Genomic DNA, 54174 nt, shown 5'->3' on the forward strand with positions numbered 1-54174 from the left:
CTGTCGTTCAGAAAATGAAGCAATGGACCACGCCTCCCTCGCCGTCCTGATCGAGGCCGCGCACGCCGGCAGCCTTGCCGCCGCGGCGCGCCGGCTGGGCATTTCCCCCCTGATGGCGACGCGACGGCTCGCCGCGCTGGAGGCCGACGTCGGCGCGCGGCTGATGCAGCGAACCACGCGCTCGCTCGCCCTGACGCCGGAGGGGGAGGCGTTCCTGCCCTACGCGCAGGCGATGCTGGAGAACGAGGCCGCGGCGCGGGCCAGCGTCCGCCCGTCCAGTGCCGGAGCCTCCGGCCTGCTGCGGCTGACCGCCTCGGCGGCCTTCGGGCGCAAGGTGGTGGCGCCGCTGGTGGGGGAATTCCTGCGCGCGAACCCGCAGGTCTCGGTCGACCTGCTGATCACCGACACGCAGGTGGACATCGTGGGGCAGGGGATCGACCTGGCGATCCGCATCGCGCCCCTGAAGGACAGCGGCCTGATCGCGCGCCGCGTGGCGCCCAACCCCCGCGCCCTCTACGCCACGCCGTCCTACCTGGAGGAGCATGGGACGCCCGGCGCCGTCGCCGACCTCGGGGGCCACCAGTGCCTGACCCTGACCGGGACGACGCACTGGTCCTTCCAGGCGGGCGGGCGCAGCCAGCGCGTCCGCGTCCAGGGGCGCTTCTCGGCGAACTCCATCGAGGGCTTGCGCGAGATCTGCCTGTCCGGTGCCGGCATCGCCATCCTCTCAGGCTGGGACGTGCGCGACGAGGTCGCCGCCGGGCGGCTCGTTCCCATCGAGTTGTCCGACGGGGAACTGGAGCCCCTGGCGATCTGGGCGGTGCATCCGTCCTCCCGCTTCGTGCCGCCGAAGGTCCGGCTGTTCGTCGACGCGCTGGAACGGGCGCTGCGCTGACGGTCTTCAACCCCTCTCCCAGCCAAGTCGGTTGAAGGTATCCGAAAAGTTGTGGAAAGCCCCTCTCCCCTTGTGGGAGAGGGGTTGGGGTGAGGGGTAAAGCGCTGACACCGCGACACGTTTCCGGCCTGCGGCCGCCCCCTCATCCCAACCCTTCTCCCACACAGGGGAGAAGGGCTTTCAACTGCCTGCTGCCGTTTAGGACTTGGCATAGCAGTGTTAAGTCACTCTCTCCCGCCGGAGGCGGGCGAGGGGGTTTCAAGGGAGCGGCGGATTGCGCCACTTCAGGACGCGCTGGTTGACGGCGACGACCGCCGCCATGGCGATGGCGAGGCCGGCCATCAGCTCCAGGACGGAATCGACCGTCCCATGGTCGATCAGCCCGGCGATGATCACCGCCGCGAAGCTGACCACGCCGATGCTCAGCCAGACCGCGCCGCGCCGCTCCGTCTCGGGGCGGGGCAGGGCGTGCAGGCCCATCATGAAGGACGCCAGCCCAACCAGGTACAGGATGGAAAAGAACAGTTCCATGGCGTGTCTTCCTCGGTCGTCCGCAAGCCGCCCGGGCAGCCTTGCGGAGACGGCGCGGAGTCGGGGTCGTCGGGAGCGACCCCGGCTCCGCGCTGCGCCCGTCGCCTACTCGGCGGCGACGGGAAGCGGTGCCGCCGAGGCCGCGGCCCCGGTGGCGTTCGCGAGCAGGTCCAGCGTGTGGCTGGCGATCATGCGCTCCTCGTCGGTCGGGATGACGAAGACGGGAACGCGGCTTTCCGCGGCGGAGATGCGCGTCGCCTTGGCCCGGTTGGCCGCCCCGTCCAGCTTGACGCCGAGCCAGGCCAGCTTCTCCGCCACCCGCGCCCGCACCGGGGCGGAGTTCTCGCCGACGCCGGCGGTGAAGACCACCGCGTCCAGCCCGCCCATGGCGGTGGCGAGCGCCGTCGCCTGCTTGGCGACCTGGAAGCAGAACAGTTCCACCGCCTCCGCCGCCTGCGGGCTGTCTGAGTCGAGCAGGGCGCGCATGTCGTTCGACACGCCCGACACGCCGAGCAGGCCGGACTTGTGGTACAGCAGCTTTTCCAGCGCGTCCGCCCCCATGCCCTTCTCGCGCATCAGGTAGATCAGCACGCCGGGGTCGATGTTGCCGGGCCGCGTGCCCATGGGCAGGCCGTCGAGCGCGGTGAAGCCCATGGTCGTGTCCATGCTCTTGCCGGCGCGCAGCGCGCACAGGCTCGACCCGCTGCCCAGGTGGCAGACGACCACGCGGGCGTCGGCCAGCTCCGGCGCGATCTGCGGCAGGCGCTGGGCGATGTACTCGTAGGACAGGCCGTGGAAGCCGTAGCGGCGCACGCCCTCCTCGGTCAGTTCGCGCGGGATCGCAAAGGTCTGCGCCTGCCAGGGCCGCGTCTGGTGGAAGGCGGTGTCGAAGCAGGCGACCTGCGGCAGCTCCGGATAGACCTCGGCCAGCGCCGCCATGGCGGCGATGTTGTGCGGCTGGTGCAGCGGGGCCAGCGGGATCAGGCCTTCCAGGTCCGCCAGAACCTGCGGCGTGATGCGCACCGGCTTGGCGAAGCGGGTGCCGCCGTGCACGACCCGGTGGCCCGCGGCGACGAGGCGCGTGTCCTTCAGCTCGTGCCGCATCCAGCTGAGCAGGAAGCCGAGCAGGCCGGCGCGGTCGCCGGGCTCCACCTCGTCCACGGTGCCGTCGGCCAGGACGCGGCGCTGCGCGTCCTTCGCCTCGAACTTCGGCTCCGTGCCGATGCCGGAGATCTGGCCGGACAGCACCGCGTCCAGCTCCGCCTTGCCGGCGCCGCAGAAGACCGAGAACTTCAGGCTGGAGGAGCCGGCGTTGATGATGAGATAGGCGTCACGCTGGGATATTGGTTGCGACATGATCGGAACCTCACTCTGCGGCGAGAGCGGCGACGGCCGGGCGGCGGCGCGACGCCGCGACCAGCGCGGCGACGGCGCAGCTGGCCAGACGGGTGCGGACGTTGTCGGCGCGGCTGGTCAGGATGACCGGGACGCGGGCGCCCAGCACGATGCCGGCGGCGTCGGCGTTGGCGAGGAAGGACAGCTGCTTGGCCAGCATGTTGCCGGCTTCCAGGTCCGGGACCAGCAGGATGTCGGCTTGGCCGGAGACGGGGGAGTTGATGCCCTTGATCCGTGCTGCCTCGGCGCTGATGGCGTTGTCGAAGGCCAGCGGGCCGTCGAGGATGCCCCCCTTGATCTGGCCGCGGTCGGCCATCTTGCAGAGTGCTGCCGCTTCCAGCGTCGTGGCGATCTTCGGGTTCAGGGTCTCCACCGCCGACAGGATGGCGACGCGCGGCGTCTCCACGCCCAGGACCTTCGCCAGATCGATGGCGTTCTGGACGATGTGGACCTTGTCCTCCAGCGTCGGGTAGATGTTGATCGCGGCGTCCGTGATCAGCAGGGCGCGCGGGTAGGTCGGGACGTTCATCACGAAGACGTGGCTGATCCGGCGCGCGGTGCGCAGGCCCGTCTCCTTCTTCACGACCTCGGCCATCAGCTCGTCGGTGTGCAGGCTGCCCTTCATCACCGCCTCGGCCTCGCCGTTGCGGGCGAGCGCCACGGCAGCGGCCGCGGCGGCGTGGCTGTGCTCCACGTCGATCAGGCGGTAGCGGGCAATGTCCAGCCCATGGTTGGCGGCGAGTGCGCGGATCTTGGCGGCCGGGCCGACCAGGATCGGGTCGATCAGCCCGGCTTCGGCGGCCTCCACGGCGCCGCGCAGGGAGCTTTCATCGCAGGGATGGGCCACGGCGGTCGGGACCGGCGGCAGTGCGTCACACTTGTGCAGCAGCGCGTCGTGCTTGTCGTGGCGGATCATCTGGATTCGCGGCAGCTCCTGGGCGGCGCGGCGGACCTTCCTGGTCGGGGCCACCACCTCGGCGGTGCCGGTCACGACGACCTCGCCGTCCTGGTTGGTGCACAGGCAGTCGAAGACGACGATGTTCTTGTCGGCGCGCTTCTCGCGCACCACCACCGTGGCGGTGATGACGTCGCCCAGGCCGACCGGGCGCTTGAAGCGCAGGTCCTGGCCGGCGTAGATCGTCCCGGCGCCCGGCAGTTGGGTGCCCAGCACGCCGGAGATCAGCGCGCCTGACCACATGCCGTGGCCGATGACCTTCGGGAAGCGGCAGTCGGCGGCAAACTTCGCGTCGAAGTGGACCGGGTCGATGTTGCCGGACACGGTCGCGAACAGCTCGACGTCCATGACGGTCAGCGTGCGCGAGAGGCTCGCGGTCTGGCCGATCTGGATCTCGTCGAAGGTGACGTTCTCGATCGGGGCCGCCTGGCCGTTGCCGTCGAGTTCACCATTGGCATTCATTGTTCCAAACTCCGGTCGAAATGACGAAGGCTTGCTGCCCGTTTCAGCCGATTCCTCCCGGTGCGCGCCTTGATCTCCGAGCCCTGGAAAGGTTGGCCGGACGAGTGGGGGGAGGCGCGTCGCGCGGTGTCTTTGATGCGCCCGGATGTGCGGGTTCGACCGGGCGCTGCAGAAGAATGTTTACTAATATATCAGCTGTTTTGACAGTGACATGCGGCCCTCTCCGGCGGCTCTGGACACTATGTCGCAGGCCGCCGGAGGCGCCGCTGCCTAGCCGCGTGCCCCCTAGCCACGTGCCTTGAGGATGCCGCGGCCGGCGAAGCGGGATGCGGTGCCCAGCATCTCCTCGATGCGGATCAGCTGGTTGTACTTGGCCAGACGGTCGGAGCGCGACAGCGAGCCGGTCTTGATCTGGCCGCAGTTGGTGGCGACCGCCAAGTCGGCGATGGTGCTGTCCTCGGTCTCGCCGGAGCGGTGCGACAGAACGGCCGTGTAGCCGGCCTTGTGCGCCATGTCCACGGCCTCCAGCGTCTCCGACAGCGTGCCGATCTGGTTGACCTTGACCAGGATCGAGTTGCCGACGCCCTTCTTGATGCCCTCGGCCAGACGGGCCGGGTTGGTCACGAACAGGTCGTCGCCGACCAGCTGCACCTTGTTGCCGATGGCGTCGGTCAGGGCCTTCCAGCCCTCCCAGTCGTCCTCGGCCATGCCGTCCTCGATCGAGATGATCGGGTAGCGGCCGATCAGGTCCGCCCAGTAGGCGACCATCTGCTCGGGCACGAGCGACTTGCCCTCGCCGGCCAACTCGTACTTGCCGTTCTTGAAGAACTCGGTGGAGGCGGCGTCGAGCGCCAGCATGACGTCGTCGCCCGGCTTGTAGCCGGCGGCCTCGATGGCCTTCATGACGAAGCCGAGCGCCTCGTCGGTGGAGGCGAGGTTGGGGGCGAAGCCGCCCTCGTCGCCGACGTTGGTGTTGTGGCCGGCGTCCTTGAGCTTCTTCTTGAGCGCCTGGAAGATCTCCGAGCCCATGCGGACGGCCTCGGCGCCGGAGGTGGCGCCGACCGGCATGATCATGAACTCCTGGATGTCGATCGGGTTGTCGGCATGCGCGCCGCCGTTGATGATGTTCATCATCGGCACCGGCAGCAGCGTGGCGAAGGCGCCGCCGACATAGCGGAACAGCGGCAGCGCGGCCTCTTCCGCCGCGGCCTTGGCGACGGCCAGCGACACGCCGAGGATGGCGTTGGCGCCCAGCCGGCCCTTGTTCGGCGTGCCGTCCAGTTCGATCATCGCCAGGTCGATCGCGCGCTGCGCGCCGGCGTCCTGGCCGGTGAGGGTGTCGGCGATCTCGCCGTTCACCGACTCCACGGCCTTCAGCACGCCCTTGCCGCCGTAGCGGGACTTGTCGCCGTCGCGCAGCTCGACGGCCTCATGCGCGCCGGTCGAGGCGCCGGAGGGAACCGCCGCGCGGCCAAAGGCGCCGGATTCCAGCAGGACGTCGACCTCCACGGTCGGGTTGCCGCGGCTGTCGAGGATCTCGCGGGCGTGAATGTTGGTGATGGCGCTCATGGCGTCTGTCGTCCGGCGCGGATGCCCGCCGGTTCCCTATGGATGGATGTGAATGGAGAAAGGCGCTCGGCCCGCGGCGCCCGCCCGGTGACGGGAGGGCGCCGCCGGAGCCTCAGTTCGCCTTGTGGAAGGTGCGGCTGATGACGTCGAGCTGCTGCTCGCGGGTCAGCTTGATGAAGTTGACGGCGTAGCCGGACACGCGGATGGTCAGCTGCGGGTACAGCTCCGGATGGTCCATGGCGTGCAGCAGCGTCTCGCGGTCGAACACGTTGACGTTGATGTGATGCCCGCCCTGCCCGAAGTAGCCGTCGAGCAGGCCCACCAGATTGTCCACCCGCTCGCCCTCCGTCCGGCCGAGCGCGCCGGGCACGATGGTGAAGGTGTAGCTGATGCCGTCCTGCGCGTGGGCATAGGGCAGCTTCGCCACCGAGGCCATGGAGGCCATGGCACCCTTCTTGTCCCGCCCGTGCATCGGGTTGGCGCCCGGCGCGAAGGGCTCGCCCGCCTTGCGGCCGTCCGGCGTGTTGCCCGTCTTCTTGCCATAGACCACGTTGCTGGTGATCGTCAGCACCGACTGCGTCGGCGTGGCGTCGCGGTAGGCCTTCTGCTTGCGCAGCATGCCCATGAAGGCCTCCACCGCCCAGCGCGCGATGGCGTCCACCCGCTCGTCGTTGTTGCCGAAGGCCGGGTACTCGCCCTCGATCACGAAGTCGGTGGCGAGGCCCCGCTCGTCACGCACCACCTTCACCGTGGCGTGCTTGATCGCCGACAGGCTGTCCGCCACCACGCTCAACCCGGCGATGCCGCAGGCCATGGTGCGCAGGATGTCGCGGTCGTGCAGCGCCATCTCCAGCCGCTCGTACATGTACTTGTCGTGCATGTAGTGGATGGCGTTCAGCGCGTTCATGTAGACGCGGGCCAGCCACTCCATCATCGGCTGGAAGCGGGCCATCACCTCGTCGTAGTCGAGCACGTCGCCGGTGATCGGCGCGGTGGCCGGGCCGACCTGCTCGCCGGACAGCTCGTCGCGGCCGCCGTTGATGGCGTAGAGCAGCGTCTTGGCGAGGTTGGCGCGGGCGCCGAAGAACTGCATCTGCTTGCCGATGCGCATGGCCGAGACGCAGCAGGCGATGCCGTAGTCGTCACCCCAGTAAGGGCGCATCAGGTCGTCGCTCTCGTACTGGACGGAGCAGGTCTTGATGGAGGTCTCCGCGCAGAAGGCCTTGAAGCCCTCGGGCAGCTGTTCCGACCACAGCACGGTCAGGTTGGGCTCGGGCGCGGGGCCGAGGTTGTTCAGCGTGTTGAGGATGCGGAAGCTGTTCTTGGTGACCAGGGTGCGGCCGTCCAGCGCCATGCCGCCGACGCATTCGGTGACCCAGGTCGGGTCGCCGGAGAAGAGCTGGTCGTATTCCGGCGTGCGCAGGAAGCGCACCAGACGCAGCTTCATCACGAACTGGTCGATCAGCTCCTGCGCCTCGGCCTCCGTAAGGACGCCGTCGCGCAGGTCGCGCTCGATATAAATGTCGAGGAAGCTGGAGGTGCGGCCGAGCGACATGGCGGCACCATTCGCTTCCTTCACGGCCGCCAGATAAGCGAGGTAGGTCCACTGCACGGCTTCGCGGGCGTTCGCCGCCGGGCGGGTCACGTCGAAGCCGTAGGACTTGGCCATGGCGACCAGTTCCTTCAGGGCCTTGATCTGCTCCGAGATCTCCTCGCGCAGGCGCAGCGTGTTCTCGTCGAGGCGGTCAAGCTCCAGGCTCTTCAGCTGGGATTTCTTGTCCTCGATCAGGAAGGTCGCGCCATACAGCGCCAGCCGGCGGTAGTCGCCGATGATGCGGCCGCGGCCGTAGGCGTCCGGCAGGCCGGTGATGACGCCCGACTTGCGGCACTTCAGCGCCTCGTCCGAATAGACGTCGAAGACGCCGTCATTGTGCGTCTTGCGCAGGCCGGGGAAGACCTCCTCAAGGGCCGGCGGGACGGGGAAGTCGTAGGCTTCCAGGCTGCTCTTGACCATGCGCCAGCCGCCGAAGGGCATGACGGCGCGCTTCAGCGGCTTGTCCGTCTGCAGGCCGACGACGACCTCCAGGTCCTTGTCGATGTAGCCCGGCGCGTGGGCGGTGATGGAGGAGAACACCTCGCTGGACACGTCCAGCACGCCGCCCTTGGCGGCGCGCTCCGCTTTCAGCAACTCGGTGACCTTGGCCCACAGGGTCCGGGTCCGCTCCGTCGCGTCGGCGAGGAACGCCTTGTCGCCCTCATAGGGCTGGACGTTGCGGATGATGAAGTCGCGGACGTTGACCTCTTGCTGCCAGACGCCGGGCGCGAAGCGCCGCCAGGGGCGGGCCGCTTGCTGCTCCGAGGTCTCGACGAGTCCGTCCATCAGCAGGGTGTCCATGATGTATCCTCACGAAAGGGCGTCGGTGCGGCCTTGGCCGTGTGTCTGGCGGCCGCGTGTCTGTTCGCCGTGCGTCTGTTCGGCGGTTCTCTGGTCGACCCTGGAACGGGGACCATCGCAGGCGGGCTTGGGAACCGTCGGGGTTAAGCTCGTTTTGTAGTTTTGCTACATAGACCCGCGCGGGCCGGTGCGCAAGAAAAAAACTCTGTATACTCAGTCGCTTAAGGCCGTTTTTCTGCGGCAGGATGTCGCAGCCGTTGGCGCATCATTGGGACGGTTGCGACACTCGATAGCGCGCGGATATTAGCCCATGTAGTTTTGCTATCTGTGTTAGTGTGCCGCGCGTCCGGACTGCGGGAGAGGAAACGATGCTGGCGAGAATCATGGCGGTGCGCGACCAGCTCCGTCCGTCGGAGCGGAAGCTGGCCGACTGCGTTCTGGCCCAGCCGGGGGAAGTCATCTCCCTGTCGATGGCCGAGATGGCTCAGCGCTCCGGCGTCAGCGAACCGACCATCGCGCGCTTCTGCACCGCATTGGGGTGCAGCGGCTTCCGCGAGTTCAAGATCAAGCTGGCGCAGGATATCGCCGCCGGCATGCCCTTCATCCACCAGGAGGTCAGCGCCGACGATGCGGTGTCCGGCGTGGCCGGCAAGGTGTTCGACCGGACGATCGCGACGCTGATGCAGGCCCGCAACAACCTGTCGGCGGAGGCGGTGGAACGCGCGGCCGACCTGCTGGCGAAGGCGCGCCGGATCGAGTTCTACGGCTCCGGCAATTCCGGCACGGTGGCCGAGGACATCCAGCGCCGCTTCTTCCGGCTGGGCACGCCCACGGTCGCCTACACCGACCCGCACGTCTATTTCGTGTCTGCCCTGTCGCTGGGGCCCGGCGACGTGGTCGTCGCCGTCTCCAACTCCGGCCGCACCCGCGACATGCTGGACAGCGTGCAGAACGCCTTGTCCACCGGGGCGGAGGTGGTCGCGCTGACCCGCGCCGGCTCGCCGCTGGCCCAGATCGCCACGGTGAGCCTGCTGTCGGACGTCTCGGAAGACTTCGACATCACCTCGCCCCTGACGTCGCGCATCAGCCATCTGGTCCTCGGCGACATACTGTCCATTGCCGTGGCGCTGCGCAAAGGCGATGCCTTGCAGGAGCGTCTGGAACGCCACAAGCAGGCCCTGAGCCGGCACCCGGTCGAGATCTAGATACTAGTATACCAAACGCTTCTCCGGGATCTCCGGCTGTGGCGCGGCGGCGCGCCACAGTGTCGCAGAGCCCGGGGTTGATCGCGGATGCTCTGGCTTCCCTCTCCCGCCTCCGGCGGGAGAGGGAAGGGGCCCGCGCGAAGCGTGGGAAGGGTGAGGGCTTGGTGTCTCGGGAAGACCTTGCCCTCACCCTCCCAAGCCAAAGGCTTGGGTCCCTCCCTCTCCCAGCGGGGCTGGGAGAGGGGGAAATTCGCAAATCGCCTTCAATGCGGCGTCCGGCGGCTCGGGCGGCGGTAGATGAACCAGTAGACTCCCCCGACCAGCAGCGCGCCGCCGACCCAGTTGCCGAGCGTCACCGCGGCGAGGTTGACGAGGAAGTGCCCGACCGGGATCACCGGCGCGCTCCGCCCCAGGTCGGCCCAGAAGGACGCCGGGGCGCCGTGCTCGATCAGCAGGCCGAGCGGCACGAAGTACATGTTGGCGACGCAGTGCTCGAAGCCCGCCGCGACGAAGGCGGCGACCGGCAGCGTCACGGCCAGGATCTTGTCGGTCACGCTGCGCGCGCCGAGCGCCAGCCACACCGCCAGGCAGACCAGCACGTTGCAGAGGATGGCGAGGAAGAAGGCCTGGTCGGTCGGCAGGCCGCTCTTGGCCGTCGCGAAATACAGCGCGGAGGCGCCGACCGCGCCATGGCCGAAGGTGTATTGCCCGGACAGGAACACCAGCACGGCCGTGCCCGCCGCGCCGACGAAGTTGCCGAGCCACACGGTGGTCCAGACCTTCAGCATCGTGGTGGTCTTCAGCCGGCCGCTGGCCCAGGCCATCACCATCAGCGCGTCGCCGGTGAACAGTTGCGCGCCGCCGACCAGCACCAGGATCAGGCCGAGCGAGAAGACCAGCCCGCCCAGCAGGCGCGTGACGCCATAGGGCATCATGCCCTCCGCCCCGGACATGGCGACGGTGGCGAACAGGCCGCCCAGCGCGATGAAGGCCCCGGCCAGGATCGCCAGCGCGAACAGGGTGGCGGTGTCGTAGCTCGCCTTCTTCACGCCCAGGTTTTCCGCCGCCACGGCGATGGCGTCGGGGAGCAGGGCGTCCAGCGACGGCTGCGGCGTCACCGGGGTCGACGGGAGCCCCGGCAGTCCATGCGTGTCCATGCCATGCGTGTCCATAAACATGATCCTCGTGTCACGCCACCGGGAGCCCTTGCACCCGGAAGCATTCGCGCACCCGCCAGGTCAGATCGGACGACGGGGGCTCCGTATCTTTGAGCTTGTAGGGCAGGCCCAGCTCGCGCCACTTGTACTCGCCCATCTTGTGGAAGGGCAGGACGTCCACCCGCTCCACCACGCCCAGGCCGGCGGCGAACTCGGCCAAGTCCTTGATCTCGTCCAGGTCGTCGGTCAGGCCCGGCACCAGCACGTAGCGCAGCCAGATCGGCTTTTTCAGCTGCGACAGCCGCTCCGCGAACTCCAGGGTCGGGCGCAGCGGCACGCCGGTCACGGTGCGGTAGGTCGATTCCCTGAACGCCTTGATGTCCAGCAGGACGAGGTCGATGTCGGCCAGCAGATGGTCGTCGGCGTGGGCGCCCAGGAACCCGGACGTGTCCAGCGCCGTGTGCAGGCCCATCTGCTTCGCCCCGCGGAAGATCGCCGCGCAGAATTCCGGCTGCACCAGAGGCTCCCCGCCGCTGATGGTCAGGCCACCGTGGGCGCGCTTCAGGAAATCGGCGTAGGTCGCGATCTCCGCCAGCACGTCGGTGGACTGCGACGGCGCGCCGTCGTGCATGTGGTGCGTGTCGGGGTTGTGGCAGTACTGGCAGCGCAGCGGGCATCCGGCCAGGAACAGGATGTAGCGCAGGCCGGGGCCGTCCACGGAACCGCCGGTTTCCACCGAATGGACCCAGCCGCGCACGGACGGGCCCATCCCGGCGGGCGCCGGCTGGTTCATGAACAACGGGCTGAGCATGAGGCACCTCTGGAAAGAGCGCCGATGCGCGCGGATTTGCCGCATCGGCGCGGTGCCATCCTAGGTCAGTCCTCGACGCCGGCCATGACCGGTGTCAATTGATTTGCAGACTGAAGATCGGACGGCGCTTCCTGCGCGTTACGGGCCGCGGAACCAGCCGGCCGGGTGGGCCGCTCGACCCAGGCGATGCGCAGGATGTTGGTGGACCCCGGCATGCCGAAGGGCACGCCCGCGGTGATGACCAGCCGCTGCCCGTCGTCGGCGAGGCCATGCAGGTAGGCGATCCGCGTGGCCTTGTGCACCATGTCCGAGAAGTTCTGCACGTCCTCGGTCAGCACGCTGTGCACGCCGTAGGCCAGCACCAGCCGGCGCGACGCCGCGGCGCTGGCGGTCAGGCAGAGGATCGGCACCTCCGGCCGCTCCCGCGCGGCGCGCAGGGTGGTGGAGCCGCTGGTCGTGTAGGTGACGATCGCCGCGGCGTGGATGGTGTGGGCGACCTGCCGGGCCGCGGCGGTGATGGCGTCGGACGCCGTCTCCTGCGGGTCGGCGTGCGAGGCGTCCATCATGGTGCGGTAGAGCGGGTCGGTCTCCACGCGCCGCGCGATGCGGTCCATGATCGACACGGCCTCGATGGGGTAGCTGCCCGACGCCGTCTCCGCCGACAGCATCACCGCGTCGGCGCCGTCGAAGATGGCCGTCGCCACGTCCGACGCCTCGGCGCGGGTCGGGGCCGGGGCGCTGATCATCGATTCCAGCATCTGCGTGGCGACGATCACCGGCTTGCCGGCGAGCCGCGCCTCGTGGACGATGCGCTTTTGCAGGCTCGGCACGTCTTCCGGCGGCATCTCGACGCCAAGGTCGCCGCGGGCCACCATGACGCCGTCCGACAGCTCGACGATGCGCTCCAGGTGCTGTATGGCCTGCGGCTTTTCCAGCTTGGACAGCAGGGCGGCGCGGCCGTCGATCAGCTTGCGCGCCTCGGCCACGTCCTCCGGACGCTGCACGAAGGAGAGCGCCACCCAGTCCACGCCCTGGTCGAGCGCGAAGACGAGGTCGGCGCGGTCCTTGGCCGTCAGAGGTGACAGCGGCAGCACGACGTCGGGGACGTTGACGCCCTTGCGGTCGGACAGGCGGGTGCCGGCGACCACGATGGTGTCGGCGTGCTCCAGGCTGCAATCGACGACACGCAGGCGGACCTTGCCGTCATCGAGCAGCAGGTCGGTCTCCGGCCGGAGGGCGGCGAAGATCTCCGGGTGCGGCATGCCGACCCGCGTGGTGTCGCCGGGCACCATGGACAGATCCAGGCGGAAGCGCTGCCCGACGGTCAGCGTCACCGGGCCATCCGCGAAGGTGCCCAGCCGCAGCTTCGGCCCCTGGAGGTCGGCCATGACGGCGATGGGGCGCTGCATCTCCTGCTCCAACGCGCGGATGGCGCGCAGGCGCTCACCGTGGTCGGCGTGCGTGCCGTGGCTGAAGTTCAGGCGGAAGACGTCCACGCCGGCCTCGAACAGGGACCGGATCATGGCGGGGGAGGAGGAGGACGGGCCCAGCGTGGCGACGATCTTCGTCTGCCGGAAGCGCCGGATCGGGGATCCTGTGGTCATGTCGGAACTGGCTCCGCAAGAGGAATGGTTGGGGTCGCGGTGGCGGCGCGTCACGAGACGCCGAAGGCGTAGACGATCCGGCCCGCGTACCATTGGCCGGGCTTCAGCACCGTGGAGGGGAAGCTCGGCACGTTGACCGAGTTGGGGAAATGCGACGGTTCCAGGCAGAAGGCGCTGTGCCGGGTGTAGAGGGTGTTGCCCTTGCCCACGTCGCGCGGCGCTTTGCCTTCCAGGAAATTGCCGGTGTAGAGCTGGATGCCGGGCTCGGTCGAGCGGACCTCCAGCGTCCGTCCGCTGGCCGGGTGCAGGACGCGGGCGTGGACGGCCAGCGCGCCGGCCGGCTTGTCCACCACGTAATGCAGGTCGTAGCCCTTGCCCTGCGCCAGCATCGGATCCTTGGCATCGATCCGGGCGCCGAGCGCGGTGGGGGAGCGGAAGTCGTGCGGCGTGCCGGTCACGTCCACCAGCTCGCCGGTCGGCGCCCCGGTCGCGTCGAGCGCCAGGTAGCGGCTGCCGTTGACCGTGGCGACGTGGTCGAGGATGGACGCGCCGGCGTCGCCCGACAGGTTGAAGAAGGTGTGGTCGGTGAAGTTGGCGACGGTCGTCTTGTCCACCGCCACCGCGGTCCAGGCGATGGTCAGCGCGTTGTCCTCGTCCACCGAATAGACGAGGCGGACGGGCAGGGTGCCGGGAAAGCCTTCCTCGCCATCCTGGAAGACGTAGGTCAGCTCCAGGCTGGCGTCGTCGAGTTGGCGGGCGTCGAACACGCGGAAGCGGGAACCGCGCGTGCCCCCGTGCAGGGTGTTGGGCGGGTTGTTGACGCTGGTGTGCTGCTCCACGCCGTCCAGCAGGAAGCGCCCCTGCGCGATGCGCCCGCAATAGCGGCCGATGAAGGAGCCCATGGAGGCTTGGCCGTTCATCACCTGCTCGATGGTCTCGTAGCCCTGCACCACGTCGCCGAGCGTGCCGTTGCGGTCGGGGACCAGCAGCTGCTCGATCTTGGCGCCGTAGTTGGTGACGCGCACCACCATGCCGTTGCGGTTGCGCAGCGTGAACAGGTCCACCGGCCTGCCATCGACGGTCGTGCGGAAATTCTCGCGCCGGAGTTCGACATGGTGCGACATGGTCCGGATATCCTTGCCCAACGGTTCGTGCGTCATTGCTATACTAATATATCAGTGTGCATGGCAAAGGGGATTTGGGGTGGAACGGCCCGCCGGGATCCTTTGTCGCAGGTGTGGCGAATTATCCCTCTCCCGCCTCCGGCGGGAGAGGGAGGGGCCCACGAAGTAGGAGGGTGAGGGCTTGGTTTCTTGGGAAGACCTTGCCCTCACCCACCCATGCTCCGCATGGGTCCCTCCCTCTCCCAGCGGGGCTGGGAGAGGGTTTGAGGGCGCGACAGCGGTGTGACCGAAAACGGGCAGTGTACGAAACGTTTGACCTGGGTCATGTTGCCGCACCGGGGCGGGCGCCATAGTCACCCCATCGAACGGTCGCCGAGCCTGATCCGAAAGGCTTCGACCATCCCCGCGCGATCGCCGGATCCTGAGGCCCGGCGCCGGCATTCCCGGATACACGCTCCATCGGATCGCCCCGCTCTCATGCGGTGGCCGGACCGGGACGCCTGTGCGCGCGTCACCTGATGAGGCGCCTCTACCGAGGCGAAAATCAGCATGCCCGTCACCACGCTCGCCGAACTCAACGACCTGATCGCCACCGTCCGGGACGCGCAGCGGATCTACGCCGACTTCCCGCAGGACAAGGTCGACCGCATCTTCCGCAGCGCAGCACTCGCCGCCGCCAACGCCCGCATCCCGCTCGCCAAGCTGGCGGTGGAGGAGACGCGCATGGGCGTGATGGAGGACAAGGTCGTCAAGAACCACTTCGCGTCCGAATACATCTACAACAAGTACAAGGACGAGAAGACCTGCGGCGTCCTGGAAGAGGATCCCGAATACGGCATCATGACGATCGCGGAGCCGGTCGGCCTGATCTGCGCCATCGTTCCCACCACCAACCCGACCTCCACGGCCATCTTCAAGGCGCTGATCAGCCTGAAGACGCGCAACGGCATCGTCTTCTCGCCGCACCCCCGCGCCCGCAAGGCGACCTGCGAGGCGGCAAGGCTGGTGCTGCAGGCCGCGGTGGAGGCCGGCGCGCCGGAGGGCATCATCGGCTGGATCGACGAACCGTCGCTGGAACTGTCCAACGCGGTGATGCGCCACCCGGACATCAACCTGATCCTCGCCACCGGCGGGCCGGGCATGGTGCGGGCGGCCTATTCGTCGGGCAAGCCGGCGATCGGCGTCGGCGCCGGCAACACCCCGGCGGTGATCGACGAGTTTGCCGACATCAAGCGCGCCGTCGCCTCCATCCTGATGTCCAAGACCTTTGACAACGGCGTCGTCTGCGCGTCGGAACAGTCGGCCATCGTCGTGGACTCCGTCTATGACGCGGTGCGCGACCGTTTCGCCAAGCACGGCGGCCACATCCTGTCGGCCGAGGAAGCCGTCGCGGTGCGCAAGGTGCTGCTGACGGACGGCAACCTCAACGCCGCCATCGTCGGGCAGTCGGCCCAATCCATCGCCGAGATGGCCGGCATCACCGTGCCGTCCGCCACCAAGGTGCTGATCGCCGAGGTCTCCGACGTGTCGGAGGAGGAGGCCTTCGCGCACGAGAAGCTGTCGCCGACCCTGGCGCTCTACCGTGCGAAGGACTTCACTCAGGCCTGCGACACCGCGGCGGCGCTGGTGGCGCTGGGCGGCATCGGCCACACCTCCGTCCTCTACACCGACCAGGACCAGCAGCCGGAGCGCATCCGCGTCTTCGGCGACCGCATGAAGACGGCGCGCATCCTGATCAACACGCCCTCCTCGCAGGGCGGCATTGGCGACCTCTACAACTTCCGCCTCGCGCCGTCGCTGACGCTGGGCTGCGGGTCGTGGGGCGGCAATTCCATCTCGGAGAATGTCGGGCCGCAGCACCTGCTGAACCGCAAGACCGTCGCCAAGCGGGCCGAGAACATGCTCTGGCACAAGCTGCCCAAGTCCATCTACTTCCGCCGCGGCTGCCTGCCCTTCGCGCTGGAGGAACTGCGCGGCAAGAAGCGCTGCCTGATCGTCACCGACCGCTTCCTGTTCGAGAAGGGCTACGTCAACGAGACGGCGCGCATCCTGAAGGGCCTGGGGCTGGAGGTGGAGACCTTCTTCGAGGTCAACGCCGACCCGACGCTGGCGGTGGTGCGCAAGGGGCTGTCGCTGGCCAACGCCTTCCAGCCGGACGTGATCCTGGCGCTCGGCGGCGGCTCGCCCATGGACGCGGCGAAGATCATGTGGGTGATGTACGAGGCGCCGGACGTCGCCTTCGAGGATCTGGCCCTGCGCTTCATGGACATCCGCAAGCGCATCTACACCTTCCCCAAGCTGGGCGTGAAGGCGCAGTTTGTGGCCGTCCCGACCACGTCGGGCACGGGGTCGGAGGTGACGCCCTTCGCCGTCGTGACCGACGAGCGGACCGGCATCAAGTACCCGATCGCCGACTATGAACTGACGCCGACCATGGCGATCATCGACGCCAACCTGGTCATGGACATGCCGAAGTCGCTGACCGCGGCCGGCGGCATCGACGCGGTGACCCACGCGCTGGAGGCCTATGTCTCCGTCCTGGCGAACGAATACACCGACGGGCAGGCGCTCCAGGCGCTGAAGCTGCTGAAGGAGCATCTGCCCTCGGCCTACGTCAACGGCGCCAAGGATCCGAAGGCGCGGGAGCAGGTGCACAACGCCGCCAGCCTGGCCGGCATCGCCTTCGCCAACGCCTTCCTCGGCGTGTGCCACTCCATCGCGCACAAGCTGGGGGCGGAGTTCCACCTGGCGCACGGCCTCGCCAACGCGCTGATGATCGCCAACGTCATCCGCTACAACGCGGCCGACATCCCGACCAAGCAGACCGCCTTCAGCCAGTACGACCGACCCAAGGGCGTGGCGCGCTACGCGGAAATCGCCAAGCACCTCGGCCTCGGCGGCAGCCGCGACCATGAGCGGGTGGAGAAGCTGATCGGCTGGGTGGAGGACCTCAAGCGTACGCTGGACATCCCGCCGTCGATCCAGGCGGCCGGCGTGCCGGAGGCGGACTTCCTCGCCAAGCTGGACAGCATCGCGGAGGCCGCCTTCGACGACCAGTGCACGGGCGCCAACCCGCGCTTCCCGCTGGTCAGCGAAATCCGGCAGCTTCTGCTGGACAGCTACTACGGCCGTGCCTACGCGGATGCCGCGCTGGAACAGCCGCAGACCGACCGCAAGGCCGTGTCGCTCGTCCATTCCCGCTGACCGCTTCGACCGGTGGCTGCGCGTCCCAAAGGGCGCGCAGCTGACTGGCCAAACCCACTGGTAAGACCAATCCTGCGGCAAAGTGTCCAGACGGGTTCCGAACCCGAGTTCGTCCTTGCGGCCGTCACTAATATATTAGTATAACGCACCCACGGGTTCGCAGCGCTATGACGGGCGCAAGGACACCAACGCAATACGCCGAAGCCCAACGTGGGCCGCCGGCGAGTACCCAGGCGCTGTCGAAGGGCAGCCAAGTGAGGAAGACATGAAAAAGATCCGCGGCTTGAGGTGGCAAATCCTCGCCCTGGTCATGCTCGGCACGATCGTCAACTACATCGACCGCAACACGCTGGGCATCCTCGCTCCCACTTTGAAGGAACAACTGCACTTCACGACCGAGGAATACTCCTTCGTCGTCAGCGCCTTCCAGCTCTGCTACAGCCTGATGCAGCCGGTCGCCGGCTACATCACCGACCTGATCGGGCTGAAGCTCGGCTACTTCATGTTCGCCTTCCTGTGGGGCACCGCCGCCGCCCTGCACGCCTTCGCCGGCGGCTGGCAGTCGATGGCCTTCTTCCGCGGCCTGCTGGGCGTCTCGGAAGCCGCCGCCATGCCCTCGGGCGTGAAGACCTCGACCCTGTGGTTCCCGGCCAAGGAACGCTCCATCGCCACGGGCTGGTTCAACACCGGCAGCTCGGTCGGTGCCATGGTCGCCCCGCCGCTGGTCATCTGGCTGTCCGTCACCTACAGCTGGCAGGTCGCTTTCATCGTCACCGGCCTGCTCGGCGTCGCCATGTCCTTCCTGTGGGTGTCGCTGTACCGCAACCCGGAGAACCATCCGCGCCTGACCAAGGAAGAGCACGCCTACATCCTGGACGGTCAGGAGCACACCCAGCTCGCCAAGCCGTCGGTGAAGAAGGTGCTGGGCAAGCGCAAGTTCTGGGCGATCGCCGCCGCCCGCTTCCTGACGGAGCCGGCTTGGCAGACCTTCAGCTTCTGGATCCCGCTGTACATGGTCAGCACCCGGGGCATGGACATCAAGCAGTTCGCCCTGTTTGCCTGGCTGCCCTTCCTGTTCGGTGACCTGGGCTGCATCTTGTCCGGCTACCTGTCGCCCTTCTTCGCCAAGCGCTTCAAGATGACGCTGGTCAACTCCCGCATCGCCGGCGTCGGCATTGGCGCGGTGTGCATGATCGGCCCGGCGCTCATCGGCTTCGCCGTCAGCCCGATCACCGCGATCTTCCTGTTCTCCATGGGTGCCTTCGCCCACCAGATGCTCTCGAGCCTGCTCTACGCCCTGGTCACCGACACGTTCGAGAAGCAGGAGGTCGCCACCGCGACCGGCTTCGGCGGCATGGCCGGCTACCTCGGCGGCATGATCTTCTCGCTGATCATCGGCCAGCTCGCCAACACCATCGGGTACGAGCCGCTGTTCGCCTGCCTCTCGGTCTTCGACCTGACCGCCTTCGCGATCATCGCCCTGGTGCTGGGGCAGCGGGGCAAGGGTGCCGCGGCGCCCACCCTCCCGGCGAACGCTGCCAGCGCCGACTGACGACGCACCTCCCTCACGCCGAAACGAAAGCGCCCCCCGGGTTCCTCTCCCGGGGGGCGCATTTTTTTGACGGCCGCCCTTCCGATCAGCGGAAGATGCCCGGCGCCACCTTCACGACCAGGCCGGTTGTGGCGACGACCAGGATCGCGTCCGACCCGACGCGCACCCAGCGGTGGCCGCGCGGGGCCGGGTGCAGGTGATGGGCGGCCGGACGGGTGATCACGACCCGCTCCGTGTAGACGCGACGGTCGAGGCGGTCACCCGGATGCCAGCGATGCTCCACCCGGCGTTCGACATGGCGTGGCTCTGGCCCGCGCGGGCCGCCATGCTCGCGCTCGTACCGGTCAGGGCCCCGGTGGTCGGGTCCCCATCCCTGGGCCATGGCCGGCGATCCGGCCACGCTGGTCAGGGCGACGGCGGCGACGATGGCGGAGAGCAGGGTGCGCTTCATGGACAGCATCCTCAGTGTGGGATCGGGCTCTGGTCCCGATGCCCCAGAGGATGCGCCGAATACGTTGCAGGCCCATGTCCGCCGCCACCCTAATTGGTAACAGAGTGTAACGACCCTTAAGCTGCCTCAGCTCGCCACGAAAACCAGCGACCGGTCGGAGCGCTCCAGCAGGTTCGCGGCCACCGCACCGAAGGACAGGACGTCGCCGGCCTGCCGGCTGACGCCCATGACGATCAGGTTGCTCCCGGCGCGCCGGGCCTCGCGCAGGATGGTTTCCTCGGCCGCCCCGTCGGCGCGGGCGAGCGTGCGGACGGAACGGCCGTAGCGTGCGGCGATGCCGGACAGTTCGGCCAGCGCCGTCTCCTCGTCGCGCCGTGCGGCGGCGTGGTCGCTGTTGACCGTGCGGACGACCGCGGTGCCGACATAGAGGATGGTGACCGGCGCGTTGGCCGCGCGGCCGAGCGCCAGGGCGACCTCGGCGCTGCGGCGCGACAGCTCCGTGCCCGTCACCGCGGCCAGGATGTTCAGCCGGGCTTCCAGCGGGGCTTCCCGGTGATCGCCGCGGGCCGCCACCACGGCGAGCGCGCCGTCGAAGCGGCCGGCCGTCCGCGACGCCGCCTCGGGGAAGTCGCCGGGACGGGTTCCGGACTCGTCCAGCCCGATCATCAGCAGGTCGTAGCCCTTGCCCGCTTCCTCGGCGACGGTTTCCTCGGCCGGGGCGGCTTGGTCGAGGGCGAGCACCTCGACCGCCTCCGGCGCGTCGTCCGGCTTGGCGACCTGCTCCTGGGCGCGATGCGCGGCGTCGGCGACGACGTCCTGCGGGCCGGCGCCATCCGAGGCCGCCGGCCCCGACCCGTTGCCGAATTCCACCACCGTGACCGGAAGGCCGCGCAAGCCCGCCAGCATGCCGGCCAGCCGGGCGCCCAGCCGTCCCGGCGGGCTTTCGTCCACGGCGACGAGGATGCGCTCGATCCGCGGGACGAAGCCCTTGGCCTCGAAGGCCTCGCGCTCCAGCCGGGCCTTCTCGTCGCGGCCGAGCGGCAGGCGGCGCAGGGCGGCGCGCAGGGTCGGCGGCATTACCAGGGTCGTCAGGATCGCCATCGTGACGATCATCGTGAACAGGTCCTGCGTCAGCGCGCCCATCGCCAGACCGATGCTGGCGACGATCACCTCGGTGGAGCCGCGGGCGTTCATGCCCGCCGCGAGCGCCAGCGCCTCCCGGCTCTTCATGCCGCCGACCCACCCGCCGGCGAACGCCCCGGCAAACTTGCCCAGGCTGGCGATCAGCACCAGCCCGATGGTGAGCAGCAGCAACGGCCCCTGGGTGAGGATCGTCAGGTCGGCGCTGAGCCCGGCGGCGCCGAAGAACACCGGCATGAACAGGGCCGTGGTGACGTTGCGGAACGGCTCGTCGATGCGGCGGGTCAGGATGGGGGAGGTGCCGACGAGGATCCCGGTGACAAAGGCGCCCAGCACGGTGTGGACGCCGATCGCGTGGGTGATCAGGGCCATCAGCCCCATCAGCACCACGACCAGCGACAGAACCGGCGCGTCGCTGACGAAATGGTCGTTCGTCCACCGGATCAGCGTCGCCACCAGCCGCCGCCCGACCGTCAGCGACACCGCCAGGAACACCAGGGTGCCGCCGACGCTCTCGGCAAGCGACGACCAGTCGAAGCTCTGCTGGGAGGCGACGCTGAAGGTGATGGCGATGATCAGCCAGCCGATGGTGTCGTCGATGATCGCGGAGGCGAGGATGACCTGCCCGACGTTGCGGCGCATGAACCCCATCTCGCGCACCACCATCGCGACGATCTTCACCGACGAGATCGACAGGGCGGTGCCCAGGAACAGCGAGGTGACGAGGCGCTGGTCGGGGCTGGGCAGCATCGCTTCCGGCAGGAACTGCCCCAGCGCGAAGCCGCAGGCGAAGGGCACGACGATTCCGGTGATGGACACGCTGAAGGCGGCGCGCCCCACCCGGCGGATCAGCGACAGGTCCGTTTCCATCCCCGCGAGCAGCAGCAGAAGCAGCACGCCCAGCTGCGACACCGCGTCCAGCATGCTCTTCTGCCCCGGGTCCGCCGGGAACAGCGCGTGCTGCGCCGCCGGCCAGAGAGCGCCGAAGACGGAGGGGCCGAGCAGGATCCCCGCGATCAGCGGGCCCATCACGGCCGGCTGCCCGACCCTCTGCATGCCTTCCCCGAGCAGCCGCCCGAGCAGGATCAGCACGACCAGCTGGGCGACGAAGACCGCCTCCGACGGGCCGCCCCCGCCGCCCGCCGCGAGCGCGGTCCCCGCGGCGAGCAGCGCCGCAACGCCTATGACGGCGGGCAAGAGCCGAGGCGTCCTCAACTCGTGCGCTCCGTCCGGCGGTGGTGGGGGCTTGGGCGGGGAGGGCGTGGCTGGACCATGGTGACCGGCGCGATCGGTGAAGGGCCGTTCTTCGACAACGGGACGGCGGGTTGGTTCCTTTTGACGACCGGCCGATGGCGCTCCGGGACGCCCTGTTGCCCGGGGGAAAAGCGGTATGCTGAACGGTCGGTTCGAGTCGCCCGCGGCGGTCGGTGCCGCGCCGCGCCGGGCGCCCCCGTCCGGGCGGATCACGCGCTTCCGGCCGGGCGAAAGGCCGGGGATTCCGGCGGAGCGGCGGGGGTGGCTGGAACACTTTCGCGCTCCGCGGCTTTCATGCCTGACGAAAGGCCGTTATGGTCGCGTCCCAAGAAACGAGAGGGAGCCACAATGGACGCCGACTCCATTCGCGCCGCTTACCGGCGCTACGCCCGCTTCTACGACCCGGTGTTCGGGAACCTGCTGGCGTCGGGCCGCCACGCCGCGGTCCGCTGGATCAACCGGCGAGGCGGACTGCGCGTGCTGGAGGTGGGCGTCGGCACCGGCATCTCGCTGTCGGACTACCGCAAGGACAACCAGGTCGTCGGCATCGATCTGTCCACCGAGATGCTGCGCGTCGCGCAGGAGCGCGTGGACCGGGAGCGGCTGGAGAATGTCGAGGGCCTGCTGGAGATGGACGCCGGTAAGCTGGCCTTCGCCGACGGCAGCTTCGATCTCGTCGTCGCCATGTACGTGATGACGGTCGTCCCCGACCCGCAGGGCACGATGCTGGAGCTGGAGCGTGTCTGCAAGCCGGGCGGCGACATCCTGATCGTCAACCACTTCGCCGCCGACAAGCCGGGCATCCGCCGTTCGGTCGAGAACTGGATGGCGCCCTTCTCCAAGAAGCTGGGCTGGCGCCCGGACTTCACGCTGGACACGCTGATGTCCGGCTCCCGCCTGAAGGTGGAGGAGTTGCAGACCGTCCCGCCCTTCGGCCTGTTCAGCCTGCTGCACTGCCGCCGCCAGGCCGACGCCCTGGCATAAGGGTGGGGGCGTAAGGCGCGGGAACCTGACCGCGGCCATGGGGTTTCCCATCCGTTGCTGAACGGAGTGGACCCCGATGGCGCGGCTGTGGGCGTTCCTTCTCGCCGGGTTGCTGACGGCGCCCACGGCCCTTCCCGCCATGGCGGCCGGGGCGACGGTCACGCTCGCCTGCAGCGGGCTGGGCATCGCGTCGGACCTCTGCCGGGACGGCGCGCGAAGCTGGGCGGAGCGCACCGGCAACGAGGTGCGCTTCGTCTCCCCGCCGAAGGGGGCGGGGGAGCAGCTGGCGCTCTACCAGCAGCTTCTCGCGGCCGGGTCGGCGGACATCGACGTCTTCCAGATCGACGTGGTCTGGCCGGGCATCCTCGGCGCCTATTTCGTGGACCTGCGCGAGACGGTCGATCCGGAGACGATCGCCCAACACCTGCCGGCGATGATCGACGCGGCGACGGTGAAGGGGCGGCTGGTGGCTCTGCCCTGGTTCGCCGATGTCGGGCTGCTCTACGTCCGCAAGGATCTGCTGGACAAGCACCAGCGCCCGGCCCCGGAAAGCTGGGAGGAGCTTCAGGAGACCGCCGCCCTGATCCAGAAGGCGGAGCGCGCCGCCGGCAACGAGCGGATGTGGGGCTACGTCTGGCAGGGCCGCGCCTATGAGGGGCTGACGGTCAACGCGCTGGAATGGATCGCCAGCCGCAACGGCGGCACCATCGTCGATCCCGACGGCACCATCACCATCGACAACCCGCGCGCCGTCGAGGCGCTGACCATCGCGCGGGGCTGGATCAACAGCATCAGCCCGCTCGGCGTCCTGAACTACATGGAGGAGGAGGCGCGCGGCGTCTTCCAGTCCGGCAACGCCGTCTTCATGCGCAATTGGCCCTACGCTTGGACGCTGGTCGACGGGCCGGACAGCCCGGTGCGCGGCAAGGTCGCCGTCGTGCCGCTCCCGAAAGGCGGGCCGGATGGCCGGCATGCGGCGACGCTGGGCGGGCAGCTGCTGGCGGTCAGCAAATTCTCCGCCCATGTTCCGGAAGCGGTGGACCTCGCCCGCCACCTGACCAGCCCGGAGGAGCAGAAGCGCCGCGCCATCCAGGGTGGGGCCAACCCCACGATTCCGGCCTTGTACGACGATCCGCAGGTTCTGGCCGCCAACCCCTTCTTCGCGGATCTCGCCAAGTCGATCGGCAGCACGGTCAACCGGCCGGCCCAGGCCACGGGCATGCGCTACAACCAGGTCTCGTCGGAGTTCTACAGCGACACGCACGAGGTTCTGAGCGGCATGCAACCCGCCGGGGAGACGCTGGCCCGGCTGAAGGAGGCGCTGGTCCGCATCAGCCGGGGAGGGCGCTGGTGACCGGTGCGCGGGCGTCCGGCCTGAAGACATCCGATCTGACAAGGCAACGCCGCCGCTCGGCGTGGCTGTTCCTGTTGCCGATGCTGGTGGTGCTGGCCGCCGTGGCGGGCTGGCCGCTGGTCCGCACCGTCTACTACTCCTTCACCGACGCGACGCTCGCCACGCTGGACGCCTACGCGCGCGTCGGGCTCGACAACTATCTGTGGCTGATGCGGGACCCGGTCTGGTGGCGGGCGGTGTGGAACACCGTGCTGTTCACGGTGGTGTCGGTGTCGCTGGAGACGGCGCTGGGGCTGGTCGTCGCGCTGACGCTGAACGCGCACCTGCCGGGGCGCGGGCTGCTGCGTGCCGCCGTGCTGATCCCCTGGGCCATCCCGACCGTCGTGTCCGCCCAGATGTGGGGCTGGATGTTCCACGACCTCTACGGCGTCGTGAACGCGGCTTTGCTGGGGATCGGCGTCATCGCCCAGCCGCAGGCCTGGACGGCGGATCCGAACCTCGCCTTGCCGGTGGTCATCGCGGTGGACGTGTGGAAGTCGACGCCCTTCATGGCGCTGCTGATCCTGGCCGCCCTGCAGATGCTGCCCCAGGACATCTACGAAGCGGCGCGGGTGGACGGAGTGCATCCGGTCAAGGTCTTCTTCCGCATCACGCTGCCGCTGATCCGCCCGGCCCTGATGGTCGCGGTCCTGTTCCGCACGCTGGACGCGTTGCGCGTGTTCGACCTGATGTATGTGCTGACCGGGAACAGCCGTTCGACCATGTCGATGTCGGTCTACGCGCGGCAATACCTGATCGACTTCCAGGACGTCGGCTACGGCTCCGCCGCCGCGACGCTGCTGGTGCTGATCCTGGCGCTGGCCACGGTCGCGGCGATCACGCTGGGGCGGGTGCGGTTCGAGGCGGGGCGATGATGGAGTTTGAACCACAGAGGCACGGAGACACAGAGGGCGTTGTTTCTCTGTGTCTCCGTGCCTCTGTGGTGAATCGCTGAAACCAAGGGAAAGACCATGCGCCTTCGACGCACCGCCGGACGCATCGCCTTCGGGATCCTTGTTCTGGGGATCGTGGTCTACGCGGTGTTTCCCTTCTACTGGGCGATCGTCACCTCGCTGAAGGCGGGGAGCGCGCTGTTCACGGTGGAGGCTTGGCCCTCGCAGCCCTCCCTGGACAACTACCGGGCCATCTTCAGCCAGCAGCCCTTCGGGCGGAACATCCTGAACTCGCTGGGCGTCTCCCTGTCGGTGGTAGCACTCTCGCTGGGGCTGGCGGTGGCGGCGGCTTACGCGCTGGGGCGGGTGCGGTTCCGCGGGCGGACGCTGCTTCTGCTGGTCGTGCTGGGCGTGTCGATGTTCCCGCAGGTGGCCGTGCTGTCGGGCCTGTTCGAACTGGTGCGCTGGCTCGGCCTCTACAACCGGATGGGGTCGCTGGTGTTGTCCTACATGATCTTCACGCTGCCCTTCACGGTGTGGGTGCTGACCACCTTCATGCGCGAGCTGCCCAAGGAGCTGGAAGAGGCCGCCATGGTGGACGGCGCGTCGCCCTTCGTGATCGTGACGCGGGTGTTCCTGCCGCTGATGGGGCCGGCGCTGGCGGCGACGGGGCTGCTCGCCTTCATCGCCGCCTGGAACGAGTTCCTGTTCGCCCTGACCTTCACCCTGACCGACGAGGCGCGCACCGTGCCGGTCGCCATCGCGCTGATGTCCGGCGCCAGCCAGTACGAGCTTCCCTGGGGCCAGATCATGGCGGCCTCCGTCGTCGTGACGGTGCCGCTGATCGCGCTGGTGCTGGTCTTCCAGCGCCGCATCGTGTCCGGCCTGACCGCCGGCGCGGTGAAGGGCTGACGCCGATGGCCGCCGTCACGCTGCGCGGGGTGCGCAAGAGCTTCGGCCGGTTCGAGGTGATCCACGGCGTCGACCTGGACATCCGCGACGGGGAGTTCGTGGCCTTCGTCGGCCCGTCCGGCTGTGGCAAGTCCACCCTGCTGCGCCTGATCGCCGGGCTGGAGGACCTCAGCGATGGCGACCTGTCCATCGACGGCGCGCTGGTGAACGACCTGCCGCCGGCCAGGCGCGGGATTGCGATGGTGTTCCAGTCCTACGCGCTCTACCCGCACATGACCGCCTACGACAACATGGCCTTCGGCCTGACCCTGTCGCGCACGGACAAGCGCACGATCGAGGAGCGCGTGCGCGCCGCCGCCCGCCTGCTCCAGATCGAGAACCTGCTGGAGCGCAAGCCGCGCGACCTCTCGGGCGGGCAGCGCCAGCGCGTCGCCATCGGCCGGGCCATCGTGCGGGAGCCGAAGGTCTTTCTGTTCGACGAGCCGCTGTCGAACCTGGACGCCGCACTCCGCGTGCAGACGCGCATGGAGATCGCCAAGCTGAAGGAGGACTTGCGCGCCACCATGATCTACGTGACCCACGACCAGGTGGAGGCGATGACTCTCGCCGACCGCATCGTGGTGCTGAACGCCGGCCGGGTGGAGCAGGTGGGCAGCCCGCTCGACCTCTATCACCGGCCGCGCAACCGCTTCGTGGCGGGCTTCATCGGCTCCCCCGCCATGAACTTCCTGGAGGTCGCTGTTGTGACGGCGGAGGCTGGAGCGGTGACCATTGCGCTGCCGGGCGGAGCCACCCTGCGGATTCCGGTGGATGGCGCGCCGCCCCCGGCCGGGACGCGCCTGACGCTGGGCGTGCGTCCGGAGCATGTCGGGGTGGCGGAGCAGGGGATGCCGGCCACCGTCCTGGCGGTGGAGCGGCTGGGCGGCGAGACACACTGCCACGTCGCGCTGGAGGACGCCCAGCGCATGCTGGTGCGCATGGAGGGGGATATTCCCATTAGCGCTGGAGACCGCTTGCGCCTGAACCTGCGCGGCGAAACCGCGCACCTCTTCGACGATGTGGGGCAGAGGCTTTGACGCTGTGGATCAGGGCGCGGCCTTTGCTTTCGAATGAACTTGCCGGCGAACCTGGGTTGCTGCTTGAATAGGCAGAAGATGGAAGCCATCGCACTGGAGGGGACCTGTTCCTCTCAAAAGACACCCGTCATCCCCGCGAAGGCGGGGATCCAGAGCTTTCCATAGGTGCGCCTTGTGCGAAGCCCTGGATCCCCGCCTTCGCGGGGATGACGGTCGTTCTGTGAATGGATCCATTTCCGTGGGCAATTGCCCTGGAGGCTGGAAGGGGTTCGGCGCGACATGGAGATGATGACAGCCCGGCAGACCGAGATCCTGGCGATCGCCCGCAACCTGGGGCGCGTGGTCGTGGAGGATTTGGCGTCGCGCTTCAACGTCACGCCCCAGACCATCCGCAAGGACCTGAACGAGCTGTGCGACCGGCGCCTGCTGCAACGGGTGCATGGCGGGGCCGTCGCCGGATCCGGCATCGAGAATCTCGGCTACGAGGCGCGGCGGCTGATCGCGCAGGAGGAGAAGCGCTCCATAGGGCAGCGGGCGGCGCAGCTGGTGCCCGACAACTCCTCCCTCTTCATCAACATCGGCACGACGACGGAGGAGGTGGCGCGCGCGCTCCAGGGCCGGTCGGGGCTGGTGGTCATCACCAACAACATCAACGTCGCCAACCTCCTGCGGCCCGAGCCGCACATCGAGGTGATCGTGGCCGGCGGCGTGGTGAGGCGGTCGGACGGCGGCATCGTCGGCGAGGCGGCGATCGACTTCTTCAACCAGTTCATGGTCGATTTCGCCGTGGTCGGCGCGTCGGCCATCGACGAGACCGGCGCGCTGCTCGACTTCGACTACCGCGAGGTGCGGGTGTCGCAGGCCATCATGGCGAACGCCCGCCACGTCATCCTCGTCGCCGACCGCAGCAAGCTGGAACGCACTGCCCCGGTGCGCATCGGCCACATCTCGCAGATTCACACCTTCGTGACCGACGCGCTGCCGTCGGAACGGCTGGGCCGCATCTGCCGCGAATCCGGCGTCCGCGTGGAGGAGGTCTTCCCCGAACGCGCCGCGGAGCCCGCGGACCAGGAGTGAGAGCCGCTGATCCTCGCCGGCGGTGCTTACCGCGGCGGCAGCGGGTATTCCGGCGGGTCGCCCGGCTGCACCAGGTGGATGCGCGTCCCCGTCTCGCCTCCGCCCAGCCCGTCCTTCAGGACCTGCCGCCCGTCATAATGCCCGCCGTTCTGCCGCCGGAAGGGGATTGGCGCGTCGGTGAACAGGCCGCGCAGGCGCGCGCGGTAGCGGTCCGCAATGTCCGCCCACTGTTCCGGAGTGATGCGGTTGGCCTGGTAGACGACGAAGGGCTCCAGCACCGCCATGCCGGGATAGAAGAGCATGCCGTGCTGGATCGGCCAGAGCACGTCATCCAGCGCGCCGTTCACCCCGCGCGGGGTGTAGTGCGACTCCCGCCCGCCGACGGTCATCGACACCAGCGCGCGCCGCCCCAGCAGGTTGCCCTCCCCGAAACGGTCGCCGTAGCGCTCGCCGGCATGCTCCCCGACGCCATAGGCGAAGCCGTAGGCATACACGCGCTCGAACCATCCCTTCATGATGGCGGGCATCGAGTACCACCACAACGGGAATTGCAGGATCACCGCGTCCGCCCACAGCAGCTTCGCCTGCTCCGCGGCGATGTCGTCCCGTTGCGTGCCGCCGAGGAAGGCGTGCTTGGATTCGTAGGCGTAGTTGAGATGGTCCGGATGCGCCCGGTTCGGAAAATCGTCGGCGTCGGCGACCGCCTTCCAATTCATGGCGTAGAGGTCGGAGACTTGGACGGCGTGGCCGAGCCCAGTCAGGGTCTCGACCGCGAGATCCTTCAGGGACCCATTCAGCGATTTCGGTTCGGGATGGGCGTGGATCAGGAAGACGTTCACGGGTCAGGCTCCGTGGGTTGGAAAGGACTGACCCAATCTGGCGCCGCACCCTGCTATTCTGGAAATCGCGAAATCTCTGTGCTGGTATCTATGCCATGGATAGGAACCTCGACCTCAACCTGCTCGTGGCGCTCGACGCGCTGCTGGCGGAGCGCAACGTGACCCGCGCGGCCAAGCGGCTGAACCTCAGCCAACCGGCCCTGTCGGCGCAGTTGGCGCGCCTGCGCGACCTGTTCGGAGATCCGCTGCTGTTGCCGGCGCAGCGCGGGATGATCCCGACGCAGCGGGCGTTGGACCTTCAGGAACCGCTGCGCCGAGCGCTGGAGGAACTGCGCGGCGTGGTCGCTGCGGGGACGTCGTTCGACCCAATCGCCGCGGATTTCGCGGTGTCGATCGCGGCCAGCGACTTCGTCCAGTACGCGATCCTGATGCCGCTTGCCTTCACGCTGTCCAGCGAGGCTCCGAAGCTGCGCTTCGCCTTCCGCGCGCTCGACACGACCACCCTCGTGGCGCAGATGGAGCGCGGCGAGGTCGACCTCGCCCTGATGACCCCGGACGCCGCGCCCGAACCGCTGCGCATGCGCGTTCTGTTTGCCGAACGCTACGTGGCGATCGTGCGCCGCGACCATCCCTCTGTCAGCGATGCGCTCGACTTGGATACCTTCTGCGCGCTCGACCACGTCATCGTGTCGCCGCGCGGGGGCGGCTTCACCGGGCCGACCGACGCGGCGCTGGCGGCGCACGGCCGGTCCCGGCGCGTGGTCCTGTCGGCCCCCGGATTCCTGATCGTGCCGGAGATCATCGAGCGCTCGGACATGATCGCGCTGGTGCCGGAGCGTGTGGCGCGCGACCGCGCCGCCCGCTTTCGGGTGCTGGAGCCGCCGGTGCCCGTGCCGGGCTTCAGCATGGCCATGGTCTGGCACGACCGCACGACCGACCACCCGGCCCAGCGCTGGCTGCGCGACCGGCTGGTGGCCACCGCCGCCCTGTGACCGGCGTTGTCAGGTCCGGCGCCAGATGCCCTGGCCCGGCAGCCGGTCGCGGTCGTGCGCCCGGTCGAGATCCAGCAGCGGCCCCTTCGGGACGATCAGCGTCGGGTTGATCGCCGGGTTGATGTAGTAGCCGGCTTTGATGTGGGCGAGGTTCACCGTGTCCCGGATGCCGGGCCACTGGTACAGCTCCCGCAGGTAATTCGACAGGTTGGGATAGTCTTCGATGCGCTTCAGGTTGCATTTGAAGGCGCCGTGATAGGCGCTGTCGAAGCGCACCAGCGTCACGAACAGCCGCCAGTCGGCCTCGGTCAGATATTCCCCGGCCAGATAACGGCTGAGTTCCAGCCGCTCCTCCAGCCGTTCCAGCGTGGCGAACAGGCTGTCGAAGGCCTCGTCGTAGCTCGCCTGCGACTTGGCGAAGCCGCAGCGGTACACGCCGTTGTTGACGTTCGGGTAGATCAGGTCGTTCCAGGCGTCGATCTCCGCTTGCAGCGTCTCCGGGTAGAGGTCGAGCGTGTTGCCGGTCAGCCCGTCGAAGGCGCTGTTGAGGATGCGGATGATGTCCGCGGACTCGTTGTTGACGATCCGGCGCTCCTTGCGGTCCCACAGCACGGGAACGGACACCTTGCCGGTGTAGGTCGGGTCGGACGCGGTGTAGAGGTGCCAATGCTCCCGGAAGGGCGCCATGCCCTCGGCCGCGACCTGCGGCTCGGCGTAAACCCAGCCATCCTCCCCGATCACCGGTTCGGCGACGGACACGCCGATCACCCGCTCCAGCCCCTTCAGCGCGCGGAAGATCAGCGTGCGCGACGCCCAGGGGCACAGGTACGAGACGTAGAGATGATAGCGCCCGGCCTCCGCCGGCAGGGTCGGGTTGCCGTTCGCGTCGGGGGAGCCGTCCGGGGTGATCCAAAACCGGAAGCGCGTCGGCTCGCGATGGAATGCGCCGTTCTTGATCTCGCTCGCGGCGATGTGGCCCTTGACCCACTCGCCATTCACCAACTGCGGCATGACGGCTCCTGAAACGGCCCGGATGAACAGGGGAAGGAAACTATGTCCCCTCTCCCCTCCGGGGAGAGGGTTAGGGTGAGGGGGATGCGCTTTTGCCGGACGTACCAACGTGGCGGGACCCCCTCACCCTGCCCTCTCCCCAGAGGGGAGAGGGTTGGATTGCGCCTTACGCCTTCACCGCCTCGGCCTCGATCAGGAGCTGGATTTCGTCGCCGATGGCCGGGGCGCCGTACTTCATGCCGAAGTCGGTGCGCTTGACCGTGCCGCGGGCGGAGAAGCCGACCGTCTCCAGCTTGCTGGCCGGGCTGACGCCCTCGTTGTTGAAGGTGACGTCCAGCACGACCGGCTTGGTGACGCCCAGCATAGTCAGGTCGCCGTAGAGCTTGCCGGTCTTGGCGCCGGTCTTCTCGATCTTCGTGCTCTTGAAGGTCAGCTTCGGGAACTCCTTCGCGTTGAAGAAGTCCGGGGAGCGCAGGTGCTCGTCGCGCTTGGCGTGGTTGGTGTCGACGCTGGCGGTGTCGATGGAGACGTTGACCGTGCTCTTCTCAACGGCGTCCTTGTCGAAGGTGACCTCGCCGGCGGCGGTGTTGAAGCGGCCGATCAGGTTGGAAAAGCCGATGTGGTTGACGATGAACGCCACGCTCAGGTGCGCCGGGTCGATCTTGTAGGCGACCGGGGCGGCCGAGGCCGGCGCAAGGGCGCCCAGGGCAACGGAGGCGACCAGGGCGGCGGCGAACAGGGTCTTCTTCATCAAGGAAACTCCGAAGTCGGGAAGGAGAGGAAATGGGTTGGGATCAGTAGGGCGACGCTTCCGCGCCGCCGAGCAGGTAGGCGACGCCGATGGCGATCAGCGCCGGAAGAACGGACAGGACGGTGACCGCCGCGCCGCCCGCCGCCCGGCCGAGGCCGCTGTCGGGCAGCGGCAGCCGGCGGCCGAGACGCTCGGCCAGCAGGGCGGGCAAGGCCAGCAGAAGGACCGCGGCCTCCGTCTGGGTGTAGAGCGCCAGCACGCCGGCCAGCAGAACGGCGGTGCCGGACGCCACGCGGCCCGACACGCCCCAGCCGTGGCGCTCGACCGGCCAGTTCCACAGCAGGAAGCCGCCCGTCGCCGCGGCGAGCGCCAGCGCCATCTGCGCGATGGACGCCGAGGAGCCGATCAGCGCCGTGCCGCCGATGGCCAGTGCCAGCGCGAGCAGCACCGCCGCCGAGGCAACGGCGTTCCGGCCGTCATTGGCGTCTACGCGCCCGAAGACGACGCAGGCCCCGACGAGCAGCAGAACCAGCAGGGTCGCGAAGGCCGCGGGCGTGTCCAGCGCGGGCAGGGCGATCCACACAAGCGACGCGGCGAGCCACGCGGCGGCGAGCGCCGAACCGGCGCGGCCCCTCACGCCGACCGCGTCCGCCACCACGCCGAGGACGAAGCCGCCGGCGACGGACCAGAACAGCTTGCCCATGCTGGACGGCGGGGGCAGGGCGGGAACGCCGACGACCAGGGCGAAGACGGCCAGGAAGGTTACCCCAATGCCGGCCACCGCCAGGAGACGTCCAGGCGCCAGCCGGTGCAGGGCACCCACCGCCACCACGCTCAAGAGCAGGGGCAGGATGCTGGACTGTACGAAGGGATCATGAAGCAGGTCGGACATTCATGCAGCCGAAAGGTCAGTGGAGGCTTCCGCCCGACCGTATGATGTGCTTCCATGAGCGGGAATTCGGAAACTTTGCACAAAGCCTCTGCATGAATGAGCAGGACAGTTGGGACGACCTGCGCTTCCTGCTCGCCGTCGCGCGGAACGGGTCCTTGTCGGCGGCGGCGCGGGTGTTAGGAGTCAACCACTCGACGGTGCTCCGCCGCGTCGCGGCGCTGGAGGAGTCCATGGGCGTCCGGCTGTTTGACAAGCGGCCCGGCGGCTATATCCTGACCGCGGCCGGCGACGAGATGCACCGCGTCGCCCTGAAGGTGGAGGAGGAACTGGCGACCGCCAGCCGGCGCCTGTCTGGCAGCGACTCCCAGATCTCCGGAACGCTGCGCTTCACCACGCTGGACATCCTGGCCCTGCACATCCTGCCCCGGCACATCGCCGCCTTCCGCGCGCTGCACCCGACGCTGAGCGTGGACATGATCGTGGCCGAGGCGTCGCTGAGCCTGACCCGGCGGGAGGCCGACGTCGCCATCCGCTCCACCAACCGGCCGCCGGAGAACCTGGTTGGCCGGGCCGTGGCCTGGCTGGCCTTTGCCGTCTACGGGTCCGCCTCCTACCTGGACACCGCTCCGGCGGCGGACGGTGTCGCGGGGCATGTCTGGGTCGGGCTGGACGAAACCTTCGACCACACGTCGATGATGCGATGGCTGCGCAAGTCGGTGCCGCCGGACCGCATCGCCTGCCGGGTGAACTCGGTCGCGACGGTGCTGGAACTCGTGAAGGCCGGCGCGGGGCTGGGGCTGCTGCCCTGCGGGCTCGCCGACCCTTGCCCGGCCTTGCGCCGCGTCGGCCCGCTCGTCGAGGAGGTCGGGAGCAAGATCTGGCTGCTGACCCACGAAGATCTCCGCCACATGGGGCGCGTGCGCGCCTTCATGGACTTCATGGGCGACGCCTTCGCCCAGGACCGCGCTTTGCTGGAGGGAAGGCGGGATCCGTAGGTTGGGTGGAGCGCCAGCGCAACCCAACAATCCTTCGCCCGGCGACGATGTTGGGTTGCGCTTCGCTCCACCCAACCTACGCGGTCATTGCGGCGCGGCGTCCCGCGGCCCCAGCAGGATGATGGCGGCGCCGACGCCGCAGACGGCGGCGCCGATCAGGTCCCACCGGTCGGGCGCACGGCTCTCCACGATCCACAGCCACAGCAGCGACGCCGCGATGTAGACGCCGCCATAGGCGGCGTAGGCGCGCCCGGCGAAGTCGGCGTCCACGCGGGTCAGCAGCCACGCAAACACCATCAGGCTCAGCAGCCCCGGCGCGATCCACAGCGGCGACTTGCCCAGGCGAAGCCACGCCCAGAAGGCGAAGCAGCCGGCGATTTCCCCCGCCGCGGCGGCGATGTAGACGGCGAGCGTGGTCATGTCGGCTCTTTCGTGGTTCCGGCTTGTCCATCATTCCCGGCGGACCACCGTGGCGCAAGTTTTGCCCGTCGCAGCGCTGTGGGCCGCCAATTCGGCATGGCTGCCCTGCCGGGCGCCGTGCGTGCACGTATGGCTCCAGCCTGACAGAGTGCGCGGCAAGCGTTCGCCGTTATCTGCTCCGGACGCACAGCCTTCCCGAAGGGCATAAAGACAAAAAGAGGGTAAGAGACAGTGTCCACCGTAACCACACAGGAAACCACCACCGGGCCAACCGCGGCACAGCGCGTGTTCGCCATTGTCGGCGCTTCGTCCGGCAACCTCGTCGAGTGGTTCGATTTCTACGTCTACTCATTCTGTGCCTTGTACTTCGCACCGGCCTTCTTTCCGGCGGGTGACGCGACCACGCAGCTGCTGAACACCGCGGGCGTCTTCGCCGCCGGCTTCCTGATGCGCCCAATCGGCGGCTGGATGTTCGGCCGCATCGCCGACCGGCTGGGACGGCGCACCGCCATGATGATCTCGGTCTTCATGATGTGCGGCGGCTCGCTGATGATCGCCGTGCTGCCGACCTACGCCACCATCGGCGTCGCCGCCCCGGCGCTGCTTCTGCTCGCCCGCCTCGCCCAGGGCTTGTCGGTCGGCGGCGAATACGGCACCAGCGCCACCTACATGAGCGAGGTCGCCCTCCAGGGCCGCCGCGGCTTCTACGCGTCCTTCCAGTACGTCACGCTGATCGGCGGCCAGCTGCTGGCCGTGCTGGTCCTGGTGATCCTGCAAAGCCTGCTGACGGTCGACGAGCTGAAGGCCTGGGGCTGGCGTATTCCGTTCGTGCTCGGCGCCCTTGCCGCCCTGGTGGCGCTTCTGCTGCGCCGCTCCCTGGCGGAAACCTCGACCAGCGAGACCCGCGGCCGCAAGGAGGCCGGGACGCTGGCCGGGCTGATGCAGCACAAGCGGGCCTTCCTGACGGTTGTCGGCTTCACCGCCGGCGGCTCGCTGATTTTCTACACCTTCACCACCTACATGCAGAAATACCTGGTCAACAGCGCCGGCATGAACGCCGAGACGGCCAGCCGCATCATGACCGTGGCCCTGTTCGTCTACATGCTGTTGCAGCCGGTGATCGGCGGCATCTCCGACCGGATCGGGCGCAAGGCCTCGATGATCATCTTCGGCGCCCTGGCGACGCTGTGCACCGTGCCGATCCTGGACACGCTGCGCGGCGTGACGGATCCCTACATGGCCTTCTTCCTGATGATCGCCGCGCTGACCATCGTCAGCTTCTACACCTCCATCAGCGGCCTGATCAAAGCCGAGATGTTCCCGCCGGAGGTCCGCGCGCTGGGCGTCGGCCTGTCCTACGCCATCGCCAACGCCCTGTTCGGCGGCACCGCCGAGTATGTGGCGCTGTGGCTGAAGTCGGCGGGCATGGAGGAAAGCTTCTTCTGGTACGTGACGGCGCTGTGTGCCATCAGCTTCGTCGTGTCGCTGACCATGCGCGACCCGACGAAGGAAGGGTATTTGAAGGACGAGCCGTAAAGCGGTTCAATAAAAAGCCCTTCTCCCCTCAAGGGAGAGGGGCTTTTATTTTAAAACACCCACACACGATCCGCCGCCCGCGATCCAGGCTCATCCCCACGCCCTTCAGGATCTCGTTCCCGCCAAGGCGCAGGTGCAGGTTCTCGACGGTCAGCTCAGCCATGCAGGCGCACTCCCAGGCGGAGCGCGGTCAGCAGGCCCGCCCCGACCATTGCGACGTTGATCACGGACGGGGCGGAGATCAGGTCGATGTCGCCCGTCCCCCAGAGCGAGACGAGCAGTGAGCCGATCACCTCCGTCCCCGGCCCCAGCATGCCGAAGCGGATCAGCGGGATGGTGATGTCCATGTTGACCCGGTGCGGCCCAGGACTGGGGCCGGGATTCGGACATCGTCAGGCCTTCGGAAAGAGGCGTCTGGTCACTTGCCCTGCATGGCCTGCTGCCACTGCTTGATGAAGGTCAGGCGCTTGGCCTGGTCCAGGTAGGCCAGCAGCTCCGGCCCGACGCGGATCGGCTTCACCTTGTCGCCCAACTGCGCATTGACGGCGCGCGCGGTCGCGTCGCCCTCCACGTCCTCGCGGATCGAGAACAGCTCCGCCTGGTTGGCGATCAGCGTCTGCCCGCGCTTGGACAGCACATAGTCCATGAAGAGCTTGGCCGCGTTCGGGTTCTTCGCCCCCTTCGGGATGAAGGCGATGCGCGACATCACCAGCGTGTAGTCCTGCGGGTAGACGATGCCGATGCTCGGGTCCTTCTTGGACCGGGCCAGAGCGTAGGAGCCGAAGATGTTGTAGCCGATCAGATGCTCGCCCGACGACACGCGCTCCAGCATCCCGCCGGCGGAGGTGTAGAGCTTGATGCCCGCCGTCCCGAAGGCGCGGAACAGGTTGCGGGCGTCCGGCCAGGCGGCCGCATCCTGCGTCACGAACAGGAAGCCGACGCCCGACCGCTCCGGATCATAGGCGGTGACCTTGCCCTTGTACTCGGCGGCCTTGGCCTTCAGCAGCTTTTCCAGGTCGGCGTGCGTCTTCGGCACGTCGCCCTCATTGACGAGGCGCTTGTTGTAGATGAAGGTCACCGGCTCGAACGTCGTGCCGAAGGCCTCGTTCTTCCACACCGACCATTCCGGCAGGGACTTCATTTCCGGCGTCTCGTAGGGCTGGGCGTAGCCGTCGTTGACCAGCTTGATCTGCAGGTCCATGGCTGAACTCCACAGCACGTCGGCGGTGCCGGCGTTGGCCGCGGCCTCGGAGATGAAGCGGTTGTAGAGTTCGGTGGAGTTGAGGTCGTTGTACTCCACCGTGATGTTGGGGTAGAGCGCCTTGAAGTCGTCGAGCAGCGGACGCACCTGCGAGGCGTCGGTCGACGAATAGACGACGACCTTGCCTTCCTTGTTGGCGGCGGCGACGGTGTCCTTGTAGGCGGCGGGGTAGCCGGCGGGCAGATCCTGCGCCTGCACCGGAGTCAGCGTGAGGGCGGCAAGACCGAGGGCCGCGGCGGCCCCAAGCAGAATCCTGCGCATATCCTCTCCTCCTTCGTTCTTCTTGCTGTCTTGGTTCTTGGTGCGTTGGTCGGTCGTTGCGGAGCGCCGGAACGGCTTCCCCGTGCAACAATCATGGTGGCACGCAAAGGGGGTAATGGCTAGGCCGATCGGGTCGGCCGATCGGTGTTAACCGCCTGTTTTGCAAGGGCGAGAGCCAGGGTGCACCACGGTCGGGGCATCGGCGGATTCCGTTCGCATCCCAATTCAGGAGGTGTGAGCGCCCGCTGCATGACACCGCGAATCGCCGAACCTTGGGGAACCGCCCGATGACCTCGTCGCCGACATCGACTCCGAACATCCAGGGTTCGATCGGGCAGGGTTCGATCGGGCAGAGTGCGGTCGGGCGCGCGCCGGGGACCCGCGACCTGCGGCTGGACTTCTTCCGCGGGCTGGCGCTGTGGTTCATCTTCATCGACCACATTCCGGGCAACCAGATCGCCTGGGTGACGATGCGCAACTTCGGGCTCAGCGACGCGACGGAGGTGTTCGTCTTCATCTCCGGCTACACCTCGTCGCTGGTCTATTCGAAGATTTACGCCGTGCACGGCTGGCGCTTCGCGACGGCCAAGGTGGTGCACCGGGTCTGGACGCTCTACATCGCCTATCTGTTCCTGTTCATCGCCTTCACGGCCCAGGTCGCCTACACCGCGCGCGTCTTCAACAACCCGCTGTTCAGCGAGGAGCTGGGCATCGCCAGCTTCTTCACCGACCCGGCCCTGTCGCTGACCCAGGCGCTGGCGCTGAAGTTCCGGCCGGCGAACCTGGACATCCTGCCGCTCTACATCGTCCTGCTGCTGTCCTTCCCGCTGCTGCTGCCGGTCCTGCGGCGCTGGCCGCTGGCCCTGCTGGCGGGCTCGGTGACGCTGTACGCGGCGGCGCGCGGGTTCCGCTGGAACCTGCCGACCTACCCGGAAGGCGGCGTGTGGTTCTTCAACCCCTTCGCTTGGCAACTGCTGTTCGTGCTGGGGTCCACCATGCAGCGCTTCCCGGAGGTCTCCACGGCCCTGACGCGGCCGCGGCGCGCGCTGCTGGCGGGGTCGGCGGCCTATCTGCTCGCCGCGCTGCTGCTGGTCCTGTCCTGGCAGATTGCGCCGTTGGGGGCGGTGATGCCGACGTGGTTGGCCGACGTCCTCTACCCGATCAGCAAGACCGACCTCGACCCGTTGCGGCTCATCCACTTTTGCGCGCTTGCCTACATTGTGCTGCAAGTGGCCCGGTACGACAGCGCATGGCTGCGGTCGCCTCTGCTGGCGCCGGTCATCCTGTGCGGGCGGCAGTCGTTGCAGGTGTTCTGCCTCGGCATCTTTCTGTCCTTCGCCGGGCAAACGATTTTGAACCAATGGACAAACTCGCTTTTTGCACAGTTTTCGATCACAATTGTTGGCATAGCCATGATGATCGCGGCCGCGCGGGTGCTGACCTGGTATCAGACCGTCGACCGGACGCCACGCCCGCCAGCATCACGGCAAGCGGCACCCGCCAAGGACCCGAGTGCATGACGCGCGCGCGCCTGTCCGTCCTGTTCCTGATCGGCCTCCTGCTCGCCGCCGGCATGGGGCCGGCCCGTGCGGAGGACGCCGCGCCGGCCGACCCCTGCGAGGTGCCGGAGCGCATCCTGACCATCGACGCATCGCTGCCCCGCGCGCTGGAGCGGATGAACCGCGTGGGCGCGCTTCCCATTCTGGTGGTCAACACCGCGAAACCGGGCTCCAACCGGGCGGAGGGCAGCTACCCGGCCCTGATGGAACGGGACCTGTCGGCGCGCCTGCCCGACCGGAAAGTCAGCGTCGCGGTCCGCAACGTCCCCGGCGCCACCGCGCAGGATATGCTGCCGACCCTGGATTCAGCCCTGGCGGCGGAGCGGCCGGCGCTGCTGGTGTGGCAGGTCGGGACGGTGGACGCGATGCGGAACATCGGCCCCGACAGCTTCGGCGAGGCCGTGGCGTCGGGCATCGAGACGGCGCACCGCCGGGGGGCGGACATCGTCGTGATGGACATGCAGTACAGCCCGCAGACCACCCAGCTGATCACCTTCCAGCCGTACCTGGATTATGTGGAATGGGTGACCCAGAACAACGACGTGTTCCATTTTCCGCGCTACGAGATGATGCATTACTGGTTCGAGGAAGAGCGGGTCGGATTCATGCCGGACTCCAAGGAGGACATGCTGAAGGCCTTTCAATTCGTCCACCGCTGCATCGGCCGTCATTTGGCCGACACGGTCACCGCCATGCTGGACCGCGCCGCGAGGCCGGCCCAATGAGCCGGTCCTTCCTGTCCCATACCTGCTCCCGGCTGGCGGCGGCCGCCGCGGTCGCGTTGCTGTTCGCCGCACCCCCGCTGGCGAACGGCCCGGCCAGGGCCGCGCCGTCGGGCAACCCGGCCTCCGCCTGCGCCTATTCCGCCCAATCGGCCGCGCTGACGGCGCCGCTGCCGCGCGTGAGCCGCCAGCTTGCGGGCGGTGGGCCGCTGCGCATCGTCGCCATCGGTTCCTCCTCGACGGCCGGGGCCGGGGCGAGCGGGCCGCAGCACAGCTATCCGGCGCGGCTGGCCGACCACCTGCGCCAGCGCTTTTCGGGCATCGAGGTGGCCGTCCTCAACAAGGGGGCCAACGGCGAAGTCGGCGCGGAGATGCTGCGGCGCTTCCAGCGCGACGTGATGGACGAGAAGCCGGACCTCGTCATCTGGCAGGTCGGCGCGAACACCGTGCTGAAGGGCGACGACCCCTACGCGGCCGAGGTGGTGATCCGCACCGGCATCCGGAAGCTGAAGGCGGCCGGCTTCGACGTCGTGCTGATGGACCTGCAATACGCCCCCGCCATGCTGTCCAAGCCCCAGCACGAGCAGATGCAGACCCTGATCGCCCGCGTCGCGGAGGAAGAGGGCGTTGGCCTGTTCCATCGCTTCGCCGTGATGCGCCAGTGGGTGCAGACCCGTCAGGCCTCCATGACCGATCTCGTCGGCCCCGACGGCATCCACCAGAACGATTTCGGCTACGACTGCATCGCCCGCTCGCTGGCGACCTCGCTTCAAGAGGCGGCCACGCGTCCGACCGCCGACATTGCGCAACGACGGTGACGGTATGCGCTAAACGTCAAGAAAATGGGTCTCCGGACGGCAACAGCGAGCGCCCGATCATCCTCTGCGTGATCCTGCCTGGGACGGCGTAAGCGTCCGCTGGGCTTGTCGGAGTGGGGCCCCAACGCGACACCCCAACACCCTCTCTTCACCCCCAACACCCGCTATTGCCCCTGCGACGACCTCGTCGAACGGTTCATCGTTCCCGATTACCCGCTGGACATCGCACCGTGGCCTTTGCGCTGGGTTGTGCTCGCCTGCGATGGCGCCAGTCCGGCCTCGGCGAGATTACCGGACGCGCGTGCCGAGGGGCGATGCGCGTCGCGCATGCCGGACCTGCGGTTGCACCCGCCCGATGGGACTTGCCGCCGATGGGGGGCGTGCTCATCGTTACATTTGCTTCCTTATAATAAGGAAGCTCATCATTTAGAGGCTTGGCTTTGTCGTGACGTCAGGATCGGACCGCACCATCGGCTGGCTGCTGCACGACGTCGCGCGGCTGATGCGCAAACACTTCGAACAGGTGGCGCGCGCCCAGGAGCTTGGCCTGACCCGCGCCCAGGCCTCCGTGATCGCCCACCTGTCGCGGCAGGAGGGGGTCAACCAAGCCTGCCTCGCACAGATCATGGAGATCGAGCCGATCACCCTGGTGCGCCTGCTTGATCGCCTGGAGGAGCAGGGCTTCGTCGAGCGCCGAGCGGACCCGACGGATCGGCGCGCCCGCCTGCTGCGCCTGACCCCCGCCGCGCACGCGGTCCTGGAACGCATCCGCGCCATCGCGGCGGACGTCATGGACGACGCCTGCGCCGGCATGCCGGAGGAGCGGCGGGCACTGCTCGCCGACATCCTGACCGAGATGAAGACCAACCTCGTCGCGCCGAACGCCCCAGCGAACACCACTATGAATGCGGCGGCTGACGACGTTTCCGTAAGGAGCAAGAACCATGGCTGACGGCAGCGGACCCGCCGTTGGGCCCACCGTTCAATCGGCTGATCTAAGGGAGAGCGCCGTGGATCGGGGCGTGCGGCGGGCCGATTCCGCCCGGCGGCGCCGGCTGGTGCGCTGGGCCCTGTTCCTGCTGCTGCCGATCGTCCTGATCGCCGGCGGCTACGTCTATGTGACCGGTGGCGCGGTGATGTCGACCGACAACGCCTACCTCCAGGCGGACAAGGTCGGCGTGTCCACCGACGTGTCGGGCATCGTGCAGGCTATCGAGGTGCACGACAACCAGCCGGTCAAGGCGGGCGACGTCCTGTTCACGCTGGACGACCAGCCCTTCCGGCTGGCCCTGCAACGGGCCGAGGCGCAGGTCGGTATCACGCGCAACGACCTGAACGCGCTGAAGGCCAACTACCGCGACATGCAGGAGCAGATCAGGCAGGCCCACGCGGACGTGGAGTTCTACGACCGCGAGTTCCGGCGCCAGCAGGACCTCACCCGCCAGCAGTACGCAGCACAAGCCACCTTCGACACCGCCCGCCACAACCTGACCACGGCGCAGCAGAAGGTCGCCTCGCTGGAGCAGCAGTTGGCCGCCATCGCCGCCAACCTGAACGGCGACCCCGACCAGCCGATCGAGCAGCACCCGCGCTATCTCGAGGCCATCGCCCAGCGCGACGAGGCCGCGCGGGAGCTGGCGCACACCTCCGTGCGGGCGCCCATGGACGGCGTGGTGACGCAGGTCCCCTCGCTCCAGCCCGGCCAATATCTTGAGTCTGCGACGCCGGCCTTCAGCCTGGTCGCCACCGACCACATGTGGATCGAGGCCAACCCGAAGGAGACGGAGCTGACCTACGTCCGTCCCGGCCAGACCGCGACGGTGACGGTCGACACCTACCCCGGCGTCGAATGGCACGGCACGGTGGACAGCGTGAGCCCGGCGAGCGGCGCCCAGTTCTCCCTCCTGCCCGCCCAGAACACGTCCGGCAACTGGGTGAAGGTGGTGCAGCGCATCCCGATCCGCGTGCGCATCGACACCGCGGACAAGACCCTGCCGCCGCTGCGCGCCGGGATGAGCGCGGTGGTGGACGTGGACACCGGGCACGCGCGCGGCCTGCCGCATTTCCTGGCCGCCCTGTTCGGCGAAAGCCGGAGTTCATAACGCCATGGCCGCCGCAGCCGGAGAAACCGGAGGGGACGCCAAGCATCGCGGCGCCATCACTGTCTGCGTGATGCTCGCCACCATCATGCAGGCGCTGGACACCACCATCGCCAACGTGGCGCTGCCCTACATGCAGGGCAGCCTGTCGGCCAGCCAGGACCAGATCAACTGGGTCTTGACCTCCTACATCGTGGCCGCCGCCATCATGACGCCGCCGACCGGCTTCCTGGCCGGCCGGTTCGGGCGCAAGCGGCTGTTCCTGGTGGTGATCGCCGGTTTCACGGTGGCCTCCATGCTCTGCGGCATGGCGCAGTCGCTGCCGCAGATCGTGCTGTTCCGCCTGTTGCAGGGCCTGTTCGGCGCCTCGCTGGTGCCGCTGTCGCAGTCCGTGATGCTGGACATCTACCCCAAGGAGCGCCAGGGCTCGGCCATGGCGGTGTGGGGCATGGGCATCATGGTCGGGCCGATCCTGGGGCCGACGCTGGGCGGCTGGCTGACCGAGAACTACAACTGGCGCTGGGTCTTCTACATCAACCTGCCGGTCGGCATCCTGGCCTTCCTGGGCATCTCCGCCTTCCTGTCGGAGACGGTGCGCAACGCGCGGGCGAAGCTGGACTGGTTCGGCTTCGGCACGCTCAGCCTCGCCATCGGCGCCTTGCAGATGTTCCTCGACCGCGGGGAGCAGCTGGACTGGTTCGGCTCGACCGAGATCATCCTGGAGGTCGTGGTCTGCGCGTCGGCCTTCTACCTGTTCCTGGTCCACATGTTCACGGCCGACCGGCCCTTCGTCACGCCGGGCCTGTTCCGCGACCGGAACTTCTCCACCGGCATGTTCTTCATCTTCCTGGTCGGCATCATCCTGCTGGCCACGCTGGCGCTGCTGACGCCCTACCTGCAAACGCTGATGGGCTACCCGGTGATCACCGCCGGCCTCGTCATGGGGCCGCGGGGCCTCGGCACCATGATGGCGATGATGATCGTCGGGCGTCTGATCGGGCGGGTGGACACGCGGCTGCTGATCCTGCTCGGCCTCGTGCTCACCGCGGTGGCGCTGTGGGACATGACCGGCTGGACGCCGGACGTCTCGCAATGGATGATCATCCGCACCGGCTTCGTGCAGGGCGCCGGACTCGGCTTCCTCTTCGTGCCGCTCAGCACCGTGACCTTTGCCACCCTGGCGCCTGAGCAGCGGACGGAGGCGACCGGCCTCTACAACCTGTCGCGCAACATCGGGTCGAGCATCGGCATCTCCGTCGTGTCGTCGCTGCTGGTGCAGAACACCCAGGTGAACCATTCGGAGATCGTGCAGGCGGTCACCCCCTACAACCGCCTGTTCGAGCTGCCGGACGTCGCCCGCTTCTGGAACCCGATGACGGCCGCAGGGCGCGCCGCGCTGGACGCGGAGATCACGCGGCAGGCGACCAGCATCGCCTTCATCGACGACTTCAAGCTGATGATGATCATCGCGCTGGTCGCCATGCCCATCGTCCTGTTGATGCGCAAGCCGACCAAGCCCGCCGACAAGGATCACGCGGCGGTGATGGAATAACAAAACACGCAAAACACAAGAAATCGCAGGGTTAGAATGTTGGCAGCTGACGGGTTGCCCGCGCCGCAAAGGCAGTGGGCCATTGTGACCATGGGCATCGCCCTGATTATGGCCGTGCTGGACGGGGCCATCGCCAACGTGGCGTTGCCGACCATCGCCAAGGATCTGGGCACCAGCGCGGCCGGGTCGATCTGGGTGGTGAACGCCTACCAGCTGGCCGTCACGGTGTCCCTGTTCCCGCTGTCCTCGCTGGGCGACATCGTCGGCTACCGGCGCGTCTACTGGTGGGGGCTGCTGGTCTTCACCATCGCGTCGGCCGCCTGCGCCCTGTCGGACAGCCTGCTGGCGCTGACCATCGCGCGCGTCGTCCAGGGCTTCGGCGCCGCCGGAATCATGAGCGTGAACATCGCGCTGGTCCGCTTCATCTACCCGCACCGGGAACTCGGCCGCGGGGTCGGCAACAACGCGCTGATCGTCGCCGTGGCCTCGGCCGCCGGGCCGACCATCGCCGGGATCATGCTGTCGGTCGCCTCCTGGCAGTGGCTGTTCGCCATCAACGTGCCGCTCGGCGCGGTGGCGCTGGTCATCGCGTTGCGCTCCCTGCCGCACGCGCCGCGCTCGACCCACCGCTTCGACAGCGTCAGCGCCCTGCTGAACGCCATGGTCTTCGGCGCGCTGATCTGCGGGATCAAGGGGTTGGACGGCAGCCAGGCCGTGGCGCTGACCGCGGTGGAGTTGGCGGGGGCGGCGGTGCTAGGCGTCGTGCTGGTGCGCCGGCAGATGGCCCAGACGGCGCCGCTGCTGCCGGTCGACCTGCTGCGACTGCCGGTCTTCGCGCTGTCGGTCACGACCTCCGTGGGTTCCTTCGCCGCGCAGTCAATCGCCTATGTGGCGCTGCCCTTCTATCTGCAGGACGTGATCGGCCGGTCGGCGGTCGAAACCGGCCTGCTGATGACGCCCTGGCCCTTGGGCACCGCCCTGATGGCGCCGCTGTCCGGACGGCTGGCCGACCGTTACGACCCCGGCCTGCTGGGCGGGCTGGGGCTGGCGATCCTGGCGGTCGGGCTGGGGGCGCTCGCCCTGCTGCCGGCCGACCCGGCGACCGCCGACATCGTCTGGCGCATGGCGGTGTGCGGCCTGGGTTTCGGCCTGTTCCAGTCGCCCAACAACAAGGTGCTGATCACCAGCGCGCCGAAGGAGCGCAGCGGCGGCGCCAGCGGCATCCAGTCCACCGCCCGGCTGCTCGGCCAGACGCTGGGCGCGGCCTTCGTCGGCCTGCTGTTCACCGCCCACGCCGTCCACGGCACGGGCATCGCGCTGACCCTCGCCTGCGCCCTGTCGGTGGCGGGCTGCGTGGCGAGCAGCCTGCGCTACCGCCGCTCCCCGCTGGCGACCGGCTGAGCGCCGGCGCCGCGCGATGCGCGCCGTCCGATTCGCACCTGGGTCCATGATAAATTCCTACTATTCTGCAGTTACATTAATTTAATGACTCAACGTCTTCTCGTTGGGCTAGAAGATTGCTGTCGCCGGGCAAGAAATGGACCGGCGTAATATTTGATCGTGCCGAACTTATTTCGTTGCGCGCCAAGTTGAGCGTATCGCGAAAGGGCGAAACGTGGAGCCGGCGGTCGAAAGCGTGAGCCTTCATCGTCCCAGATGTCGCGGGCGCGCTCCTGCTCGGCGTCGACCTCATCGGAGGGTGAATTTCGTCAGGGTTTCTCCAACTTTTGGGCGCGGTATCCCGTGACAACTGCACCGGTATTTGAAAATTGGGGACTCTTTGTGCTTTGAAAGCGAGGGCGGTGTGACACACAGTGGTGCGGTCGATTGTTGTCGGAAACGCGCCTGGTGCTTGCCGAAGTGTTCGCCCTGATCAACGAGATGCCACTCGCGTTTCCCATCGCGCTGGCGGCCCTGACCATCCTCCACGAAGACGTGGCCATCGCCGCGGGGGCGGGGCTGGTCAGCGCCGGAACCATGGATTTCAGCCTCACCGCCACGGCCCTGCTGGTGGGCATCATCGGCGGCGACTGCCTGATCTATTCGCTCGGGCTGCTGTCGACGCGGGTCGGGCGGCTGCGGCGCTACACCGAGCGCCCGATCTTCGCCAAATGCCGCTCGGCGCTGGAGAGCAACCTCTTGGTCACGCTGGTGACCGCGAGGCTCGTGCCGGGCGTGATATTCCCTATGTATTTCGCCTGTGGCGCGATCCGGGTGCGGTTCGACCGCTTCCTGCTGACGACGCTGGCCACCGCCGTGTTGCACGTGGGAATCCTCCTGGCCTTGCTGACCTCCTCCATCGGCTTGACCTCGGGCGACGTGTCGATGGCCGGGCTGGGCTTGGCGGCCCTGCTGATCGCGGCGCGCACGCGCAACGGCCGCGTGCTCATGGCGAGGGCGGCGGGCCTTTTCGGCGCTCCGGCGAAGCTGGTCGATTCGGTGGCGGGCGAGGCTCCGGCGCCGACGCAGGCGGTGCAATTGCCGGGCATGCCGCTGGTGCCGGCGGGTTACCGGCCCATCGGCCTGGCGGAACGCATCCCGCCGCTGCTCTTCTACATCCCGCTGGCGGTGCAGTGGCTGGCCCTCGGCCTGCGGCACCGCAGCCTGACGCTGCCGACCGCCGCGAACCCGTCCATCGAGGCCGGCGGCCTGCTGGGCGAATCCAAGATCGGGTGCATGGACCTGATCGGCCCGTCGGCCCGCCATTGGGTCGCCGACTGCAGGGCGGCCGTGAACGACGGATCCTGGTCCGTCGAACGGCTGGAGACGCTGGCGGCCGAGGCGGGCCTGGCCTTTCCGCTGGTCGCCAAGCCCGACATCGGGTGGCGCGGGTTCGGCGTGCGGCTGGTCCAGGACGCGGCCGAACTCCAGGCCTACCTGGCGGAGATGCCCCGGGGCTGCGCCTTCATCCTGCAGGCCTTCGTTCCCTTCGCCGGGGAGGCCGGCGTGTTCTACGCCCGGTTCCCCGGACAGGCGCAGGGGACCATCTTCTCGCTGACGCTGCGCTATTTCCCGCATGTGGTCGGTGACGGCGAGTCCACGCTGGAGCGGCTCATCGCCCGCGACGCACGCGCGTCGTGGAAGGGCGGCGTGCACCGCGCCGCCCTGCGCCGGCGGCTGGACGAGGTGCCCGTGGCCGGGCAGGTGGTGCGGCTGGCGCTGGTCGGCAGCAGCCGGGTCGGCGGCCTTTACAAGGATGGCCGGTCCCTGATCACCCCGGCCCTGGTCCGGCGGTTCGACGCCATCGCCGACGCCATGCCGGGGTTCCATTTCGGCCGCTTCGACCTGCGCTTCGCCTCCGCCGACCAGCTGGCCCGGGGCGAGGATTTCCGCATCATCGAGGTCAACGGGGCCGGGGCGGAGGCCATCCATGTCTGGGATCCGGACGTGGGGCTCGGCCAGGTCTACGCCGACCTGTTCCACCAGCAGTCCCTGATGTTCGAGATCGCGGCGGCCAACCGCGCCCGCGGAGCGTGCCCCCTGTCCGTGCGCGGGCTGGTCGGCTACCAGCAGAAGCAGCAGCGGCTTCTCTGCGTCTACCCTGCGTCCAACTGAGCGGTACCGGTGTCCGCCCTGTGTGGCAAAAATCGAAATTCGTTTAGAGACGCAAGCATCGCGATACTATTGGCGTGCGTTTCGCGGATTAGTACTGTAGAAATATGCATTAGGTATGGGTGGCTGACTCCTCACCGTTGAGAGGTTGCTGGGGCATGCGCGATAACGGACCGGTTACCAACCGTGAAATTGAAATGGCCGACGGCGTGCTGCTGGTGTCACGCACCGACACGCGCGGCAAGATCACCTTCGTCAACAAGGCATTCGTCGATATCAGCGGCTTCTCCGAAACGGAATTGCTCGGGGCGCCTCATAATCTTGTCAGGCATCCGGATATGCCGCCGGTCGCCTTCGCCAACCTGTGGGAAACCATCAAGGCCGGGCGCCCCTGGGAAGGTCTGGTCAAGAATCGCGCCAAGAGCGGCGACCATTACTGGGTGAAGGCCAACGTCACGCCCCTGACCGAGAACGGGCAGGTCACCGAATTCATCTCGATCCGTTCCAAGCCCTCGCGCGAGGCGGTGGCGGAGGCGGAGCGGGTCTACGCCGCGATCCGCGCCGGGGGCGGCAAGGAATATGGGCTGATGGACGGCCAGATCGTCCATCGCGGTTTCGGGACGTGGGTCGCCAACCTCGTGTCCAGCATCGCCGGCCGCATGGTCGCGACGACCTTCGGGCTGGTGCTGGTCACCCTGGTGCTGGGCTGGATGACCCTGACGGACAACGACCCGCCGGCCGCCGTCGCCGGCCTGCTGGTCGTGGCCTTCCTGCTGGCGCTGTTCGGGACGCTGGGCGTGCTGGGCACCGTGCGGCGGCCGCTGGGGCTGGTGGAGCAGCATCTCGACGCCATCGCCCGCGGCGACCTGATGGCCGCCATCCCCAGCTCCGGCGTCGCGGAATTCGCCCGCATCCGGTCGCAGCTGCGCGCGGTGAAGGCGAAGCTGAACTACGCCTTGCAAGAGCGCGCCGAACGCCAGCGCCAGGCGGAGGAGGAGCGCATCGCCGCCCTCCAGTCCATGGCGGAGACGGTGGAGCGCGAGGCCGGGCGGGCGGTTGAGCAGGTGGCCCTGCGCACCGGCACCATGGCCCAGGACGCCGACGCCATGGCAGGCTCCGCGGAGCGGGTCAGCGTGAACGCGCAGAGCGTCGCCGCTGCGGCGGAGCAGGCGCTGGCCAACGCCCAGACCGTGGCGGCCGCCACGGAGGAGCTGGCGGCCTCCATCCGCGAGATCTCCAGCCAGATCGCCCATTCCAGCGCCGTGACCCGGCGCGCGGTGGAGAATGGGCAGCGCACCCAGGGCACCATCCAGTCCCTGTCGGAAGCGGTCGGCCGCATCGACGAGGTGGTGAAGCTGATCACCGACATCGCCAGCCAGACCAACCTGCTGGCCCTGAACGCCACCATCGAGGCGGCGCGCGCCGGCGAGGCCGGCAAGGGCTTCGCCGTCGTGGCGCAGGAGGTCAAGAACCTCGCCAACCAGACCGCGCGTTCGACCGAGGAGATCACCCGGCAGATCGCCGAGATCCAGGGCGTGACCGGGACCGCCGTGTCGGCCGTGGCGGAGATCGGCGACACCATCGGCGAGATCGACCAGATCTCCAGCGCCATCGCCGCCGCGATGGAGGAGCAGGCCGCCGCCACGCAGGAAATCAGCCGGAACGTGGTCGAAACCTCCAACGCCGCGCAGGAGGTGTCGGTCCGCATCGCCGCCGTGTCGCGCGACGCCGACCAGACCGGGTCCCAGGCCACCGGCGTGCGGTCCGGGTCCGACGAGGTGGCGACCAGCATCGACGAACTGCGTCGCGTGCTGGTGCGCGTCGTCCGCACCTCCACGGCCGACGCCGACCGGCGCCGCAACCCGCGCTTCCGGGTCAACGAGCCCTGCACCGTCGTGGTGCGTGGGGTCGACCAGACCTGCAGCATCCGCGACCTGTCCTGCGGCGGCGCCATGCTGACCGGCGTGTCCGGCCTGTCCATCGGCGACAGCGGGACGGTGCGGATCGACCGCTTCAGCCTGTCGCTCAGCTTCGAGGTCCGCGCCAAGGACAAGGAGACGGTGCACGTCCGCTTCGCCGAGGCGGACGCGTCGCTCGCCCGCTTCCGCGACGCCTTCGCCCAGCTGACGCGGGGGCTGACGCCGATTGCGGCGTGACGTGAGGGGCAGGGGCGGCTACACGCTGCCCTTGCGCTCGATGACCAGGATGCGCGCCTCGCCCACGGGGTGCGCGACATGCTCGTCACCGGCCCCGGCGTGGAAGAGATCGCCGGGGCCGAGGCGCGCCACCTCCTCCCGACCGGCGACGCGGTAGTGCATGTCCACGGCGCCGGTCAGCACGGCGAAGACCTCCTCCCCGTCGTTGACGTGCCAGCGGTACGGCTGATCGGTCCAATGCAGGCGCACCGTTGCGCCGTCGATTTCCGCGATGTCGAGCGCCGCCCAGGCGGTGGCGGGGCGGAAGGACCGCGACTGAACGATCTTCATCACTGTTGATCCGTGTGGCTTCGGGGAGCGGAGGCGACCCTGCCGCGCCCGTTCCGCCGCGGCAACGCCAACCCCCCGTCAATTCCTGCCAGCGCGAACGGTGAATGGCCGCAACAGCGTCTTGCGCCGCACCACCCTTTGCGGCATGCTGTGAGTGAACATTCACTTACGTCTTGTCGGAAGGAGCGGTGGCATCATGCCCATCGATGTTCGGCAGAAGGTTCGGGACGCCGCACTCGCGCTGTTCGCGCAGAAGGGCGTGAAGGCCACGACGATCAAGGACATCGCCCGTGCGGCCGGGGTGTCGGAGGGCGCGCTCTACCGCCATTGGGCGAGCAAGGAGGATCTCGCGGCCGACCTGTTCGCGGCGGAATACACCGCGCTGTCCCAGGCGCTGCGGGAGGCCGCGGGGGCCGGCCCGGCGCCCGACCGGCTGCGGCGCGTCGTCGAATGGGCCTTCCGGCTGGTGGAGGCCGCTCCCGACCGGGCGCGCTTCCTGCTGCTGTCGCAGCACGACGGCCTGCCGCTGGTGCCGGACGGGCAGGAGACCCCGGTGGACGTGGTCTGCGCCATCATCGGGGACGGCATCGACGAGGGCAGCGTCCGCGACGCCGACCGCGAGGCGCTGGCCCACATCGTCATCGGTGCCATCGTCATGAACGTGCAGTCCCAGGTCTACGGTCGGCAAAGGACCCCGCTCGGCGATCTCGCCGGCATCGTCGCCGACGCGCTGTTGAACGGTTTGGCCCGGAAAGGAGCGGTGTCATGAGCGAGCCGGTCAACAGTGAACTTGGCCTTCTGGTCACGCGGCGCTTCCTGCCGCTGTTCCTGACCCAGTTCCTCGGGGCGTTCGGCGACAACGTGCTGCGCGGCGCCATCGCCGTCCTCGCAGTTTACGGCATGGCGGGCAACGGCGCCCTGGTGTCCACCCTGGCGGCGGGCGCCTTCACGCTGCCCTTCCTGCTCTTCTCCGCCACGTCCGGCCAGCTCGCCGACCGCTATGACCGCACGCTGGTCGCCCGCGCGGTGAAGGTCGCGGAAATCGGGCTGATGGGCATCGCCGCCTGGGGCATCCTGGACGCCAGTCTGCCCATCCTGATCGTGGCGTTGGTCGGCATGGGCGCCCATTCCACGGTCTTCGGACCGGTGAAGTACGGCCTGCTGCCCGACCTGCTGGCCTCCGACGAGCTGAGCGCCGGCAACGGCCTTGTCGAGGCCGGGACCTTTGTCGCCATCCTGCTGGGCACCATCGCCGGCGGCTCCCTCGCCCTGGCCGATCCCTGGGCGGTTCCGGCGCTCCTGGGGGCGTCGGCCGTGCTGGGGCTGGGCGCGTCCCTGCTCATCCCACGGGCCGGGAACGCCGACCCGGCGGTGCGCGTCGGGTTGAACCCGGTATCGGTGACGCTGCGCGTTCTGCGCGCCACCGCGCGGGACCCCGCCTCCATGCGGGCAATCTACGGCATCTCCGTCTTCTGGGGTGTCGGCGCCGTGGTCATGGCGCAGTTCCCGGCCATCGCGCGCGAGGTGCTGGGCGCCGACAGCGCCGGGGCGACCCTGCTGCTGGCCGTGTTCGCCGTGGGCGTCGCCATCGGCTCCGTGCTGGCTGGGCTCGGCCACCGAACGCCTTCCACCGCCGACGCGCGCCGGGCGGCGCTGGCCGGCCTCGTCGCCGCGCTGGCGGGCGCCGCGCTGCCGGTGCTGACCCCGTCGGTGCCCTCCGCCGAGCCCCTGTCGCCGATGGCGTTGCTGGCCCAGCCCTGGGCGCTGCCGCTGCTGGCCGACCTGTTCGTGATCGCGGCGGCGGGCGGCGCCTTCGCCGTGCCGCTCTACGCGCTGATCCAGCACCGGGCGGCGGTGTCGGCCCGCGCGCGCGTGATCGCCGCGGCCAACGTGGTCAACGCGCTGTTCATGGTCGTGGGCTCCGGCGTCGCCGCGGCCATGCTGGCGCTCGGTCTGTCGCCGCTGACCGTGGCGGCGGTGGGCGGGGCCAGCATGCTGGCCGCCGTGGTTCTGGCGCTGTCCATCGACGCCGTGGAGATCGGCCGGGCCCTGGCGCGCGGCCTGTTCCGGCTCGCCTTCCGGGTGGAGGTCCGCGGGGCGGAGCATCTGGCAGGGCTGGAGGGGCCCGCGGTCGTCACGCCGAACCACCAGTCCTTCCTGGACGGCGCGCTGCTCGCCGCCTTCCTGCCGGGCATGCGCTTCGCGGTGGACACCTTTATCGCGCAGCAGGCCTGGGCCAAGCCCTTCCTGGCGCTGGCCGACCATGTGACCATCGACCCGACCAACCCCATGGGCACGCGCGTGCTGGCCCGCACCCTCGCCGAGGGCCACAAGATCTGCATCTTCCCGGAAGGTCGGATCACCGTCACCGGGTCGCTGATGAAGATCAACGGCGGCCCCGGCATGCTGGCCGACAAGGCGCGCTGCCCCATCGTGCCGGTGTGCATCGAAGGCGCCCAGCGCTCCGTCCTGTCGCGCATGCACGGGCGGCTGCGGCTGGGGCTGTTCCCGCGCATCACCATCACGGTCATGCCGCCGGTCGTCACGCCGGACGTGACGGGCCTTGTGGGCAAGAAGCGGCGCGCCGCGCTGAAGGCTTGGCTGTCGCGCGTGATGACGGAAACCGTCTTCGCCGCCAACGAACGGCCGGAGACGCTCGCCTGCGCGCTGCTCGACGCCGGCCGCAAGACCGGCCGGGGGAAGGCGGCGGTGCAGGACGGCGACTTCACCACCGTTTCCTACCGCGCCCTGACCGCCCGGGCGCTGGTGCTGGGCCGCATCCTGACGCGCGGCACCGCGCCGGGCGAAGCGGTCGGGCTGCTTCTGCCGACCGCGTCCCCCACCGCGGCCGCCTTCTTCGGGCTGGTGGCGCACGGCCGTCCGGCGGCGATGCTGAACTTCACCGCGGGGGTGGAATCCATCAAGGCCGCCTGCCGCGCCGCCGGGGTCCGCCGCATCGTCACCTCGACCCAGTTCGTTGAGAAGGGCCGCCTCGGCCCGCTGGTCGAGGCCCTGGCCGCCGACCACGCGATCGTCTATCTGGAGGACGTGAAGCGCGGCCTGACGCTCGGCGACAAGCTGCGCGCGCTCGTCGCGCTGGCGGCGCCGGAACGGCTGCTGCCGCCGCAGGGCCAGCCGGACGACGTGGCGGCGATCCTCTTCACCTCGGGGTCAGAGGGGCCGCCGAAGGGCGTCGCGCTGACCCACGACAACCTGCTCGCCAACATGGCGCAGGTGGCGTCGGTGGTGGACTTCACCCGCCAGGATGTGGTGTTCAACTGCCTGCCCGTCTTCCACTCCTTCGGGCTGCTGGGCGGGATGCTGCTGCCGATCCTGAACGGCGTGAAGACCGTGCTGGACCCCAACCCGCGGCACGTGCGGCTGATCCCAGAGCTGGTCTACCAGACCAACGCCACGGTTCTGTTCGGCACCGACTTCTTCCTCACTGCTTGGGCGCGGGCGGCGGACCCCTACGACTTCCGCTCTCTGCGGCTGGTCTTCGCCGGGGCGGAGCGCCTGCAGGAGGAGACGCGGCGCACCTATACCGAACGGCTCCGCGTCCATCTGCTGGAGGGGTACGGCACCACGGAGACCTCGCCGGTCATCGCGGTCAACACGCCGGCCCGCTTCCGGCCGGGCACGGTCGGGCAGGCGCTGCCGGGCATCGAGACGCAACTCGTCCCGGTTCCCGGTGTCCCGGTCGGCGGTCGGCTGCGGGTGCGCGGGCCGAACGTGATGAAGGGCTACCTCTTCGCCGACCGTCCGTGCGAGGTCCAGGTGCCGGAGGACGGCTGGCACGACACCGGCGACATCGTGGAGATCGACGCCGACGGCTTCATCCGCATCGTCGGCCGCGTGAAGCGCTTCGCCAAGGTGGCCGGCGAGATGGTCCCGCTGGGCGTCGTGGAGGAACTGGCGGTGCAGGCCGATCCCGCAGTCCCGCACGCGGCCGTTGCCCTACCCGACGCCAAGCGCGGCGAGCGCATCGTGCTCGTCACCACCAGCCCGGCCCTGTCGCGCGACGCCCTGGTGTCCGCGGCGAAGGCCAGGGGCGCACCGGAACTGGCCATCCCCCGCGACATCGTTCGCGCGGCGACCATCCCGCTGCTCGGCACCGGCAAGACCGACTACCCGGCGGTCATGCGCCTCGCCGCGGAGGCGTTGGCGGGGGAGGGGGTGTGAGGTCGTCGCTGGTGAGTGTGGTCGCGTTGGGCCCCCACCCTAACCCTCCCCCACCTTCGGCGAGGGAGGGGACTGCCGCCGCGCTTCCCTTAACTCCTCCCCCCGCGAAGTGGCTACGGTATGCACACATTTCGCCATTGCGGTAAGTGGCTGATACAGTGGAGGAAAAGCCCCTCTCCCTTGAGGGGAGAGGGGTTTGGGGTGAGG

The 54174-nt window shown here is 68.7% G+C and carries 44 protein-coding genes; 24 read left to right on the forward strand and 20 right to left on the reverse strand.

From position 1 onward, the window contains the following. Nucleotides 1–22 precede the first annotated feature (22 nt). Nucleotides 23–895, forward strand: coding sequence for a LysR family transcriptional regulator (locus J2851_RS17650; RefSeq protein ID WP_209767700.1), 873 nt, complete (start codon nt 23–25; stop codon nt 893–895). Nucleotides 896–1153: 258 nt separating this feature from the next. Here the strand turns inward: J2851_RS17650 and J2851_RS17655 are convergent, their stop codons facing one another. The 5 genes from J2851_RS17655 to pflB all read right to left on the reverse strand — a co-directional run bounded on the left by J2851_RS17655 (nt 1154) and on the right by pflB (nt 8202). Further along, nucleotides 1154–1426, reverse strand: coding sequence for a hypothetical protein (locus J2851_RS17655; protein ID WP_209767701.1), 273 nt, complete (start codon nt 1424–1426; stop codon nt 1154–1156). Between the two features lie 105 nt (nt 1427–1531). After that, nucleotides 1532–2782 (reverse strand): acetate/propionate family kinase, encoded by a 1251-nt coding sequence (locus J2851_RS17660; protein ID WP_209767702.1) that lies wholly within the window; start codon nt 2780–2782, stop codon nt 1532–1534. Nucleotides 2783–2792: 10 nt separating this feature from the next. Next, nucleotides 2793–4238, reverse strand: coding sequence for a bifunctional enoyl-CoA hydratase/phosphate acetyltransferase (locus J2851_RS17665; protein WP_209767703.1), 1446 nt, complete (start codon nt 4236–4238; stop codon nt 2793–2795). 285 nt (nt 4239–4523) lie between these two features. After that, nucleotides 4524–5807, reverse strand: coding sequence for a phosphopyruvate hydratase (gene eno, locus J2851_RS17670; RefSeq protein ID WP_209767704.1), 1284 nt, complete (start codon nt 5805–5807; stop codon nt 4524–4526). Between the two features lie 112 nt (nt 5808–5919). Next, nucleotides 5920–8202: a formate C-acetyltransferase gene (pflB, locus tag J2851_RS17675; protein WP_281416043.1), complete on the reverse strand. Its 2283-nt coding sequence runs from the start codon at nt 8200–8202 to the stop codon at nt 5920–5922. A 368-nt stretch (nt 8203–8570) separates the two neighbouring features. Here pflB and J2851_RS17680 point away from each other — a divergent pair, with 368 nt between their 5' ends. Next, nucleotides 8571–9407 carry a MurR/RpiR family transcriptional regulator gene (locus J2851_RS17680; protein ID WP_209767705.1) on the forward strand — a complete coding sequence of 279 codons (837 nt, stop codon included), beginning with the start codon at nt 8571–8573 and terminating at the stop codon, nt 9405–9407. A gap of 263 nt (nt 9408–9670) precedes the next feature. On the opposite strand, the gene J2851_RS17685 is transcribed toward J2851_RS17680, so the two are convergent. From J2851_RS17685 to J2851_RS17700, 4 genes are all read right to left on the reverse strand, one after another. After that, the gene (locus tag J2851_RS17685; protein ID WP_209767706.1) at nt 9671–10564 is read right to left on the reverse strand and encodes a formate/nitrite transporter family protein; all 894 of its coding nucleotides are present in this window, start codon (nt 10562–10564) and stop codon (nt 9671–9673) included. Between the two features lie 31 nt (nt 10565–10595). Continuing rightward, nucleotides 10596–11375, reverse strand: a complete 780-nt coding sequence (gene pflA, locus J2851_RS17690; RefSeq protein ID WP_209767707.1) for a pyruvate formate-lyase-activating protein — start codon at nt 11373–11375, stop codon at nt 10596–10598. A 65-nt stretch (nt 11376–11440) separates the two neighbouring features. Continuing rightward, on the reverse strand, nt 11441–12979 hold the full coding sequence (pyk, locus tag J2851_RS17695; protein WP_209767708.1) for a pyruvate kinase: 1539 nt from the start codon (nt 12977–12979) through the stop codon (nt 11441–11443). Nucleotides 12980–13029: 50 nt separating this feature from the next. Beyond that, the gene (locus tag J2851_RS17700) at nt 13030–14103 is read right to left on the reverse strand and encodes an aldose epimerase family protein (protein WP_209767709.1); all 1074 of its coding nucleotides are present in this window, start codon (nt 14101–14103) and stop codon (nt 13030–13032) included. Nucleotides 14104–14652: 549 nt separating this feature from the next. Between J2851_RS17700 and adhE the strand changes: the two genes are divergently transcribed. Together adhE and J2851_RS17710 are read left to right on the forward strand one after the other, a co-directional pair. Next, the gene (gene adhE, locus J2851_RS17705; RefSeq protein WP_209767710.1) at nt 14653–17307 is read left to right on the forward strand and encodes a bifunctional acetaldehyde-CoA/alcohol dehydrogenase; all 2655 of its coding nucleotides are present in this window, start codon (nt 14653–14655) and stop codon (nt 17305–17307) included. A gap of 265 nt (nt 17308–17572) precedes the next feature. After that, nucleotides 17573–18859 (forward strand): MFS transporter, encoded by a 1287-nt coding sequence (locus tag J2851_RS17710; protein WP_209767711.1) that lies wholly within the window; start codon nt 17573–17575, stop codon nt 18857–18859. 85 nt (nt 18860–18944) lie between these two features. On the opposite strand, the gene J2851_RS17715 is transcribed toward J2851_RS17710, so the two are convergent. Then, complete coding sequence (locus tag J2851_RS17715; protein WP_209767712.1) at nt 18945–19310, reverse strand: RcnB family protein; 366 nt, start codon at nt 19308–19310, stop codon at nt 18945–18947. A gap of 126 nt (nt 19311–19436) precedes the next feature. Further along, nucleotides 19437–21647 (reverse strand): cation:proton antiporter domain-containing protein, encoded by a 2211-nt coding sequence (locus J2851_RS17720; RefSeq protein WP_209767713.1) that lies wholly within the window; start codon nt 21645–21647, stop codon nt 19437–19439. A 405-nt stretch (nt 21648–22052) separates the two neighbouring features. On the opposite strand from J2851_RS17720, the gene J2851_RS17725 reads away from it, so the two are divergent. The 6 genes from J2851_RS17725 to J2851_RS17750 all read left to right on the forward strand — a co-directional run bounded on the left by J2851_RS17725 (nt 22053) and on the right by J2851_RS17750 (nt 28039). Next, nucleotides 22053–22688 (forward strand): class I SAM-dependent methyltransferase, encoded by a 636-nt coding sequence (locus J2851_RS17725; protein WP_209767714.1) that lies wholly within the window; start codon nt 22053–22055, stop codon nt 22686–22688. A 76-nt stretch (nt 22689–22764) separates the two neighbouring features. Next, on the forward strand, nt 22765–24042 hold the full coding sequence (locus J2851_RS17730; RefSeq protein WP_209767715.1) for an ABC transporter substrate-binding protein: 1278 nt from the start codon (nt 22765–22767) through the stop codon (nt 24040–24042). Beyond that, entirely contained in the window at nt 24039–24956 is a 918-nt protein-coding gene (locus tag J2851_RS17735; RefSeq protein ID WP_417281605.1) for a carbohydrate ABC transporter permease, read from the forward strand. The genes J2851_RS17730 and J2851_RS17735 overlap by 4 nt, the downstream gene beginning before the upstream one ends. Before the next feature lie 96 nt (nt 24957–25052). Then, nucleotides 25053–25886 carry a carbohydrate ABC transporter permease gene (locus J2851_RS17740; protein WP_209767716.1) on the forward strand — a complete coding sequence of 278 codons (834 nt, stop codon included), beginning with the start codon at nt 25053–25055 and terminating at the stop codon, nt 25884–25886. A gap of 5 nt (nt 25887–25891) precedes the next feature. After that, complete coding sequence (locus J2851_RS17745) at nt 25892–26962, forward strand: ABC transporter ATP-binding protein (protein WP_209767717.1); 1071 nt, start codon at nt 25892–25894, stop codon at nt 26960–26962. Nucleotides 26963–27241: 279 nt separating this feature from the next. Next, nucleotides 27242–28039: a DeoR/GlpR family DNA-binding transcription regulator gene (locus J2851_RS17750; RefSeq protein WP_209767718.1), complete on the forward strand. Its 798-nt coding sequence runs from the start codon at nt 27242–27244 to the stop codon at nt 28037–28039. A 26-nt stretch (nt 28040–28065) separates the two neighbouring features. Here J2851_RS17750 and J2851_RS17755 read toward each other — a convergent pair whose 3' ends face one another. Beyond that, nucleotides 28066–28878, reverse strand: a complete 813-nt coding sequence (locus J2851_RS17755; RefSeq protein ID WP_209767719.1) for an NAD(P)H-dependent oxidoreductase — start codon at nt 28876–28878, stop codon at nt 28066–28068. Nucleotides 28879–28973: 95 nt separating this feature from the next. On the opposite strand from J2851_RS17755, the gene J2851_RS17760 reads away from it, so the two are divergent. After that, a complete protein-coding gene (locus J2851_RS17760; RefSeq protein ID WP_209767720.1) occupies nt 28974–29870 on the forward strand; it encodes a LysR family transcriptional regulator in 897 nt (298 codons plus the stop codon). Nucleotides 29871–29879: 9 nt separating this feature from the next. Here the strand turns inward: J2851_RS17760 and J2851_RS17765 are convergent, their stop codons facing one another. The 3 genes from J2851_RS17765 to J2851_RS17775 all read right to left on the reverse strand — a co-directional run bounded on the left by J2851_RS17765 (nt 29880) and on the right by J2851_RS17775 (nt 32524). Then, a complete protein-coding gene (locus J2851_RS17765; RefSeq protein WP_209767721.1) occupies nt 29880–30881 on the reverse strand; it encodes a glutathione S-transferase family protein in 1002 nt (333 codons plus the stop codon). A gap of 166 nt (nt 30882–31047) precedes the next feature. Next, entirely contained in the window at nt 31048–31632 is a 585-nt protein-coding gene (locus tag J2851_RS17770) for a YceI family protein (RefSeq protein ID WP_209767722.1), read from the reverse strand. 43 nt (nt 31633–31675) lie between these two features. Beyond that, the gene (locus J2851_RS17775; RefSeq protein ID WP_209767723.1) at nt 31676–32524 is read right to left on the reverse strand and encodes a hypothetical protein; all 849 of its coding nucleotides are present in this window, start codon (nt 32522–32524) and stop codon (nt 31676–31678) included. A 92-nt stretch (nt 32525–32616) separates the two neighbouring features. On the opposite strand from J2851_RS17775, the gene J2851_RS17780 reads away from it, so the two are divergent. Continuing rightward, nucleotides 32617–33519: a LysR family transcriptional regulator gene (locus J2851_RS17780; RefSeq protein ID WP_209767724.1), complete on the forward strand. Its 903-nt coding sequence runs from the start codon at nt 32617–32619 to the stop codon at nt 33517–33519. An 84-nt stretch (nt 33520–33603) separates the two neighbouring features. Here J2851_RS17780 and J2851_RS17785 read toward each other — a convergent pair whose 3' ends face one another. After that, nucleotides 33604–33939: a YnfA family protein gene (locus tag J2851_RS17785; RefSeq protein WP_209767725.1), complete on the reverse strand. Its 336-nt coding sequence runs from the start codon at nt 33937–33939 to the stop codon at nt 33604–33606. Nucleotides 33940–34170: 231 nt separating this feature from the next. Between J2851_RS17785 and J2851_RS17790 the strand changes: the two genes are divergently transcribed. Next, complete coding sequence (locus J2851_RS17790) at nt 34171–35475, forward strand: MFS family transporter (protein WP_209767726.1); 1305 nt, start codon at nt 34171–34173, stop codon at nt 35473–35475. Nucleotides 35476–35503: 28 nt separating this feature from the next. Here J2851_RS17790 and J2851_RS36350 read toward each other — a convergent pair whose 3' ends face one another. From J2851_RS36350 to J2851_RS17800, 3 genes are all read right to left on the reverse strand, one after another. After that, nucleotides 35504–35638 (reverse strand): hypothetical protein, encoded by a 135-nt coding sequence (locus J2851_RS36350; RefSeq protein ID WP_281416044.1) that lies wholly within the window; start codon nt 35636–35638, stop codon nt 35504–35506. Further along, on the reverse strand, nt 35631–35822 hold the full coding sequence (locus J2851_RS17795) for a hypothetical protein (protein WP_209767727.1): 192 nt from the start codon (nt 35820–35822) through the stop codon (nt 35631–35633). The genes J2851_RS36350 and J2851_RS17795 overlap by 8 nt, the downstream gene beginning before the upstream one ends. 71 nt (nt 35823–35893) lie before the next feature. Beyond that, the gene (locus tag J2851_RS17800) at nt 35894–36997 is read right to left on the reverse strand and encodes an ABC transporter substrate-binding protein (protein ID WP_209767728.1); all 1104 of its coding nucleotides are present in this window, start codon (nt 36995–36997) and stop codon (nt 35894–35896) included. A 287-nt stretch (nt 36998–37284) separates the two neighbouring features. Between J2851_RS17800 and J2851_RS17805 the strand changes: the two genes are divergently transcribed. The 9 genes from J2851_RS17805 (at nt 37285) to J2851_RS17845 (ending at nt 49455) form a co-directional block, all read left to right on the forward strand. Further along, entirely contained in the window at nt 37285–38517 is a 1233-nt protein-coding gene (locus J2851_RS17805; protein ID WP_209767729.1) for an OpgC family protein, read from the forward strand. Then, nucleotides 38514–39281 (forward strand): SGNH/GDSL hydrolase family protein, encoded by a 768-nt coding sequence (locus J2851_RS17810; RefSeq protein WP_209767730.1) that lies wholly within the window; start codon nt 38514–38516, stop codon nt 39279–39281. Before J2851_RS17805 ends, J2851_RS17810 begins: the two co-directional genes overlap by 4 nt. Then, entirely contained in the window at nt 39278–40096 is an 819-nt protein-coding gene (locus J2851_RS17815) for an SGNH/GDSL hydrolase family protein (RefSeq protein ID WP_209767731.1), read from the forward strand. The genes J2851_RS17810 and J2851_RS17815 overlap by 4 nt, the downstream gene beginning before the upstream one ends. Before the next feature lie 445 nt (nt 40097–40541). Next, nucleotides 40542–41048: a MarR family winged helix-turn-helix transcriptional regulator gene (locus J2851_RS17820; protein ID WP_307419882.1), complete on the forward strand. Its 507-nt coding sequence runs from the start codon at nt 40542–40544 to the stop codon at nt 41046–41048. A gap of 58 nt (nt 41049–41106) precedes the next feature. Further along, nucleotides 41107–42198, forward strand: a complete 1092-nt coding sequence (locus J2851_RS17825; RefSeq protein WP_307419884.1) for an HlyD family secretion protein — start codon at nt 41107–41109, stop codon at nt 42196–42198. A 4-nt stretch (nt 42199–42202) separates the two neighbouring features. Then, nucleotides 42203–43747, forward strand: coding sequence for a DHA2 family efflux MFS transporter permease subunit (locus J2851_RS17830; protein WP_209767733.1), 1545 nt, complete (start codon nt 42203–42205; stop codon nt 43745–43747). 90 nt (nt 43748–43837) lie between these two features. Then, the gene (locus tag J2851_RS17835; protein WP_246500734.1) at nt 43838–45148 is read left to right on the forward strand and encodes an MFS transporter; all 1311 of its coding nucleotides are present in this window, start codon (nt 43838–43840) and stop codon (nt 45146–45148) included. A gap of 447 nt (nt 45149–45595) precedes the next feature. Continuing rightward, nucleotides 45596–47302: a VTT domain-containing protein gene (locus J2851_RS17840; RefSeq protein WP_307419887.1), complete on the forward strand. Its 1707-nt coding sequence runs from the start codon at nt 45596–45598 to the stop codon at nt 47300–47302. A gap of 155 nt (nt 47303–47457) precedes the next feature. Beyond that, nucleotides 47458–49455, forward strand: coding sequence for a methyl-accepting chemotaxis protein (locus J2851_RS17845; RefSeq protein WP_209767735.1), 1998 nt, complete (start codon nt 47458–47460; stop codon nt 49453–49455). 18 nt (nt 49456–49473) lie between these two features. Here the strand turns inward: J2851_RS17845 and J2851_RS17850 are convergent, their stop codons facing one another. Beyond that, nucleotides 49474–49785, reverse strand: coding sequence for a cupin domain-containing protein (locus J2851_RS17850; RefSeq protein WP_209767736.1), 312 nt, complete (start codon nt 49783–49785; stop codon nt 49474–49476). Nucleotides 49786–49981: 196 nt separating this feature from the next. Between J2851_RS17850 and J2851_RS17855 the strand changes: the two genes are divergently transcribed. Both J2851_RS17855 and J2851_RS17860 read left to right on the forward strand, forming a co-directional pair. Beyond that, a complete protein-coding gene (locus tag J2851_RS17855) occupies nt 49982–50554 on the forward strand; it encodes a TetR/AcrR family transcriptional regulator (protein ID WP_209767737.1) in 573 nt (190 codons plus the stop codon). After that, nucleotides 50551–53967 (forward strand): acyl-[ACP]--phospholipid O-acyltransferase, encoded by a 3417-nt coding sequence (locus J2851_RS17860; RefSeq protein WP_209767738.1) that lies wholly within the window; start codon nt 50551–50553, stop codon nt 53965–53967. The genes J2851_RS17855 and J2851_RS17860 overlap by 4 nt, the downstream gene beginning before the upstream one ends. The last annotated feature ends 207 nt before the right edge of the window (nt 53968–54174 follow it).

The sequence above is a fragment of the Azospirillum rugosum genome (genome assembly GCF_017876155.1).
GTDB classification, from domain to species: domain Bacteria; phylum Pseudomonadota; class Alphaproteobacteria; order Azospirillales; family Azospirillaceae; genus Azospirillum; species Azospirillum rugosum.

What these genes read in the sequence shown, in the direction of transcription:
- J2851_RS17650 (WP_209767700.1), top strand. Translation starts at nt 23, where the DNA reads ATGGACCACGCCTCCCTCGCCGTCCTGATCGAGGCCGCGCACGCCGGC.
- J2851_RS17655 (WP_209767701.1), bottom strand. Translation starts at nt 1,426, where the DNA reads ATGGAACTGTTCTTTTCCATCCTGTACCTGGTTGGGCTGGCGTCCTTC.
- J2851_RS17660 (WP_209767702.1), bottom strand. Translation starts at nt 2,782, where the DNA reads ATGTCGCAACCAATATCCCAGCGTGACGCCTATCTCATCATCAACGCC.
- J2851_RS17665 (WP_209767703.1), bottom strand. Translation starts at nt 4,238, where the DNA reads ATGAATGCCAATGGTGAACTCGACGGCAACGGCCAGGCGGCCCCGATC.
- eno (WP_209767704.1), bottom strand. Translation starts at nt 5,807, where the DNA reads ATGAGCGCCATCACCAACATTCACGCCCGCGAGATCCTCGACAGCCGC.
- pflB (WP_281416043.1), bottom strand. Translation starts at nt 8,202, where the DNA reads ATGGACACCCTGCTGATGGACGGACTCGTCGAGACCTCGGAGCAGCAA.
- J2851_RS17680 (WP_209767705.1), top strand. Translation starts at nt 8,571, where the DNA reads ATGCTGGCGAGAATCATGGCGGTGCGCGACCAGCTCCGTCCGTCGGAG.
- J2851_RS17685 (WP_209767706.1), bottom strand. Translation starts at nt 10,564, where the DNA reads ATGGACACGCATGGACTGCCGGGGCTCCCGTCGACCCCGGTGACGCCG.
- pflA (WP_209767707.1), bottom strand. Translation starts at nt 11,375, where the DNA reads ATGCTCAGCCCGTTGTTCATGAACCAGCCGGCGCCCGCCGGGATGGGC.
- pyk (WP_209767708.1), bottom strand. Translation starts at nt 12,979, where the DNA reads ATGACCACAGGATCCCCGATCCGGCGCTTCCGGCAGACGAAGATCGTC.
- J2851_RS17700 (WP_209767709.1), bottom strand. Translation starts at nt 14,103, where the DNA reads ATGTCGCACCATGTCGAACTCCGGCGCGAGAATTTCCGCACGACCGTC.
- adhE (WP_209767710.1), top strand. Translation starts at nt 14,653, where the DNA reads ATGCCCGTCACCACGCTCGCCGAACTCAACGACCTGATCGCCACCGTC.
- J2851_RS17710 (WP_209767711.1), top strand. Translation starts at nt 17,573, where the DNA reads ATGAAAAAGATCCGCGGCTTGAGGTGGCAAATCCTCGCCCTGGTCATG.
- J2851_RS17715 (WP_209767712.1), bottom strand. Translation starts at nt 19,310, where the DNA reads ATGAAGCGCACCCTGCTCTCCGCCATCGTCGCCGCCGTCGCCCTGACC.
- J2851_RS17725 (WP_209767714.1), top strand. Translation starts at nt 22,053, where the DNA reads ATGGACGCCGACTCCATTCGCGCCGCTTACCGGCGCTACGCCCGCTTC.
- J2851_RS17730 (WP_209767715.1), top strand. Translation starts at nt 22,765, where the DNA reads ATGGCGCGGCTGTGGGCGTTCCTTCTCGCCGGGTTGCTGACGGCGCCC.
- J2851_RS17740 (WP_209767716.1), top strand. Translation starts at nt 25,053, where the DNA reads ATGCGCCTTCGACGCACCGCCGGACGCATCGCCTTCGGGATCCTTGTT.
- J2851_RS17745 (WP_209767717.1), top strand. Translation starts at nt 25,892, where the DNA reads ATGGCCGCCGTCACGCTGCGCGGGGTGCGCAAGAGCTTCGGCCGGTTC.
- J2851_RS17750 (WP_209767718.1), top strand. Translation starts at nt 27,242, where the DNA reads ATGGAGATGATGACAGCCCGGCAGACCGAGATCCTGGCGATCGCCCGC.
- J2851_RS17760 (WP_209767720.1), top strand. Translation starts at nt 28,974, where the DNA reads ATGGATAGGAACCTCGACCTCAACCTGCTCGTGGCGCTCGACGCGCTG.
- J2851_RS17765 (WP_209767721.1), bottom strand. Translation starts at nt 30,881, where the DNA reads ATGCCGCAGTTGGTGAATGGCGAGTGGGTCAAGGGCCACATCGCCGCG.
- J2851_RS17770 (WP_209767722.1), bottom strand. Translation starts at nt 31,632, where the DNA reads ATGAAGAAGACCCTGTTCGCCGCCGCCCTGGTCGCCTCCGTTGCCCTG.
- J2851_RS17775 (WP_209767723.1), bottom strand. Translation starts at nt 32,524, where the DNA reads ATGTCCGACCTGCTTCATGATCCCTTCGTACAGTCCAGCATCCTGCCC.
- J2851_RS17780 (WP_209767724.1), top strand. Translation starts at nt 32,617, where the DNA reads ATGAATGAGCAGGACAGTTGGGACGACCTGCGCTTCCTGCTCGCCGTC.
- J2851_RS17785 (WP_209767725.1), bottom strand. Translation starts at nt 33,939, where the DNA reads ATGACCACGCTCGCCGTCTACATCGCCGCCGCGGCGGGGGAAATCGCC.
- J2851_RS36350 (WP_281416044.1), bottom strand. Translation starts at nt 35,638, where the DNA reads ATGGCTGAGCTGACCGTCGAGAACCTGCACCTGCGCCTTGGCGGGAAC.
- J2851_RS17795 (WP_209767727.1), bottom strand. Translation starts at nt 35,822, where the DNA reads ATGGACATCACCATCCCGCTGATCCGCTTCGGCATGCTGGGGCCGGGG.
- J2851_RS17800 (WP_209767728.1), bottom strand. Translation starts at nt 36,997, where the DNA reads ATGCGCAGGATTCTGCTTGGGGCCGCCGCGGCCCTCGGTCTTGCCGCC.
- J2851_RS17805 (WP_209767729.1), top strand. Translation starts at nt 37,285, where the DNA reads ATGACCTCGTCGCCGACATCGACTCCGAACATCCAGGGTTCGATCGGG.
- J2851_RS17810 (WP_209767730.1), top strand. Translation starts at nt 38,514, where the DNA reads ATGACGCGCGCGCGCCTGTCCGTCCTGTTCCTGATCGGCCTCCTGCTC.
- J2851_RS17815 (WP_209767731.1), top strand. Translation starts at nt 39,278, where the DNA reads ATGAGCCGGTCCTTCCTGTCCCATACCTGCTCCCGGCTGGCGGCGGCC.
- J2851_RS17830 (WP_209767733.1), top strand. Translation starts at nt 42,203, where the DNA reads ATGGCCGCCGCAGCCGGAGAAACCGGAGGGGACGCCAAGCATCGCGGC.
- J2851_RS17835 (WP_246500734.1), top strand. Translation starts at nt 43,838, where the DNA reads ATGGGCATCGCCCTGATTATGGCCGTGCTGGACGGGGCCATCGCCAAC.
- J2851_RS17845 (WP_209767735.1), top strand. Translation starts at nt 47,458, where the DNA reads ATGCGCGATAACGGACCGGTTACCAACCGTGAAATTGAAATGGCCGAC.
- J2851_RS17850 (WP_209767736.1), bottom strand. Translation starts at nt 49,785, where the DNA reads ATGAAGATCGTTCAGTCGCGGTCCTTCCGCCCCGCCACCGCCTGGGCG.
- J2851_RS17855 (WP_209767737.1), top strand. Translation starts at nt 49,982, where the DNA reads ATGCCCATCGATGTTCGGCAGAAGGTTCGGGACGCCGCACTCGCGCTG.
- J2851_RS17860 (WP_209767738.1), top strand. Translation starts at nt 50,551, where the DNA reads ATGAGCGAGCCGGTCAACAGTGAACTTGGCCTTCTGGTCACGCGGCGC.